51 protein-coding genes (1 of these 51 running past the window's edge) are annotated in these 57,671 nt (G+C 74.9%); 14 read left to right on the top strand and 37 right to left on the bottom strand.

The window, feature by feature from the left end:
- On the top strand, positions 1–471 hold the 3' portion of the coding sequence (locus tag V6U82_RS20540) for an LON peptidase substrate-binding domain-containing protein (protein ID WP_120568837.1). The gene continues 234 nt to the left of window position 1, outside the view; only the last 471 of its 705 coding nucleotides appear in the window; the start codon falls outside the window, past its left edge; its stop codon occupies positions 469–471.
- Here V6U82_RS20540 and V6U82_RS20535 read toward each other — a convergent pair.
- The 25 genes from V6U82_RS20535 to mraZ form a co-directional block, all read right to left on the bottom strand.
- Positions 437–1,273: a DUF2567 domain-containing protein gene (locus V6U82_RS20535; RefSeq protein ID WP_334463571.1), complete on the bottom strand. Its 837-nt coding sequence runs from the start codon at positions 1,271–1,273 to the stop codon at positions 437–439. The two genes, V6U82_RS20540 and V6U82_RS20535, sit on opposite strands and share 35 nt — an antisense overlap.
- A 48-nt stretch (positions 1,274–1,321) precedes the next feature.
- Complete coding sequence (locus V6U82_RS20530; RefSeq protein WP_334463569.1) at positions 1,322–2,869, bottom strand: ATPase; 1,548 nt, start codon at positions 2,867–2,869, stop codon at positions 1,322–1,324.
- 140 nt (positions 2,870–3,009) lie between these two features.
- Positions 3,010–3,858, bottom strand: a complete 849-nt coding sequence (locus V6U82_RS20525; RefSeq protein WP_334463567.1) for a hypothetical protein — start codon at positions 3,856–3,858, stop codon at positions 3,010–3,012.
- Between the two features lies 1 nt (position 3,859).
- Positions 3,860–4,804 (bottom strand): RluA family pseudouridine synthase, encoded by a 945-nt coding sequence (locus V6U82_RS20520; RefSeq protein WP_128138470.1) that lies wholly within the window; start codon positions 4,802–4,804, stop codon positions 3,860–3,862.
- A complete protein-coding gene (lspA, locus tag V6U82_RS20515) occupies positions 4,801–5,403 on the bottom strand; it encodes a signal peptidase II (RefSeq protein ID WP_128138469.1) in 603 nt (200 codons plus the stop codon). Before lspA ends, V6U82_RS20520 begins: the two co-directional genes overlap by 4 nt.
- A 66-nt stretch (positions 5,404–5,469) precedes the next feature.
- Complete coding sequence (locus tag V6U82_RS20510) at positions 5,470–5,889, bottom strand: TraR/DksA family transcriptional regulator (protein ID WP_018785248.1); 420 nt, start codon at positions 5,887–5,889, stop codon at positions 5,470–5,472.
- A gap of 225 nt (positions 5,890–6,114) precedes the next feature.
- Positions 6,115–7,620, bottom strand: a complete 1,506-nt coding sequence (locus V6U82_RS20505) for a potassium/proton antiporter (protein WP_128138468.1) — start codon at positions 7,618–7,620, stop codon at positions 6,115–6,117.
- A 22-nt stretch (positions 7,621–7,642) separates the two neighbouring features.
- Positions 7,643–7,951 (bottom strand): DUF167 domain-containing protein, encoded by a 309-nt coding sequence (locus tag V6U82_RS20500; protein WP_120568830.1) that lies wholly within the window; start codon positions 7,949–7,951, stop codon positions 7,643–7,645.
- 2 nt (positions 7,952–7,953) lie between these two features.
- The gene (locus V6U82_RS20495) at positions 7,954–8,724 is read right to left on the bottom strand and encodes a hypothetical protein (protein ID WP_436837002.1); all 771 of its coding nucleotides are present in this window, start codon (positions 8,722–8,724) and stop codon (positions 7,954–7,956) included.
- A 72-nt stretch (positions 8,725–8,796) separates the two neighbouring features.
- Entirely contained in the window at positions 8,797–9,600 is an 804-nt protein-coding gene (locus tag V6U82_RS20490) for a DivIVA domain-containing protein (RefSeq protein ID WP_091331126.1), read from the bottom strand.
- 41 nt (positions 9,601–9,641) lie between these two features.
- Entirely contained in the window at positions 9,642–9,947 is a 306-nt protein-coding gene (locus V6U82_RS20485; RefSeq protein WP_013287596.1) for a YggT family protein, read from the bottom strand.
- Between the two features lie 28 nt (positions 9,948–9,975).
- Complete coding sequence (locus tag V6U82_RS20480) at positions 9,976–10,677, bottom strand: cell division protein SepF (protein ID WP_091420775.1); 702 nt, start codon at positions 10,675–10,677, stop codon at positions 9,976–9,978.
- Positions 10,678–10,870: 193 nt separating this feature from the next.
- On the bottom strand, positions 10,871–11,617 hold the full coding sequence (locus tag V6U82_RS20475; protein WP_334463556.1) for a YggS family pyridoxal phosphate-dependent enzyme: 747 nt from the start codon (positions 11,615–11,617) through the stop codon (positions 10,871–10,873).
- Between the two features lie 9 nt (positions 11,618–11,626).
- On the bottom strand, positions 11,627–12,742 hold the full coding sequence (ftsZ, locus tag V6U82_RS20470; RefSeq protein ID WP_030500246.1) for a cell division protein FtsZ: 1,116 nt from the start codon (positions 12,740–12,742) through the stop codon (positions 11,627–11,629).
- 228 nt (positions 12,743–12,970) lie between these two features.
- Positions 12,971–13,786, bottom strand: coding sequence for a cell division protein FtsQ/DivIB (locus V6U82_RS20465; RefSeq protein ID WP_334463552.1), 816 nt, complete (start codon positions 13,784–13,786; stop codon positions 12,971–12,973).
- Positions 13,783–15,264, bottom strand: a complete 1,482-nt coding sequence (murC, locus tag V6U82_RS20460) for a UDP-N-acetylmuramate--L-alanine ligase (RefSeq protein WP_334463550.1) — start codon at positions 15,262–15,264, stop codon at positions 13,783–13,785. The genes V6U82_RS20465 and murC overlap by 4 nt, the downstream gene beginning before the upstream one ends.
- Before the next feature lie 85 nt (positions 15,265–15,349).
- The gene (murG, locus tag V6U82_RS20455; protein ID WP_334463548.1) at positions 15,350–16,456 is read right to left on the bottom strand and encodes an undecaprenyldiphospho-muramoylpentapeptide beta-N-acetylglucosaminyltransferase; all 1,107 of its coding nucleotides are present in this window, start codon (positions 16,454–16,456) and stop codon (positions 15,350–15,352) included.
- Positions 16,456–17,958 carry an FtsW/RodA/SpoVE family cell cycle protein gene (locus V6U82_RS20450; protein ID WP_435123424.1) on the bottom strand — a complete coding sequence of 501 codons (1,503 nt, stop codon included), beginning with the start codon at positions 17,956–17,958 and terminating at the stop codon, positions 16,456–16,458. Before V6U82_RS20450 ends, murG begins: the two co-directional genes overlap by 1 nt.
- A gap of 145 nt (positions 17,959–18,103) precedes the next feature.
- Positions 18,104–19,231 (bottom strand): phospho-N-acetylmuramoyl-pentapeptide-transferase, encoded by a 1,128-nt coding sequence (gene mraY / locus V6U82_RS20445; RefSeq protein ID WP_047893347.1) that lies wholly within the window; start codon positions 19,229–19,231, stop codon positions 18,104–18,106.
- A complete protein-coding gene (locus V6U82_RS20440; RefSeq protein ID WP_334463544.1) occupies positions 19,228–20,637 on the bottom strand; it encodes a UDP-N-acetylmuramoyl-tripeptide--D-alanyl-D-alanine ligase in 1,410 nt (469 codons plus the stop codon). The genes mraY and V6U82_RS20440 overlap by 4 nt, the downstream gene beginning before the upstream one ends.
- A complete protein-coding gene (locus V6U82_RS20435; RefSeq protein ID WP_334463541.1) occupies positions 20,634–22,196 on the bottom strand; it encodes a UDP-N-acetylmuramoyl-L-alanyl-D-glutamate--2,6-diaminopimelate ligase in 1,563 nt (520 codons plus the stop codon). Before V6U82_RS20435 ends, V6U82_RS20440 begins: the two co-directional genes overlap by 4 nt.
- 52 nt (positions 22,197–22,248) lie before the next feature.
- A complete protein-coding gene (locus V6U82_RS20430; RefSeq protein ID WP_334463538.1) occupies positions 22,249–24,465 on the bottom strand; it encodes a peptidoglycan D,D-transpeptidase FtsI family protein in 2,217 nt (738 codons plus the stop codon).
- A gap of 3 nt (positions 24,466–24,468) precedes the next feature.
- Positions 24,469–25,050, bottom strand: a complete 582-nt coding sequence (locus tag V6U82_RS20425; RefSeq protein ID WP_334463535.1) for a hypothetical protein — start codon at positions 25,048–25,050, stop codon at positions 24,469–24,471.
- Positions 25,047–26,156, bottom strand: a complete 1,110-nt coding sequence (gene rsmH, locus V6U82_RS20420; protein ID WP_114921323.1) for a 16S rRNA (cytosine(1402)-N(4))-methyltransferase RsmH — start codon at positions 26,154–26,156, stop codon at positions 25,047–25,049. The genes V6U82_RS20425 and rsmH overlap by 4 nt, the downstream gene beginning before the upstream one ends.
- A gap of 204 nt (positions 26,157–26,360) precedes the next feature.
- The gene (mraZ, locus tag V6U82_RS20415) at positions 26,361–26,792 is read right to left on the bottom strand and encodes a division/cell wall cluster transcriptional repressor MraZ (RefSeq protein ID WP_013287610.1); all 432 of its coding nucleotides are present in this window, start codon (positions 26,790–26,792) and stop codon (positions 26,361–26,363) included.
- A gap of 355 nt (positions 26,793–27,147) precedes the next feature.
- Between mraZ and V6U82_RS20410 the strand changes: the two genes are divergently transcribed.
- From V6U82_RS20410 to V6U82_RS20400, 3 genes are read left to right on the top strand one after another with little or no spacing between them, the layout of a single operon-like run.
- Positions 27,148–28,395, top strand: a complete 1,248-nt coding sequence (locus V6U82_RS20410; RefSeq protein WP_128138608.1) for a MurT ligase domain-containing protein — start codon at positions 27,148–27,150, stop codon at positions 28,393–28,395.
- A complete protein-coding gene (locus V6U82_RS20405; protein WP_091331119.1) occupies positions 28,385–29,107 on the top strand; it encodes a type 1 glutamine amidotransferase in 723 nt (240 codons plus the stop codon). Before V6U82_RS20410 ends, V6U82_RS20405 begins: the two co-directional genes overlap by 11 nt.
- Complete coding sequence (locus tag V6U82_RS20400; protein WP_334463530.1) at positions 29,104–29,820, top strand: TVP38/TMEM64 family protein; 717 nt, start codon at positions 29,104–29,106, stop codon at positions 29,818–29,820. Before V6U82_RS20405 ends, V6U82_RS20400 begins: the two co-directional genes overlap by 4 nt.
- Positions 29,821–29,865: 45 nt before the next feature.
- On the opposite strand, the gene leuS is transcribed toward V6U82_RS20400, so the two are convergent.
- Entirely contained in the window at positions 29,866–32,706 is a 2,841-nt protein-coding gene (leuS, locus tag V6U82_RS20395; protein WP_334463527.1) for a leucine--tRNA ligase, read from the bottom strand.
- A gap of 398 nt (positions 32,707–33,104) precedes the next feature.
- Between leuS and V6U82_RS20390 the strand changes: the two genes are divergently transcribed.
- Genes V6U82_RS20390 through V6U82_RS20380 form a run of 3 tightly spaced genes read left to right on the top strand, consistent with a single transcriptional unit; the run spans position 33,105 to position 37,942 of the window.
- On the top strand, positions 33,105–34,160 hold the full coding sequence (locus tag V6U82_RS20390; protein WP_013287615.1) for an AAA family ATPase: 1,056 nt from the start codon (positions 33,105–33,107) through the stop codon (positions 34,158–34,160).
- 1 nt (position 34,161) lies between these two features.
- Positions 34,162–35,460 (top strand): DUF58 domain-containing protein, encoded by a 1,299-nt coding sequence (locus tag V6U82_RS20385; protein WP_334463522.1) that lies wholly within the window; start codon positions 34,162–34,164, stop codon positions 35,458–35,460.
- 16 nt (positions 35,461–35,476) lie between these two features.
- Positions 35,477–37,942, top strand: coding sequence for a transglutaminase TgpA family protein (locus V6U82_RS20380; RefSeq protein ID WP_334463519.1), 2,466 nt, complete (start codon positions 35,477–35,479; stop codon positions 37,940–37,942).
- A 773-nt stretch (positions 37,943–38,715) separates the two neighbouring features.
- Here V6U82_RS20380 and V6U82_RS20375 read toward each other — a convergent pair.
- The 9 genes from V6U82_RS20375 to V6U82_RS20335 all read right to left on the bottom strand — a co-directional run bounded on the left by V6U82_RS20375 (position 38,716) and on the right by V6U82_RS20335 (position 49,362).
- Positions 38,716–39,117, bottom strand: a complete 402-nt coding sequence (locus V6U82_RS20375; protein WP_128139017.1) for a DUF3040 domain-containing protein — start codon at positions 39,115–39,117, stop codon at positions 38,716–38,718.
- A 115-nt stretch (positions 39,118–39,232) separates the two neighbouring features.
- Positions 39,233–40,492 (bottom strand): DNA polymerase IV, encoded by a 1,260-nt coding sequence (locus tag V6U82_RS20370; RefSeq protein ID WP_334463516.1) that lies wholly within the window; start codon positions 40,490–40,492, stop codon positions 39,233–39,235.
- A gap of 160 nt (positions 40,493–40,652) precedes the next feature.
- Positions 40,653–41,816 (bottom strand): alkaline phosphatase family protein, encoded by a 1,164-nt coding sequence (locus V6U82_RS20365; RefSeq protein WP_334463514.1) that lies wholly within the window; start codon positions 41,814–41,816, stop codon positions 40,653–40,655.
- The gene (locus V6U82_RS20360) at positions 41,813–42,544 is read right to left on the bottom strand and encodes a methyltransferase domain-containing protein (RefSeq protein ID WP_334463510.1); all 732 of its coding nucleotides are present in this window, start codon (positions 42,542–42,544) and stop codon (positions 41,813–41,815) included. Before V6U82_RS20360 ends, V6U82_RS20365 begins: the two co-directional genes overlap by 4 nt.
- Before the next feature lie 31 nt (positions 42,545–42,575).
- On the bottom strand, positions 42,576–42,755 hold the full coding sequence (locus V6U82_RS20355) for a hypothetical protein (protein ID WP_091420839.1): 180 nt from the start codon (positions 42,753–42,755) through the stop codon (positions 42,576–42,578).
- A 96-nt stretch (positions 42,756–42,851) separates the two neighbouring features.
- Positions 42,852–46,202 (bottom strand): error-prone DNA polymerase, encoded by a 3,351-nt coding sequence (locus V6U82_RS20350; protein WP_334463508.1) that lies wholly within the window; start codon positions 46,200–46,202, stop codon positions 42,852–42,854.
- A 93-nt stretch (positions 46,203–46,295) separates the two neighbouring features.
- Positions 46,296–47,960, bottom strand: coding sequence for a DNA polymerase Y family protein (locus V6U82_RS20345; protein ID WP_334463507.1), 1,665 nt, complete (start codon positions 47,958–47,960; stop codon positions 46,296–46,298).
- A complete protein-coding gene (locus V6U82_RS20340) occupies positions 47,957–48,718 on the bottom strand; it encodes a hypothetical protein (protein WP_334463506.1) in 762 nt (253 codons plus the stop codon). The genes V6U82_RS20345 and V6U82_RS20340 overlap by 4 nt, the downstream gene beginning before the upstream one ends.
- A 140-nt stretch (positions 48,719–48,858) precedes the next feature.
- Positions 48,859–49,362, bottom strand: coding sequence for an SAV_6107 family HEPN domain-containing protein (locus tag V6U82_RS20335; protein ID WP_334463504.1), 504 nt, complete (start codon positions 49,360–49,362; stop codon positions 48,859–48,861).
- Positions 49,363–49,875: 513 nt separating this feature from the next.
- On the opposite strand from V6U82_RS20335, the gene V6U82_RS20330 reads away from it, so the two are divergent.
- The 6 genes from V6U82_RS20330 to V6U82_RS20305 are packed head-to-tail and all read left to right on the top strand — an operon-like array spanning position 49,876 to position 55,079.
- On the top strand, positions 49,876–50,364 hold the full coding sequence (locus V6U82_RS20330) for a YbaK/EbsC family protein (protein WP_120568807.1): 489 nt from the start codon (positions 49,876–49,878) through the stop codon (positions 50,362–50,364).
- A complete protein-coding gene (locus V6U82_RS20325; RefSeq protein ID WP_334463503.1) occupies positions 50,361–51,092 on the top strand; it encodes a monooxygenase in 732 nt (243 codons plus the stop codon). Before V6U82_RS20330 ends, V6U82_RS20325 begins: the two co-directional genes overlap by 4 nt.
- A complete protein-coding gene (locus V6U82_RS20320) occupies positions 51,089–51,643 on the top strand; it encodes a GNAT family N-acetyltransferase (protein ID WP_091420859.1) in 555 nt (184 codons plus the stop codon). The genes V6U82_RS20325 and V6U82_RS20320 overlap by 4 nt, the downstream gene beginning before the upstream one ends.
- Positions 51,640–52,455, top strand: a complete 816-nt coding sequence (locus V6U82_RS20315; RefSeq protein WP_334463495.1) for a carotenoid biosynthesis protein — start codon at positions 51,640–51,642, stop codon at positions 52,453–52,455. The genes V6U82_RS20320 and V6U82_RS20315 overlap by 4 nt, the downstream gene beginning before the upstream one ends.
- On the top strand, positions 52,452–53,579 hold the full coding sequence (locus tag V6U82_RS20310; protein WP_334463493.1) for a glycosyltransferase: 1,128 nt from the start codon (positions 52,452–52,454) through the stop codon (positions 53,577–53,579). Before V6U82_RS20315 ends, V6U82_RS20310 begins: the two co-directional genes overlap by 4 nt.
- Before the next feature lie 12 nt (positions 53,580–53,591).
- The gene (locus V6U82_RS20305) at positions 53,592–55,079 is read left to right on the top strand and encodes a phytoene desaturase family protein (RefSeq protein ID WP_334463490.1); all 1,488 of its coding nucleotides are present in this window, start codon (positions 53,592–53,594) and stop codon (positions 55,077–55,079) included.
- 33 nt (positions 55,080–55,112) lie between these two features.
- Here the strand turns inward: V6U82_RS20305 and V6U82_RS20300 are convergent, their stop codons facing one another.
- Entirely contained in the window at positions 55,113–55,802 is a 690-nt protein-coding gene (locus V6U82_RS20300) for a CDP-alcohol phosphatidyltransferase family protein (RefSeq protein WP_013287633.1), read from the bottom strand.
- Positions 55,803–55,846: 44 nt separating this feature from the next.
- The gene (metF, locus tag V6U82_RS20295; RefSeq protein ID WP_121686148.1) at positions 55,847–56,764 is read right to left on the bottom strand and encodes a methylenetetrahydrofolate reductase [NAD(P)H]; all 918 of its coding nucleotides are present in this window, start codon (positions 56,762–56,764) and stop codon (positions 55,847–55,849) included.
- 228 nt (positions 56,765–56,992) lie between these two features.
- Between metF and V6U82_RS20290 the strand changes: the two genes are divergently transcribed.
- Positions 56,993–57,671: helix-turn-helix domain-containing protein (locus V6U82_RS20290; protein WP_334463485.1), on the top strand; the 679-nt coding region annotated here is incomplete at its 3' end.

Here is a 57,671-nt window from a genome sequence, read left to right as displayed (position 1 = left end):
GTCGGCTGCACCGCCGAGCTGCGGCAGGTCACCGAGCTGGCCGACGGCGGCTTCGACATCGTCACGGTCGGGCGGCGGCGGTTCCGGGTCGCCGAGGTCGACGACTCCGCCGAGCCGTACCTCACCGCCGAGGTGGAGTGGCTGCCGGAGCCGGACGGCCCGGACGAGGTCTCCGACCTGCTGGCGGCCCGGGTGATCTCGGTGTTCCGGCAGTATCTGGGCCTGATCCGGCCGGACCAGCAGGAGATCACCGAGCAGTTGCCGGAGGATCCGACGGTCCTGTCGCACCTGGTCGCCGCGACCGCCGCGCTGACCGTCGCCGACCGGCAGCGGCTGCTCGCCGTCGACGACACGGCCGGCCGGCTACGCGCCGAGCTGCGCCTGCTCAACCGGGAGACGGCGTTGCTGCGGCAGGTGCGCGCGGTGCCGGTGCCGCTCAGCGAGCTGGCTGGTCCCCCGGCGCCGAACTGAACCCGGGCGGGGGCGGCGGCCAGGCCGCGTCGGGCTCCGGCTCCGGCCGCAGCGACGGCCACCGCGACCAGCCCGCCAGCAGCGTGTACGTGACGGCCGCGCCGAACGCGGCGAGGAGCAGGTTCCCGTGCGGCAACGGCAGCGGGCCGTACCAGTCGACGCCGCCGGCGCGCAGGTCGACGGGCTTGGTGAACGCGGTGCCCGGCTGCGCGGTCTCCACCAGCCGCTGGAACGCCGACAGCCCGATCCGGCGGCCGACCTGCCAGGCCACCACCGCCGCGCCGAGACCGCCGAGCGTCACCGCGAGCAGGCCGGCCGGGCCGCGCCGGCGGCGCAGCAGCACCCACAGGGCGATCGCGGCGAGCACGCCGAAGCCGAGCGCCAGGAGGCTGAACCAGCCGTCGGCGGCGATCGGCTGCTCCGGCTGCGTGGTCGCGTAGACCGCGCCGGCCGGGGTCTGCCGTACCGGGGTGGCGGGCGCCGCCCACGCCCAGAGCAGCCCCAGCGGAACGCCGAGCGTGGTGAGCAGCGCGACCACGCCGAGCGTGGTGACCAGCGGGCGGCCGGACCGGGAGGCGTCGGCGCCGGGCAGCTCCGCCACCACGCCGGGGTGCCCGGCGAGCGGGTCGGCGCCGGGCGCGGTGACCGGCGTGCCGGCCGGCACCGGCAGGCCACCGGGCCAGCCGGGCGGCTGCTCGCGCTCGGGCCACGCGCCGCCGGGACGCGGGGCGTCGCCGGTACGCGCGTCGGTGCCGTCGGTGCGCTCGCGCGCCCGCTCGGGCTCAGGGGTGTCCGGACTCACCCGTTGATCCTCTCAGGCCCGGGCACGGCGCGGGGCGGTGGTCGGCGCTCAGCGCGCGAACGGTTCCAGCATCACCGCCGCCGCCTTGAGCCAGGCGTCGCGGGTCTCGGCCTGGAGCTGGTGATACTCGATCGAGGAGCCGGTCTCCAGCGCCGGGTCGTAGGGCACCACGGCGACCGCACGGGTACGGGTGGCGAAGTGCCGTTCCAGGTCGTCCTGCAACGAGGTACGCCCCGGCGTGGGGCAGGAGATCAGCGTGACCGCGTTGTCGGCCAGCTCCCCCATGCCCACCTCGTGCAGCAGGTCGAGCATCCAGTCCGCGCTGAACGCCGCGTCCTCGCGCGGCACGGTGGTCACCACGAGCTGGTCGGCGGCCTGCATGACGGTGCGCCAGTTCGGGCTCTCCACGTTGTTGCCGGTGTCCACGCAGACCACCTCGTGGGTGCGGCGCAGCAGCTCCAGCACCCGCTTGACGGTGAACTGGTCGAGCCGCTGGGCGAAGCGCGGGCTCTCCTCGCCGGCCAGCACGTCGTACGAGCCGTCGGAGGCGTGCCGCAGGTAGTCGTCGAGGTGCGACAGCAGCGTGTTGCCCTCGAGGATCTCGATCTGCGCCAGGTCGTGGATCAGGTGACGGATGGTACGGGCGTGCCGGGCGCTGCCGGCGCGCAGACCGAGCGTGCCGCGCAGCTCGTTGTCGTCCCAGGCGAGCACGCCGCGCCCGCGTACGCTGCCCACCGTCGCGGCGGCGAGCACTGTCGCGGTGGTCTTGTGCACCCCGCCCTTGGGGTTGGCGAAGGCGAGCACCCTCGGGGTGCCCAGCTCGCGGCGCAGCACGCCGGTCGCCCGTTCCAGTTCCGGGTCCGGCTCCGGGGCGCGCCACTGCACCTGGGCCGCGTCGACCCGGCCGGAGCGGCCCTCCAGCGGGCGGCGGGGCGCGGGCACCACCGGCTCCGGGGCGGGCGGCGTGTCCGGCCGGTAGCGGCCCCGGTCGAGCAGCGCGTAGCGGGACTCGGCCGGCGGCGGCGCGGGACGGTAGCCGCCGTCGAGGAGGGAGTACCGGGACTCGGCCGGCGCCTCGGCCCGGCCGCGCGGCTCCGGACGGGCCGGCTCGGGCCGCCAGGACGGTTCCGGGCGCGGCTCGGCGGTGAAGGGCTGCTCGGGCGCGAACGACGGGTCGGGCGCGAACGACGGGTCGGCGCGCCAGGACGGGTCGGGCGGGTAGGGCTGCCCGGCGCGCCAGGACGGCTCGGGGTCGCTGCGGTACGCCGGTTCGGCCCGGTATGCCGGTTCGCCGTCGTGCCGGGGATCGGCGCGGAAGGCCGGGTCGACCCGGAACGTGGCCTCGGCCCGGTAACCGGGCTCGGCGCCGTACGACCCGTCGGGGGCGCGGCCGACGGCGGTGGCGCGGCCGGTCCACCCGGTGCCCGCGCCACGGCGGGGCAGCGGGTCGGGCGGCGGCGCCGGTTGCTCCTCGACGTGCCGGTCGGCGTCGGCGTGCTCCGCGCCGCGACCGCCGAGCCGGGCCCGGTCGAGCAGCGCCCGCCACCGCGGTGCCGGCTCGCCCTGCCGACCCCAGCCGGTCTCGCTGCCGTCCAAGGATTCGCCCTCCCCCAGCCCATCGATCTCCGCCTGACAGGCTACGAACGAAACCCTATTCGGACCACTCCCCGCGCCGCACATCGCCCGGTGGCCCGCCGCACCATGGGATCGGCCCGGTCGCCGCGTGCCCCGATGTCTCAGGAGGTGGGAGCGGGATTGGGTGTCCCGGAGCCGGCGACGGACGCGGGGGCGGTGGGTGAAGGTCCGCTCACCGTCCGTGCAGCTTCCGACGAATCGCCCATTCCGCCTGCCCCGGCCGGCTCGGTGTCGGCCGGCGGCCGGACCACGTCACGCTGCTCGGGCAGCGGCGGGGTGAACACGGTCCGGTCCAGACGGGTCACCTCCGGCGCCGGGTCCACCACCCGCACGCCCGGACGGCCGGCGAGCGCGCGCAGGGAGTCCGGCGCGGCACCGACCACCGCGGCGTAGACGCAGGCGCAGCCCGCCCGGTACGCCTGCGCCTCGCGGGCGGCGACCTCGGCGCCGCTGTCGTACACCCGGCGCAGCTCCGCATCGCCTGTGGTCGCGGCGGCGCGGGACCGGTAGTCCGCGGCCTCCCGGTCCTTGCGCGTCGCGACGCCGGCCATCCCGGCCACCACGTCCTGCGGCAGGCGCAGTGCCGCGATCCGGACGATCTCGGTCTGCCGGCCGGGCAGCGGCACCCGCGCCACCACCGCCGAGACCCGCGTGCCGTCCAGCGCGGCGGCCGCCCGCGCCGGGGTCAGGTAGTCGCCGAACGACACGAGGGCGTAGCCGTCGGGCGCGTCGAGGCGGGCCAGCTCGTCCCCGGCGGCGCGCAGGTACGCCGGGATGCTCGCGCCGTCGGTCACGCCGACCCGGGTCACCTCGCCGATGGTGCGGTCGCTCGCCGGGCGGTCCCGCCGCTGCGCCACCGCCACCACCAGCACCACGAGCGCGCAGGCCAGCGCGATCCAGGTCAGCGCGGCGGACCGGGACCGGCGCGGTGGCGCGGGATCGTCGCTCACGTCAGTCGCGCAGGATCTCCAGCGCCCGGGCCAGGTCGTCCGGGTACTCGCTGACGAACGTCACCTCGTCGCCGGTGCCCGGGTGCGCGAAGCTCAGCGAGCGGGCGTGCAGCCACTGCCGGGACAGCCCGAGCCGGGCGGACAGCGTCGGGTCCGCGCCGTAGGTCAGGTCGCCCACGCAGGGGTGCCGCATGCTGGAGAAGTGCACCCGGATCTGGTGCGTACGCCCGGTCTCCAGACGCACGTCGAGCAGGCTGGCGGCGGGGAACGCCTCGAGCGTGTCGTAGTGGGTGATGCTCGGCTTGCCGCCGGAGACCACCGCCCACCGGTAGTCGTGGTGCGGGTGCCTGTCGATCGGCGCGTCGATGGTGCCGCGCAGCGGATCCGGGTGGCCCTGCACCACGGCGTGGTAGCGCTTCTCCACCTCGCGGAACTTGAACGCCCGCTTCAGCGCGGTGTACGCGCGCTCGCTCTTGGCCACCGCCATGATCCCGGTGGTGCCCACGTCGAGCCGGTGCACCACGCCCTGCCGCTCGGCGGCGCCGCTGGTGGAGATCCGGTGGCCGATGCCGGCCAGCCCGCCGATCACGGTGGGGCCGGTCCAGCCCGGGCTCGGATGCGCCGCCACCCCGACCGGCTTGTCGACCACCACGATGTCGTCGTCGGCGTACACCACGGTCAGGCCGGGCACGGCCTGCGGCACCACGGCCGGCGGCGTGGCCGGCGCGGGCAGCGTGACCTCCAGCCACGAACCCGCCTTGACCTTGTGCGAGTTGGGTCGGGCCACGCCGTCGACGAGCGCGTCCCCGGCGTCGATCAGGCCGGCGGCGGCGGTGCGGGAGAGCCCGAACAGGCGGGACACGGCCTGGTCCAGGCGCATGCCGTCGAGGCCGTCGGGCACGGGCAGGGAACGGGTGTCGCCGCCGGCGGCGAACGCGGAGGTCACGCGGTCTCCCGCTGCTCGGCCGGGGCGGCGTCGTCGCGCTTCTCGTCGCGCAGCCGGGAGCCGTCGCGCTGCCGGCCGGTCAGCTCCAGGAAGACCGCCAGCACCACGCCGCACACCAGCGAGCTGTCGGCCAGGTTGAACACCGGCCAGACCTGGCCGTACGGGTCGAAGAGGCTGATCATGTCGACCACGTGGCCGACGAAGTGCCCGGGCGCGCGGAAGATCCGGTCGACCAGGTTGCCGAGCGCGCCGCCCAGCACCAGGCCCAGCGACACCGCCCACGGCAGCGAACGCAGCCGCAGCGCCATCCAGGTGATCCACCCGATCACCACGAACGTGATGATCGGGAAGACCCAGGTGTGGTCGGAGCCGATGCTCCATGCCGCGCCGCTGTTGCGGGTGAGGCTGAGGTAGACCGCGCCGCCGAGCAGCGACACCGGCTCCCGGCCGGTCAGCTCGGCGAGCGCGAGCTGCTTGGTGCCGAGGTCCGCCAGCAGCGAGAACAGGGACACGCCGAGCAGCAGGCCGACGGCCTTACGGCGGGGCGCGCCGGCGCCCGACTCGGTGGTGCCGGCCCCGGCGGGCGGTGCTGCGGTCATCTGCTCCCCATCGACGTTCGCGACGGTGTGGTCACCGTCTGCCGTACGGCCGCCGGGGAGCGGTGATCAGCGCCGCTCCTCCAGCTGCTTGCACGTCACGCAGAGGGTGGCCGACGGGAACGCGGCGAGCCGCTCCACCGGGATCGGGTTGCCGCACCGCTCGCACCAGCCGTAGCCACCCTCGTCGAGGCGCTCCAGCGCGCGCTCGACCTGCGTGATCCGTTCCTTGATGCTGTTGGCGAGAGAGATCTCCTGCTCCCGCTCGAACGTCTTGGTGCCGGTGTCGGCCTGGTCGTCCCCGGCCGAGTCGGTCAGCCGGTCGCGCTGAAGCTCGGTGATCTCGCTCAGCGTCTGATCGTACTCGGCGTTGAGCTCGTCCCGCCGTGCCGCCAGGGCGGCCCGGATCTTCTCGGTCTCCGCCGCGCTGCGGGTGGCCTTCGCCACCGGCTTGCGACCGGCGGTCCTGGTGTCGGCTGGCTTCGCCATCGTCAGCTCCCTCAGCCGCGTGGCGCGGCGGTCAGCGGTGCGTGGGCGGAGACGCCGCCGTCGGCGTCGTCCGCGTACGGAAGGGTGCACGGCGAGCGGGCCCGCCGTGCACTCCGGAGGTTGGCAAGAATACGGAACGTACAGGCGTCCGACAACGTGCCGCACCGTCGTCCCACGTATCCGCCCCGGACTGCCATCAATCGGGGCAAAAGGAACGGTAGCAGATCAGCGGGCCGGCTCCTCGCCGTACTCCCCGAACCACCTCGCCAGGCGGCCCCGGCGGCTCACCGCCCGCAGCCGCCGCTCGGTCTCGTCCCGCACGCCGGCGGTGGCGACGATGAGCAGGCTGTCCCCGACCTTGAACCGGGTGTCGGCGCCCGGCACGAACCCGACGCCGTCGCGCAGCACGAGCGTCACCGCGGCACCGACCGGCAGCCGCAGCTCGTCCACGTGCACCCCGGCCAGCCGCGATCCGGCCGGCACCTCCAGCTGGAGCAGGTCCGCGCGCATCCGTTCCAGCGGCGCGGTCTCCAGCAGGATCTCGCTCGCCTCGGCCGGCGCGGTCACGCCCAGCCGGCGGGCAGCCGGGGCCAGCGTCCCGGCCTGGAGCAACGTGAAGATCACCACCAGGACGAAGACGGCGTCGAACAGGCGATCAGCCCCCGGCACGTGCAGCGACAGCGGGATGGTCGCCAGCACGACCGGCACCGCGCCGCGCAGCCCGGCCCAGGACAGGAAGAGCTGCTCGCGCAGGTTCACCCGGAACGGCAGCGCGGACACCGCCACCGACAGCGGCCGGGCGAGCAGCAGCAGCGCCAGCCCGGTGATCACGGCCGGCAGCACCGCCGCGTCCAGCCGGCTCGGCGAGACCAGCAGACCGAGCAGCACGAACAGGCCGATCTGGGCCAGCCAGGCCAGCCCGTCGGCGAAACCCAGGATGGCCTGGCGGTGCGGCAGCCGCGAGTTGCCGAGCAGGACGCCCGCGACGTACACGGCGAGGAAGCCCGAGGCGTGCAGCACCGAGCCGGCCGCGTACGCCAGCACGGTGAAGCCGACCACCGCGATCGGGTACAGGCCGGCCGACGGCAGCGCGGCCCGGCGCAGCGCGTACCGGCCGGCCAGCCCGGCGCCGACCCCGACCGCCGCGCCGGCGCTCAGCTCGTAGCCGAGGAGCAGCACCTCGTACCACCAGGGGTGGGCGGCCTCGACCCCGGCGCGGGACAGCAGCAGCACCAGCAGCACGACCGGGGCGTCGTTCACGCCGGACTCGGCCTCCAGCGCGGCCACCAGCCGGGGCGGCAGGCGCAACCTGCGCAGCGTGGCGAACACAGCCGCGGCGTCGGTCGAGGAGAGCACCGCGCCGTAGAGCAGCGACAGCCGCCAGTCCAGCCCGAGCAGCAGGTGGACCACCACGCCGACGACCACGATGCTGACCACGACGCCGACCGTGGACAGCGCCGCGGCCAGCCCGAGCACCGGCCGCAACATGCTCCACCGCGCGGTCAGGCCGCCCTCCGCGATGATCACGATGAGCGCGCAGAAGCCCAGCACCCGGGTCAGCTCGACGTCGTCGAACCGGATGCCCAGGCCGGCCTCGCCGAGCAGCACGCCGAGCGCCAGGTAGACCAGCAGACTCGGTACGCCGAGCCGGGTGGAGAACCGCACCGCGCCCACCGCGACCAGCAGCACGGCGGCGCCCACGAGCAGCGCGACGTCGAGCCCAGGGGTCATCGCCGGCCGGCCCGACCGGACCTCACGCCGTGCTGCCGTCGCGCAGCCGGCGCAGCACCTCGGGCAGCCCGTCGTGCGGGCGCTCGACCAGGAACAGCTTGTCCCGGCTGGCCGCGCCGGAGCGCAGCGACACGGTCGCCGGCCGGACGCCGAGCGCGTCGGCGAGCGCGCGCCGGGCCGCCTCGGTGGCGCGGCCGTCCACGGCGGGCGCGTGCACCGCGACGACGAGCGCGGGGCCGTACGGCCCGTCGAACCGCCCGCCCACCCGGGCGCGGGCCGCCCCGGGCTTCACCCGCACCGCGACGGTGAGTGTGTCGTCCGCGATCGTCATGGTCAGCGCGGCCGGGCCTCGGCGAGCAGGGTGGTGGCGGCGGCGCAGCGCGCGCACGGGGTGAAACCCAGCGCGACCGCCTCGGCGACCGGCAGCGGTTCGTCCTCCCGGCCCACCAGGTGCGGGCAGTCGGGCAGGTGGAAGCGGGGATGGCCGTCGACCACCAGGACCTCGTCGGGCAGCCGGACCAGCCGGGCGACCTCACCGGTGGAGAGGAACTCGGCCGGCGGGTCGCCGTCGAACGCCTCGCCCGGTGCGGGCGAGGTGGGCCGCGTGGTCTCCGGCGCGCGGGGGCCGGGCGGCGAGTAGGGCGCCGCGTCCGCGACCACCGGATCCGGCGTCGCGTACGGCCCGGCGGCGGGCTCGGTGCCGAACGCCGTCGTGTACGGCCCCGCGGCGGGCTCGGTGTCGAGCGGCCCGGCCGGCGGCGAGTACGCGGCCGGCGGCGGGACGTCGTCCGGCTCGGTCACCGGCGACCCGGGCGGTTGCCGCCACCCGGATCCGCCGGCGCCGACGGTGGACGTGTGGTGCGGGACCGGGCTCACCGGTTCGTCCGGGGACGGGACGGTGTGCGGGGTCCGCAGTCGCGGCCCGGCCTCCCGGCCGGCCGTGGCCCGCGTCGCGGCTGCCTGGCGGGCGAACGCGACGAAGGCGACGGCGGACAGCAGGCTGGCCGCGATCGAGACGATGAGCAGGAGGCTGGATCCGCCGGCGAGGCCGGCGATCAGCAGCACGACCGCGACGAGGATGAGCAGGATGCTGGCGGCTACCACGGCTCACCCCCGGCCGCGTCGTGTCGGTCTGGGCGGTCGGTGGCCGTCACGGGGACGGCCACCGACGCGGGATCAGCGGCCGGACTCGAGCGAGCCCGCGCGGCCACCGCCGTAGGAGCCGGCGAGGCCGGCCGCGGCGAGACCGTTGCTGCCGGTGGCACGGTTGCCCTCGGAGCGGTTCATCTCCACCTCGAGACCCTGGCCGCGACCGTCGAGGTCACGCAGCTGGCTCTCCAGGTACGCCTTGAGGCGGGTGCGGTACTCGCGCTCGAACTGCTTGAGCTCCTCGATGTGCTTCTGCAGCGCGGTGCGCTTGGCGTCCAGGCCGCCCATGGCCTCCTGGTGCCGCTGGCGGGCGTCCCGCTCCAGGGCGTCGGCCTTGGCGCGCGCCTCCCGGGTGACCTCCTCGGCCTTGGAGCGGGCCTCGGAGAGCAGCTGGTCGGCCTCGCGACGGGCGTCGGAGACGTGGTCGTCGGCGGTGCGCTGGGCCATCATGAGCACCCGCAGCGCCTGCTGCTCGCCGTCACCGGTCACGCCGGCCGGGCCGCCCTGCGTGCGGACCTGCTCCAGCTCGGCCTGCATCGCGCGGGCCGCCTGCTCGGCGGCCGCCTTGTCGCGCTGCACCCGGTCGAGCTGGGCCTTGACGTCGTTGAGCTCCGCCGCGAGGCGGGCGTCGCCGCCGGGGCCGGCGGGAGCGCCACCCCGGCCGCCGCGCTCCACCTGGGCGCGCAGCTCGTTGTTCTCCTCGATCAGACGGGCCAGCTCGCGCTCGACCTCGTCCAGGAAGGCGTCGACCTCCTCCTCGTCATACCCCCGCTTGCCGATCGGCGGCTTTTTGAAGGCGACGTTGTGGACGTCGGCCGGGGTCAGCGGCATCGAAACTCCTCGGGTCAGTTGCGGCCGCGAAAGCGCTCTGGTCAGGCAAACGCGAAGATCAGGCGCCTAAACACGAACTCCATCAGCACGAACAGGATAACCAGGAGCACAAGGGAGGCCAGGTCGATGCTCACGGTACCAATTCGCAGTGGTGGGATCACACGCCTCAACGCTCGCAGGGGCGGATCAGTGACGCTCCACACGACTTCCAGTCCCGCCGACGCTCCCCGTCCCGGTTGCCAGCGGCGACCATAGGCCAGCACCGCCCCAAGAACAAATCGCGCCAAAAGGACAATGAGGAAGATGTACAGCAGCAGGTAGAGCACCTGGAACAGGATCGACAACACGGCAGGCGACGTCCCTCGGTCGTGCGGCTCAGCTCAGGCTGAAGAAGCCGCCCTCAGCGATCTTGGCCTTGTCCTCCGCGGTGACCTGGACGTTGGCCGGTGAGAGCAGGAACACCCGGTTGGTCACGCGCTCGATCGTACCGCGCAGACCGAACGCGAGCCCGGCGGCGAAGTCGACGAGCCGGCGGGCGTCCGCCTCGTCCATCTCGGTGAGATTGATGATCACCGGCACGCCGTCACGGAAGTGCTCGCCGATGGTCCGCGCCTCGCGGTACGTGGTCGGGTGCAGCGTGGTGATCTGGTAGCGCTGCTCGTCCTCCGGCGCCACACGCTCCCGCTCGCGCGGCTGGGCCTGCGGCGCGAGCGCGAGGTTGTCACGCGTGTGGTAGGTCAGGGCGCCCGAGGTGTCACCGGCGGAGGACCGGGTGATCGACCGCACGCTGGACCGCTCGGCCCGCTCCGGGCGCTCGGACTCGGCCCGGTCGGCGTCGACCGCGCGGCTGGAGGCGCGCTCGGACAGCCGGCCCCGGTCGCCGAGCCGGCTCCGCGTCGTCGGCGGCTCCTCGGCCTCGTCGTCGTCCTCGTCGGCGAACTCCTCGGCGTACCGGCTCGACCGGTAGCGCGACGAGTCCCGGTAGCCACCCTTGTCGTAGCCACCGTCCTCGTACGCCCGCTCGTCGTCCTCCTCGACGAGACCGAGCCAGACCCCCGCCTTGCGCAGTGCACCCATCCCCGCGCCCTTCCGTCCGCCGTGCGGCACGCGCCCCCGTGCCGTGTCGCTTGATCACGAGTGGACGATCATGCCCACCGGACCGGATCGGCAATCCCCTGACGCGCGGTTCGCGGTCCGCCCGTCACGGCCCCCGGCTACGGGAACGCCGTCCTGAACAACACTGATGTAATTTGCTTCCGTCGTGGTGAGGCTACCGCAGCGCAGGGCGCATTCCGAGCAACGCGCTGCCGACACGGACATGTGTCGCGCCGTGACCGACCGCGCTCTCCAGGTCTCCGCTCATGCCCGCCGACAGCACCGTCGCACCCGGGTGGTCGGCCCGCAGCGCCGCCGCCACCTCGGCCAGCCGGGCGAACGCCCGGTCCGGCTCCCAGCCCAGCGGCGCCACCGCCATCAGGCCCGCCAGCCGCAGACCGTCGGCGCCGGCCACCGCCGCGGCCACCGGGTCGAGCCCTCGCTGCGGATCGGCAACGCCGGGCAGCGCCCCGCCCCGGGCCGGGTCGCCGTCGATGCTCACCTGCACCAGCACGTCCAGCGGCCGGTCCCGGACCGCGCCGGCGGCGGCGTCCAGCGCGGCGGCCAGCCGGACGCTGTCCACCGACTGGACCACGTCGGCGTACCGGACCACCGATCGGGCCTTGTTGCGCTGCAACTGGCCGATGAAGTGCCAGCGCGGCGAGGCGCCGGCGTCGGCCACCGCCTCCGCCTTCGGCGCCGCCTCCTGGTCGCGGTTCTCCCCGACGTCGGTCACACCGAGCCCGGCCAGCGCGACCACGTCCGCCGCCGGGTACGTCTTGGTCACCGCGACCAGGGTGACCTCGTCGCGCTGCCGCCCGGCGGCGGCGCAGGCGTCGGCGATGCGGGCCCGGACCCGGGCCAGACCGGCCGCGAGTTCGGCACGCCGCTCGGGCCGCACCGCCGTCTGTGACTCCGTCATCGGCGCGGCTCAGGACCCGTTCTTGAGGAAGTCGGGCACGTCGACGTCGTCGAAGAGCACCCGGCGCGACGGCTGCTGCGGCGCCGGCATGGTGGCCGGCGGGCTCACCGGCGCGTTCGGCTGGGCCGGCGGGTTCTGGTTGCTCTTGCGCGGCGGCTCCACCGCCTTGTACGCCGGCGCGCCCCCGTCGAAGCCCGCCGCGATCACGGTGACCCGCACCTCGTCGCCGAGCGCGTCGTCGATGACCGCGCCGAAGATGATGTTCGCGTCCGGGTGGGCCGCGTCGGTGACCAGCTGCGCCGCGTCGTTGATCTCAAACAGGCCGAGGTCCGATCCGCCGGCGATGGACAGCAGCACGCCGCGCGCGCCGTCCATGCTCTGCTCCAGCAGCGGGCTGGAGATGGCCGCCTCGGCCGCCTCGACGGCGCGGTTCTCGCCCCGGGCGCTGCCGATGCCCATCAGCGCGCTGCCGGCGCCGCTCATCACGCTCTTCACGTCGGCGAAGTCCAGGTTGATCAGACCCGGCGTGGTGATCAGGTCGGTGATGCCCTGGACACCGGAGAGGAGCACCTGGTCCGCGGTTCGGAACGCGTCCATCATGGAGATGTTGCGGTCGCCGAGCGCGAGCAGCCGGTCGTTCGGGATCACGATGAGCGTGTCGCACTGGTTGCGCAGCTCCTCGATGCCCGCCTCGGCCTGGACCTGCCGGCGCTTGCCCTCGAACGAGAACGGCCGGGTGACCACACCGATGGTGAGCGCGCCGAGCTTGCGGGCGATGTTCGCCACGACCGGCGCGCCGCCGGTGCCGGTGCCGCCACCCTCGCCGCAGGTCACGAACACCATGTCGGCGCCCTTGAGTACCTCTTCGATCTCGTCGCGGTGGTCCTCGGCGGCGTTCTTGCCGACGTCCGGGTTGGCGCCCGCGCCCAGTCCCCGGGTCAGCTCCCGGCCCACGTCGAGCTTGACGTCGGCGTCGCTCATCAGCAACGCCTGCGCGTCGGTGTTGATCGCGATGAACTCGACGCCCTTGAGCCCAACCTCGATCATCCGGTTGACGGCGTTGACGCCGCCGCCCCCGATGCCGACGACCTTGATGACCGCCAGGTAGTTGTGCGGAGGTGTCATCTCCGGTCCTTTCCCTTCGAGATTGGCATGGGCCGACCCCACACGGCTTGGCCGGATCAGCGGCCTCCGACGGCTGAACCCTCACCCTCTACTAGAGGCTTAGAGTTATGTCAACCACTGATCTCTTCGGGGCAACGTATGCGCCGCCGCGCCAGGAGCCAAGGACCCGTTCCGGCGTGTCGCCGACCGAGCGACAGGGGACACATCACCCGCTCGCTGAGCCACGGGTCACTCGAACGTGACCACGTCCGGCGCGCTGACGTCGATCCGGTCCGCCTTGCGGCTCAGCAACGCGGTCGCCACGGTGGACTTGTCGGTGCCTCGGGAGGCGTCACCCCAGAACACCTGACGCTCCCCGCGCAGCACCAGCGTGATCCGGGCCAGCCCGGCCACGTCCACCGCGACCAGCTCCGCGCGCAGCTTCTCCCCCAGCGAGCCGAGCACCGCCAGCCCGGCCCGCGTACCCGGATCGTCGGGGCCCGGCCGGGCCACCTTGACCAGCGGCAACCCGTCCGGCGCCCGGTCCAGGCGCTGGAACACCACACCCGAGCCGTCGACGACCACGAAGCCCTCACCCTGCGGCACCGCCGCCACCGCGGTGCGCTCCTGCACCCGGATCACGAGCGTGTCCGGCCACTGGCGCTCCACACTGGCGCGGGCCACCGGCGGCAGCGTGCCGACCTTGCGCGCGGTCGCGTCCAGGTCCACCCGGGCCAGCGGCGCGTTGTCCGGCACCGCGGCGGCGTCGCGGATCTGCACCGGGGTGACCAGCCGCGCGCCGACCACCCGTACCTCGCGTACGCCGAACAGACCGGTGCCCAGCACCGTCCACGCCACCAGGCCCGCGACGGCGAGCACCGCGGCGGCGACCGCCCAGGGCAGCACGGCCCGCATCCGCCGCTGGCGGGCCCGGGCCATGAACCGGCGGGTCGACGGCGGCACGGCGTCCGCGTTCGCCCGCACGAGCTGCCAGCGCCGGGCCGGGCTGCGCCGCCCGCCGCCGTCCGGGCCGGGGGTACGGCCGCGGGCCGGACCGGGACTCATCCGGCCGGGGTCGCCGCGCCGTCCGGGTCGACGCCGGCGCCCAGCCCCGTGCCCCCGGCGGAGCGGGCGAGCAGGGCGTCGAGCAACTGGTCACCCATCAGCGAGATCGGCGGCGCGCCCATGGTCACCACCACGTCGCCGGTCCGCGCCCGCCGGGCCACCTCGCCCGGCACGTCGTCCCACGCCTCGACGAACACCTTGCGCTCGGCCGGCAGCGGCACCTCCTGGATCAGCGCGGCCGAGCCCTCGCCGGGGCGGCGCGTCTCGCCGGGACCGAAGACCTCCAGCAGCACCACCTCGTCGGCGATGCCGAGCGCGGCGGCGATCTCCGCCTGGTTGTCGCGGGTGCGGTAGAGACGGTACGGCTGGAACACCACGATCAGCCGGCCGTCGCCGGCCACCTCGCGCAGCGTCTGCAACGCCAGCGTCATCGAGGTCGGGTGGTAGGCGTACTCGTCGTACACCAGCACGCCGTCCGCCGCGCCCTTGCGCTCGAACCGGCGCCGCACGCCCGGGAACGCGCCGAGCGCGGCCTCCGCCGCGGCCACCGGCAGTTCCAGCAGGTACGCGGCGAGCACCGCGGCCGCGCTGTTGAGCGCCATGTGCCGGCCCGGTACGGGCAGCCGGATCTCACCGAGCGGCCGGCCCTCGACCTCGGCCTGGTAGCGCACCCCGTGCGCGGACGACACGACCTCGCTCATCCGCAGGTCCGCGTCGGCGGACTCGCCGTACGTCCAGACCCGGCGGCCCTCGGCGCGCAGCGTGTCGGCCAGCCGGCGTCCGCCCGCGTCGTCGGCGCAGGTGATCACGAAGCCGGCCGGGTCGGTGAGCCGGGCGAACTCGGCGAACGCCGCCTCCAGGGTGGCCAGGTCGCCGTAGGTGTTGAGGTGGTCCGCCTCGATGTTCGTGATGATCGACACGAACGGCCGGTAGATGAGGAACGAGCGGTCGCTCTCGTCCGCCTCGACCACGAAGTGCTCGCCGGTCCCGTGGTGCGCGCCGGAACCCACCTCGGAGATCTCGCCGCCGATCACGAACGACGGGTCGGTGCCGGCCTGCTGGAGCACCATGGTGACCATCGAGGTGGTGGACGTCTTGCCGTGGGTGCCCGCGACCGCCACCGTGCGGCGGCCGGTCATCGCGGCGGCGAGCGCCTCGGAGCGGTGCAGCACCCGCAGACCCCGGCGGCGCGCCTCGACCATCTCCAGGTGGTCCTGCGGGATGGCCGAGGAGTAGACGACCGTGTCCACCCCGTCGAGGTTGGACGCCTCGTGGCTGGAGTGGATGGTGCCGCCGAGCGCCCGCAGGCCGGCCAGCGACGGCCACTCCCGCAGCTCGCTGCCGGAGACCGGCAGGCCCCGGGTCAGGAAGAGCCGGGCCAGCCCGGCCATCCCGACGCCGCCCACCCCGATCAGGTGGATCCGGCCCAGGTCCTCCGCCGTCATGGTGCCGGCGGGCGTGAACTGCGCGGTGTTCATCAGACGTACCTTCCCGTCGCGGTGTCGCACATCGCTGAGCCACCGTTGTTCGCGACTGCGGGGCTCGCAAGCTCGCTCCTCGCGCTCACCGAGCCACCACCTCGTAGACGAAGTTCAGCAGCGCCACGTCGCCGTCCCGGCGGCCGTACCCGGCAGCGGCGGCGCCCATCGCGTAGAGCCGCTGCGGGTCGCGGATCAGCGGGATCACCGTCCGCTCCACCCAGGCCGGGGTCATCTCGGCGTCGTCGACCAGCAGGCCGCCGCCCGCCTCCACCACCGGCAGCGCGTTGCGCTTCTGCTCCTGGTTGCTGTGCGGGTAGGGCACGTAGACGGTGGGCAGGCCGATCGCGGCCACCTCGGCGCAGGTCATCGCGCCGCCCCGGGCCAGCATCAGGTCCGCGGCCGCGTAGCCCAGCTCCATCTCGGACAGGTACGGCAGCGTGACGTACGGCACCGGCAGGTCGGTCGGCACGGAGACCGGCTCGTTGCGGGCGCCGATGACGTGCAGCACCTGCACACCGTTGCGGGCCAGTTCCTTCGCCGCGCCGGAGACGGCCAGGTTGATCGAGCGGGCGCCCTGCGAGCCACCGGCGACGAACAGCACCGGCAGGTCGGGACGGAGTCCGAAGTGGGCGCGGGCGGCGTCGCGCAGCGCGGCCCGGTCCAGCCCGGCGATGCCCCGGCGCAGCGGCACGCCCACCACCCGGGCGTCGCGCAGCGCCTCGGCCTGGGCCGGCTGGTGCGGGAAGCCCACCGCGACGTTCTTGGTGAACTTCATCCCGAGCCGGTTCGCCACACCCGGCGGCACGTTCACCTCGTGGATGACGATGGGCAGCTCCCGCCGCCACGCGGCCAGGTAACCGGGCACCGAGACGTACCCGCCGAAGCCGACCACGGCGTCGGCCTGGACCTCGTCGATCACCTTGCCCGCCGCGCGCGCCGCCTTCCACATCCGGTCCGGGGTCCGCACCAGGCTCATGTTGACCGACCGGGGAAGCTGGTAGGCCGGGATCTGCCGCAGGTCGTAGCCGGCCGGCGGGATCAGCTCGTTCTCCAGCCCCTTCGGTGTGCCCAGACAGGTGATCCGGACGCTCGGGTCGTGTCGGCGCAGGCAGTCGGCGAAGGCGAGCAGCGGGTAGATGTGCCCGCCCGTACCCCCTCCGCAGAGCACCACCGAACGCAGCGGACCCATCAGCGTCTCCTCTCGCTCGCCGCGCCGGAGCGCGCCCGGTCGGACCGGGCGCCGCGGGGCGCGGCCTGGTCGTCCTGCCGCCGCTGACGGGACCGGGGCACGGACCCACGGTCGGCCGGGGGCGGCGCCGGCTTACGGCGCCGGCCGGGAAGCGGCGGCAACGGGGCCCACACTAGTCGGACCCATCGGGCGGGCGGACGGGCATGCAGCGCTCGCGCCGCGTCCGGCTCCGCGCGGGCGAACGAGGCGAGCATGCCGATCGCGGCGAGCGTCACCACCAGGGCGCTGCCGCCGTCGGAGATGAACGGCAGCGGTACGCCGGTCAGCGGCAGCAGGCCGGTCACGCCGCCGATGTTGATGACGGCCTGGCCGACCAGCCAGGCGGTCACGCCGGCGGCGGCGAGCCGGCGGAACGGGTCCTCGACCCGGCGGGCGATCCGCATCCCGGTGTACGCGAGCACGGCGAACAGTGTCAGGACCACTGTGCAGCCGACCACGCCCAGTTCCTCGGCGACGATGGCGAAGATGAAGTCGTTGTGCGCCTCGGGCAGGTAGTTCCACTTCAGCGAGCTCTGGCCCAGGCCGACGCCGAACCAGCCGCCGTTGCCGATCGCGTAGCGGGCCTGCACGAGCTGGTAGCAGTAGTCCAGCTTCTGCTCGAAGCAGGTCTTCGGATCCGGCGGGTCGAGCCACATGGTGAGACGGCCGAGCCGGTAGTTGTCCGCGTCCCGGGAGCCGGAGCCGGCGCCGAGCGAGGCGGCGGCCACCAGCAGGCCGATGCCGGCCAGGCCGATCGCGGAGAGCGCGGCGAAGACCCGGCCCCGCACACCGGCCGCCCAGAGCAGCCCGACCACGAGCGCCAGCAGGCACAGCATGCTGCCCAGGTCGTTGAAGCCGACCAGCACGAACAGCAGGCCCACCACCGGGAACAGCGGTGTGGCCAGTTCCTTCCACCAGCCCAGCGCGGCGCCCTTGCGGGCCAGCACGTGCGCCGCCCACAGCACCAGCGCGAATTTCGCCACCTCGACCGGTTGCAGCGAGATCGGGCCGAGGGAGAGCGAGAGGAGTTCGGCCCGTAGCGGCCCGATCGACGTCACCCCGAACAGCGAGTTCAGCGCGACGAACAGGTTGAGCGTGAGCAGCAGCGCCACCGCCACGCCGAGCGCCGGGCGGCTCACCGCCCGGAACGTGCGCGCGGGCAGCCGCTGGCAGGCCCAGAACGCGCCGATGCCGATCACCGCGAACACGGCCTGCTTGGTCAGCGACGCGGACGCGTCGCCGCCCTCGGCGAAGTCCTTCACGCTCGTGGCGGAGAAGACCATGGTGAGGCCGATCAGCAGCAGCAGGCCGGCGCTGGACAGCAGCAGGTAGTACGAGGCCAGCGGCCGGGCCAGCAGGCCGCGCAGCGCGGCCAGGCCACCCGCCGGATCCCAGCGCGTCGCGGGCGGGTCGGCCGGCGGCGTGGCAGCCGGGGCACGGCGGGCCGGCGGGTCGCTGGTCACCTGGATGTCTCGTCCCTCCCCCACAGGCCCATCATGGCCGCTCGACCCGCCCGCCCGTGGCGCAACCGCCCGGTCGGCGTGTCGGAACGTGAGACGGCGGGGCCCCGGTGACAATCGGGAGCCCCGCCGTGACGCGGTGGTGCGGTCAGCTCACCGCGGCGAGGAACTCGCTGTAGAACAGGCCCAGCGCGATGGCCACGCCGATACCGGCGATGATCCAGAACCGGACCACGATGTTGACCTCGCTCCAGCCCGCAAGCTCGAAGTGGTGCTGCAGCGGCGACATCCGGAACACCCGCTTGCCGGTGGTGCGGAAGGAGATGATCTGGATGACCACCGACATCGTGATGATCACGAAAAGGCCGCCCAGGATCGGCAGCAGCAGGATGGTGCGCGTGGACATCGCCATGCCGGCGATCAGGCCGCCCAGCCCGAGCGCGCCGGTGTCGCCCATGAAGATCCGCGCCGGGGACGTGTTCCACCACAGGAAGCCGACGCAGGCACCGGCCGCCGCGCCGGCGATCAGCGCGATCTCCAGCGGGTCGCGCACGGTGTAGCAGTACGACTCGGTGTAGTTCGGGTCGGCGCACCAGTGGCGGTACTGCCAGAACGCGATCAGCGCGTACGCCGCCAGCACCATCACCGAGGCGCCGGTGGCCAGGCCGTCCAGACCGTCGGTGAGGTTGACGCCGTTGGTGGCCGCCATGACCACCATGATGATGACGATCACCGCGCCGACCTTGCCGATCTCCAGCGCCGGGATGTCCCGGATGAAGCTCAGCGTGGTGCTGCCCACCGTCTCGGTGTTCGTCGCGTTGCCGCCGGCGTCGGTCATGCTCGACGGGAAGTAGACGGCCACCGCGCCGAACACGGCACCGACCAGGATCTGCCCGGCCAGCTTGCCCCGCTTGTTGAGGCCGCCGCTGTGCCGCTTGCGGACCTTCAGGAAGTCGTCGATGAAGCCGACCGCGCCGGAGAACACCATCAGCCCCAGCAGCACCAGCGCCGTGATGGTCGGCTCGACCTGGGCGATCTGCGCGTCCGGCAGCGTGGTCAGGGCCAGGTGCCCGGCGACGTACGCGATGACCGTGGCCAGGATGAAGACCACGCCGCCCATCGTCGGCGTGCCCTTCTTGCCCTCGTTGCTGGCGAGCCCGAGGTTCGATCGGATCGGCTGGCCGGCCTTCAGCCGGGCGAACACCTTGATCGCGATCGGGGTGCAGAACAGCGAGATCAGGAACGCGACCCCGATGGCGACGATGACCGCCCTCATGCGGCGCCGCCCTCCGTCGCACCCTCACGGGCGTCCGCGCGCAGCGCGTCGGCCACCTCCCAGGTCCGGTACCGGGAGCCCTTCACCAGCACCACGTCTCCCGGACGCAGCTCGCTCCGCAGCACCTCGACGGCCGCCGCCTGATCGGTGAGCAGCACCGACTCTCCTCCCCAATTACCTACCGCTGTCGCGCCCTCGTGGATCGGCGCCGCCGGCTCGCCCACCACGAGCAGCCGGTCCACTCCCAGTTCGGCCGCGAGCCGGCCGACCTGCTGATGCCCCTGGAGTTCGAAGTCACCCAGCTCGGCCATGTAGCCGAGCACCGCGACGGTACGCCCGTCGCCGCGCATGCTGGCCAACGCCCGCAGCGCCACGCCGGTGGAGGCCGGGTTGGCGTTGTACGAGTCGTCGATCACGGTCACCCCGTCGGGACGCTCGAAGACGTCCATCCGGCGGGTGGAGACCAGGCCCAGCTCGTTCAGCGCCGCCGCCAGGTCCGGCAGCGGCAGGCCCAGCTCCCGGCCGACAGCCGCGGCGGCGAGCGAGTTGGAGACCTGGTGCCGGCCGGTCAGCCCGAGCCGCACCGGCGCGCTGCCCTCCGGGGTGACCAGGGTGTACGAGGGCCGCCCCCGGCCGTCGAGCGTCACGTCCACGGCGCGCACGTCGGCGCGCTCCGACTCGCCGTAGCGCACCACCCGGGCCCGGGTACGCGACGCCATCGCGTCGACCCGCGGGTCGTCGGCGTTGAGCACCGCCAGCCCGTCGTCGGGCAGCGCCTCGACCAGCTCGCCCTTGGCGAGCGCGATGGTCTCCACCGAGCCGAACTCGCCCAGGTGCGCCACGCCCACGTTGAGCACCACGGAGATCCGCGGCGGCACCACGTCGCACAGGTAGCGGACGTGCCCGACCCCGCGGGCGCCCTTCTCCATCACCAGGTAGCGGGTCTCCGGCGTGGCCTGCAACGCGGTGTACGGGTGCCCCAGCTCGTTGTTGAACGAGCCGGGCGGCGCCACCGTCGGGCCGAGCCGCACCGCGAGCTGGGCGATCAGGTCCTTGGTGGTGGTCTTGCCGGACGAGCCGGTCAGCCCGATCACGGTCAGTCCGGGCAGCCGGTCCACCACCGCGCGGGCCAGCCGGCCCATCGCGTCGAGCGCGTCGCCGACGAGCACCATCGGCACGCCCGGCACCTCCCGGGTGCCGAGCACCGCGACCGCGCCGGCGGAGATCGCGCCGGCCGCGTAGTCGTGGCCGTCCACCCGCTCGCCGGGGAAGGCGACGAACAGCCCGCCCGGGTTCACCTTGCGGGAGTCGAACTCGACGGTGCCGGTGACCCGGGCGTCCGGGTCGGCGCCGGCCAGCCGGCCGTCGACGGCGGCGGCCACCTCGGCCAGCGTCAGCGGGATCACCGCTGACCCACCAGGTCGCCGAAGCGGGCGCGCAGCGCCGCCGCCAGCTCCACCCGGTCGTCGAACGGCAGCACCTCGCCGCCGATCTCCTGGCCGCGTTCCTGGCCCTTGCCCAGCACCGCCACCACGTCACCCGGTTCGGCCACCCGGACCGCCTCCTCGATCGCCGCCCGCCGCCCGGGCACCTCGATGACGCGGGCCGGGGTCGCGGCGGCGTACGCGCCGGCCAGCACCTCGGCCCGGATCGCGGCCGGATCCTCGGTCCGCGGGTTGTCGTCGGTCACCAGCACCACGTCGGCGCCGCGCGCGGCCACGCCGCCCATCACCGGCCGCTTGCCCCGGTCCCGGTCGCCACCGGCGCCCAGCACGCAGATCAGCCGGCCCTCGGTCAGGCCGCGCAGCGCGGTGAGCACCGCCTCGATCGCGTTGGCCTTGTGCGCGTAGTCGACCACCCCGCGTACCGGCGCGTCGCCGCTGACCAGTTCCAGCCGGCCGGGTACGCCGCCGCAGGCGGCCACGCCGCGCGCCGCGGTCTCCGCGTCCACTCCGGCGGCGACCAGCAGCGCCACCGCCAGCAGCGCGTTCGCGACGTTGTGTCGGCCGGGCAGCGCCACGCCGGTGGGCAGCGCCAGACCGTCCGGCCCGTGCAGCGTGAAGCGCTGCGCGTAGCCCTCACCGTCGATCCCGTCGGCCCACCAGGTCGCGTCCGGGTCGCCGGCCGCCGAGTAGGTGACGGTGCCCGGCTTGTGCAGCGGGCGCAGCGCCGGGTCGTCGTGGTTGAGCACCTCGACCTTGCAGCGGCCGTCGAACAGCTTGGCCTTGGCCGCGAAGTAGTCCGCCTCGTCGGCGTGGAAGTCCAGGTGGTCGGAGCCGAAGTTGGTGTAGCCGCCGACGTCGAACCGGACGCCGCCGACCCGGCCCATGGCGAGGGCGTGGCTGGACACCTCCATGACCACGGTGTCCACCCCGTGCTCGCGGGCCACCGCGAGCATGGCGTGCAGGTCGGTGGCCTCCGGGGTGGTCCGGACGCTGTCGATCACCAGGTCGCCGAGCCGGGTCTCCACGGTGCCGATCAGCCCGGTGACGTGCCCGGCGGCGCGCAGCCCCGACTCGACCAGGTAGCTGGTGGAGGTCTTGCCGGCGGTGCCGGTCACCCCGATCACGGTCAGGCCGGCGGTCGGGTCGCCGTAGACGGTCGCGGCCACCTCGCCGAGCGCGTCGCGCGGGTCGTCGACGACGAGCACGGGCAGGCCGGTCCCGGCGGCGAGCGCCGCGCCCGCCGGGTCGGTCAGCAGGGCCACCGCGCCCGCCTCGGCGGCGGCGGCGGCGAACTCCGCGCCGTGGCGCCGGGCGCCGGGCAGGGCGGCGTACAGGTCGCCGGGGCGTACCTCCTGGGAGGCGTGGGTCACGCCGGTGACGGCCGATTCGGCGGCCTCCTCCGGCGGGGTCGCCGCCACGCGGGCGGCGAGGTCGCCGAGCCGTACGGGGCGCACGGTTGTGGGACGTGGATTGCCGGGCACGGCGTCAGACCCTACCCGGTCGTCCGGTTCCGACCGCACAGCCGCCCCGGTGGTTCGTCGCCACTCACCGATGATGTCCCGCCGCCCCCGCTCAGCGCGGAAAGACCTCGAACTTCGGGGACTTGTTGGTCAGCGACGGCGGCACCCGGTAGTGGCGGAGAGTGAAGCCCATCATCTCCCGGAACGCGGGCGCGGCGACCGCGCCGCCCTCGCCGCCGGGGCTCCACACGAACACCGCCACCACGTACCGGGGGTTCTCCGCCGGGGCCATGCCGATGAACGAGCCGACCGGCCCGGGCTGCTCCTTGCCGTTCTCGTAGCGCAGCCCGGTGCCGGTCTTGCCGGCGACGCGGTAGCCGGGCACCGCGGCGGCCAGCCCGGTGGCCTGGCCGTCCGGGCCGTCGACCGTGGTGACCGCCTCCATCATCCGGCGCAGCGCCGCCGCGTTGTCGGGGCTGAGCACCGAGCGGGTGGTGGGGGCGGCGGCGGGGCTGCGCTCGCCGTCCGCGCCGATGGTCTCCTTGACCAGGTGCGGCTGCACGTACGTGCCGTTGTTGGCGATGGTGGCGTACGCGGCGGCCATCTGCAGCGGCGTGGCGTCCACGCTGTGCCCGATCGGCACCGACCCGTACGCCGAGCCGCTCCACTGGTCCGGCGGGAGCAGCCGCCCGGCCGCCTCGCCCGGCATGCCCTCGCCCGTCACCTGACCCAGCCCGAACCGCTTCTGGTAGTCGAAGAGCCGGTCCTTGCCCAGCTTCTCGGCGATCTCGATGGTGCCGACGTTCGACGAGAACGCGAGCATGCCGGGGATGCTCATGGTGCGGCCGCCGGCCGGGTGGGTGTCGCGGAAGGTGACACCGCCCCGGACGATCGTGTCGGAGACCGGGAACTTGGTGTCCGGCGTGATCACGCCCTCCTGGAGCGCCGCGCCGTACGTGATCGCCTTGTGGATCGAGCCCGGGTCGACCACGAACGTGGTGGCCGCGTCGTCCCGGTCCGCCGGGGAACCGACCTTGGTGGGGTTCGCCGCGTCGTACGTCGGCTGGCTGGCCTGCGCCAGCACCTCGCCGCTCGGCACCTCGATGATCACCGCGGCGCCGACGCTGCCCTTCACCTTGGCCGTCTGCTTGGCCAGGATCCGCTGCGTCATGAACTGGAGGTCCCGGTCGACGGTGAGCTTCAGCGAACTGCCCGGCTGCGGCTGGGTGGTGCGGCTGTAGCCGCCCGGGATGGGCGCGGCCAGGTCACCGAGGCCCACCTCGTAGGTCCGTTTGCCGGCCTGCCCGCGCAGCACGTCGTCGTACTTGGCCTCCAGTCCCTCCAGGCCGTTCATGTCCTGGCTGACGAAGCCGATCAGGTTGGCGGCCAGGTCGCCGCCGGGCACCTCGCGCCGCTCGTCCCGGTGCACGTTGATGCCGGCCAGGTCGAGCGCCATGATCCGCTTGGCGGTCGCGATCTCCACGCCGCGGGCCAGGTAGACGAACTGCAACGGGGTGTCGGTGCCGGGCAGGGTGCGCTTGCGCATCTTCTCGGCCAGGTCCGACACGGGCACGCCGAGCAGCGGGGAGAGCAGTCGCGCGGTGGCGAACCGGTCCTTGACCCGGGTCGGGTCGGCGAACACGTACCGGGCCTCGACGCTGTGCGCCAGCGGCTCGCCGCTGCGGTCGAGGATCGCCCCGCGCGGGGCCGGCAGCTCGACCACGGCGAGCCGGTTGGGCAGGCCGCCGTCGGCGTACGCCGGGGTGTCCACGGTCTGGAGGTAGACCAGCCGCACGCCGATGCTGGCGAACAACGCCAGCGCCAGCACGGTGCCGAGCCGCAGCCGCCGGCGCGGGTCGCCGAGTCGCGGCGGCCGGCGCGGTTTGCGTACCGGCCGGCGGGGCTGGGCGGCGGCCGGTCGGCGCGGCTGGGACCGGCGGCGCGGCGGCGGCGCGTCCTCGTCGTCGTCGAACGGTTCCCGCACCGGCCGGGACGAGACGGTCCGCACCACGCCGGCCCGGCCGCCCGCGGCGGTGGACCGGCGGCCCGACCGGGCGCCGTCGGTCGCGGGCTCGCGCGTGCCGGCCCGCCCGGCCCGGCCGCCGTCGAGCACCTGCAGCGCGGGCCGGAACGGGTCGCCGGACCGGTTGCTGCGGGGGGTACGCCGTTGCTCGGCGCCGCCGCCCTCGCGCACGGTCCGCCCGCGCGGGGTGTACGCGCGGGCGTCGGAGATCCCGCCGAGGCCCGCCTCGCGCGGCTCCGACCCCCGCGACGAGCCGCGCCGGGAGCCCGTGGCGTCCCGGCGCGGATCATCCGATCTCGGCGGCATGGCTCAGCCTCCGTTGCCCTGCTGGCTGGTGACCGACGGGGCGCCCTGCGCGGGGTGCGGCACCCCGATGGTCTGCCCGTCCGGCAGCCGGATGTAGGCCGGGTCCTCGGACTCGACCAGGCCCAGCTTGCGGGCGTTGGCGGTCAGGTTGCCGGGCGCCTTCTGCTTCGCGATCTCCTTCTTCAGCTCCTGCTCGTCCACGTCCAGCTTGGCCTGCTGCTGCTGGAGCTTCTCCAGCTTGAACGCGTTCTCGTTGATCTTGGTGTTGACCGCCAGGATGCCCAGCACCCCACCGACCACCAGCACCAGGATCAGCGCGACGAACGGAGCCCGGGGCACCCGGATCGGCGCCGGCGGGGCGACCCGCAGGCGCGGCGCCGGCGTGCCGGTGACCCGGGTACGCTCGGCCGGCCGCAGAGCGGCGCTGCCCTGCGTCGGGAACTCGCGCGCCCCCCGGGCACGAGTCGCCTCCCGGCGGTCGGTCGCCGTCATGTCCCGCGTGGTGCGCTGCGCCGCGGTCCGGCCCCCCGACCGCGGTGCGCGCTGCCCGACGGCTCCCCGGCCGTCGCGCTTCTCGACGTTCATGTCCCCTCCCCCTCCTCGTCCGTCCCGTTCGCGTCCCCCGGGGCCGACGCGGGGTCCTTGCCGGACCCCGGTGACCCCGTCCCCGGTTGGTGCATCGCCTTCACCCGGCGGCGGTACCGTTCGCGGTCGGTACGCCCCTGCCGGGCCGCCTCCGGGTCGAGCCGTTCCGCGGCCCGCAGCCGCACCGAGGCGGCACGCGGGTTCGCGGCCACCTCCGCCTCCCCGGGCAGCTCGGCGCCCCGGCTCAACAGCCGGAACGTCGGGCCCGACCCGGGCAGCTCGACCGGGAGGTCGACCGGGCCCTTACTGCGGACCCGGTCGGCGAGCGCCTGCTTGGTGAGCCGGTCCTCCAGCGAGTGGTAGGACAGGACCACCATGCGGCCGCCCACTGTGAGCTTGTCCAGAGCAGCCGGCAGCGCCGTCTCCAGCGCTGCCAGTTCTCTGTTTACCTCGATCCGTAAAGCCTGAAACGTTCTCTTTGCCGGGTGTCCGCCGGTTCGTCGGGCGGGTGCCGGAATCGCGTCCCGGACCAGCTCGGCCAGCCGGGCCGAGGACGTGATCCGGGCGCGCTCCCGTTCCCGGATGATCGCCGAGGCGATCTTCCCGGCGAACTTCTCCTCGCCGTACACCCGCAGCAGGCGGGCCAGGTCGGGGTGGGAGTAGGTGTTGACCACCTCCTCGGCGGTCACCCCCCGGGTCTGGTCCATCCGCATGTCCAGCGGCGCGTCCTGCGCGTACGCGAACCCGCGGTCGGGCGCGTCCAGTTGCAGGGACGAGACGCCGAGGTCGAACAGCACCCCGTCGATCGCCGGGTAACCGAGCCGGTCGAGCACCTCGGGCAGCTCGTCGTAGACGGCGTGCTCCAGGTGGATCCGGTCGGCGAACCGGGCCAGGCGGACCCGCGCGTGGGCGAGCGCCTCGGTGTCCCGGTCCAGGCCGATCAGCACCGTGTCCGGATGCGCCGAGAGCACCGCCTCGGCGTGCCCGGCCAGGCCGAGCGTGGCGTCGACGTGCACGGTGCGACCGGGCCGGCCCAGTGCGGGGGCCAGCAGCTCGAGACACCGCTCGAGCAGCACCGGCACGTGCGTGCCGCGTAGCTCCCCCATCTCGACCCCCACCCCGTTCGCCAACCGTTCCGTCACGTGTCCGTCGTCGCCACGACGCCTCGCCATACCGCCAGATCCCCATCCGCTCCCGCCCGCCGGAGGCCGCGGCCCTCCGTGTCGGATCGTGCGCCTGGCACCGGGGAAGGGGTGCCAGGAACTCGAAAGCGGCTGGAGATCTCGCAGTACGTCGGGCGCCGTCACGCCCTACAGACCGCCGGGCAGCACCCCCTCCTCGATGTCGGCGAAGTCGTCTTCGCTCTCCGCGAGGTAGGCCTCCCAGGCCGCCTTGTCCCAGATCTCCACCCGGGTGCTCGCTCCGATCACGACCAGATCCCGGTCCAGTGCCGCGTACGACCGCAGGTGGCCGGGTATGGTGACCCGCCCCTGCTTGTCCGGCACCTCGTCGTGCGCGCTGGCGAAGAAGACCCGGCTGTAGGCCCGGGCCGCCTTGCTCGTCATCGGCTGCGCGCGCAACTGGTCGGCGATCCGCTGGAACTCGGGCATCGGGAAGACGTAGAGGCAGCGCTCCTGCCCTTTGGTGATCACGACACCCCCCGCCAGTTCGTCCCGGAACTTCGCCGGCAGGATCAACCGGCCTTTGTCGTCCAGGCGCGGAGTGTGGGTGCCGAGGAACATCGGCCCAACCCCCTCGCCCTGAGCGGCGTTCGCGGCGCCGCTGACCCCCCGGGCCGGTGTGGCCCTCCCGGCCTCACCATCGCGCCCCACTCTACTCCACTTCCCTCCACCTGCAACCAGAATCGCCCGCGCGGCGTGGCGTTTCCGCGCGCAAAACCGCACGTCAACGCGGGTGGGGCGGAGTGGAGGGGGTGGGGCGCGCCCCACACCGTCCGCTACCCGACATCGACCGCCGCCGTCCGGCCCCGCGCGCTCCGGCCGTCCGCCGCGCCCTCCCCGGCCGAACGGTTCGCCGTCGGCGGCGATCTGGCGGAGGTGGTGGTCCGGTAACCTCGCTCGGGTGACGGACGCGAAGATGCCCTTGCGGGCAAAGGTGGCCAGCTCCGTGTCGCGCACCGCCGCGGCACTGTCGCGGGCCGCGGGCCGTGGCGACGGCTCGGTGATCGGCGGCTGGATCGGCCTCAAGATCGACCCGGACCTGCTCGCCCATCTCTCTGCCGGGCGCGCCATCGCCCTGGTGTCCGGCACCAACGGCAAGACCACCACCACCCGGCTCACCACCGCCGCGGTCGGCGTGCTGGGCCGGGTCGCCACCAACTCCTTCGGCGCGAACATGCCCACCGGCCACACCTCGGCGCTGGCCAAGGCCGGCAGCACGCCGTACGCGGTGCTGGAGGTGGACGAGCACTACCTCGCCCAGGTGCTGGAGGCGACCGAGCCGCACGTGGTGGCGCTGCTCAACCTCTCCCGCGACCAGCTCGACCGCGCCAAGGAGGTCGCCATGATGGCGCAGCTCTGGCGCGCCGCCCTGGTCCGGCACCCGCGCGTACGGGTGGTCGCCAACGCCGACGACCCGATGGTGGTGTGGGCCGCCTGCCCGCCGGCCGACCCGGCCCAGGGTCACGTGCCGCCGCACGTCACCTGGTTCAGCGCCGGGCAGCGCTGGCACGACGACTCCTGGGTCTGCCCCGAGTGCGGCTCCACCATCCAGCGCTCCGGCGAGCAGTGGTGGTGCACGGGCTGCCCGCTGCGCCGCCCCGAGCCGAACTGGACGGTCGAGGACGACGGCGTGCTCGACCCCACCGGCGCCTGGCACAAGATCCAGCTCCAGCTCCCCGGCAAGGTCAACCTCGGCAACGCGGCCACCGCCCTGGCCGTCGCCGCCGAGTTCGGCGTACGCCCGGTGGACGCGGTGTCCCGGCTCGGCACCGTCACCTCGGTGGCCGGCCGCTACGCCCAGGTGGACCGCGACGGGCGCAACATCCGGCTGCTGCTGGCGAAGAACCCGGCGAGCTGGCTGGAGGCGTTCGACATGGCCGACGTCGCGCCGACACTGCTGTCCATCAACGCCCGCGACCCCGACGGGCTGGACACCTCCTGGCTGTTCGACGTGGACTTCTCCCCGCTGACCGGCCGGCAGGTGCTGATCACCGGCGACCGGGCGTACGACCTGGCGGTGCGGCTGGAGGTCAACGGCGTGCCGTTCCAGCACGTCCGCAGCTTCGACGAGGCCGTCCGCGCCGTGCCGCCGGGCCGGCTGGAGGTCATCGCCAACTACACCGCCTTCCAGGACATCCGAGCGGAGCTGGACCGTGTCAACTGAGAGCCTGCGCATCGTCTGGATCTATCCCGACCTGCTGTCCACGTACGGCGACCGGGGCAACGCGCTGATCCTGGCCCGCCGGGCCCAGCTGCGCGGCATGCCGGTCGAGGTGCTGGAGGTCCGCTCCGACCAGCGGCTGCCCGCCACCGCCGACATCTACCTGCTCGGCGGCGGCGAGGACGGCCCGCAGGCGCTCGGCGCCCAGCGCCTGATCGCCGACGGCGGCCTGCACCGGGCGGTGGCCCAGGGTTCGGTGGTGTTCGGCGTCTGCGCCGGCTACCAGCTGCTCGGCACCTCCTTCTTCGCCAAGGGCACCCGCTGCGCCGGCCTGGAGCTGCTCGACCTCTCCTCCGACCGCGGCCCCACCCGGGCGGTGGGCGAGCTGGCCGGCGAGGTCGACCCGCGGCTGGGCATCCCGCACCTGTCCGGGTTCGAGAACCACGGCGGCCGCACCCACCTCGGCCCGGGCGTGTCACCGCTGGCCCGGGTCACCACCGGCGTCGGCAACGACGGTGCCACCGAGGGCGCGTGGCGGGGCAAGCTGCTCGGCACCTACTCGCACGGCCCGGCGCTGGCGCGCAACCCCGACCTGGCCGACCTGCTGCTGCGCTGGGCGACCGGCATCCACCAGCTCCCCCCGCTCGACGACACCTGGGCCGACCGCCTCCGCTCCGAGCGCCGCGCCGCGGTGGCCGCCGCCCCGAGGCCGTGACCGGCGCCGCCCGGCCCGGGCGGCGACCGGTGGCCCGCCGGCTCGCCGGGTTGCTGCGGCAGCCCTCGGCGCGCCGGTTCGGGCTGCTCCTGCTGCTGCTCGCCGGGTTCGGCGTGACGCTGCTGCTGGCGCCCCGGCCGGACCCGGCCGACCTGCCCCGGCTCGCCGACTCGCTGGGCGGCTACGGTCCGCCCGCGGCGGTGGTCGTCGGCGCGCTGCTGCTGGTGGCGCTGGTGCCGCGGACGTTCGTCACGCTGGCCGCGGGCGCGATCTTCGGTCCGGTGCAGGGCGCCGCGTACGCGCTCGGCGCGGCACTGCTGGCGGCGGCAATCGGTTTCACGGTGGGCCGGGCGCTGGGCCGCGACTTCGTCGCCGAGCGGGTACGCGGACGGCTGGCCCGCCTCGACGGCTGGTTCGCCCGGCAGAGCGTCTTCGGTGTGGTGACCGTCCGGCTGCTGCCGATCGCCGGGTTCGGGCTGGTCAGCTACGGCTACGGCACCACCGCCGCCCGGGTGCTGCCGTTCCTGGCCGGCAGCGTGATCGCCTCCGCCCCGACCGCCATCGGTTACGCGGCGATCGGCGCGGCCGTGACCACGCCCGGTTCGATCAACTGGTACGCGGCCGCGCCGGCCAGCCTCGGCCTGATCGCCAGCGTGCTGATCATCCACCGCTGGTGGCGGGCCGAACGGCGGCGCCGGTCCGAGCCGGCATGACCGGCGGTGGGCGTGTCCCCGATGTGGACACGCCCACCGGCCGGGTCAGGCGACGACCGAGACCATCCGGCCCTTCACCACGATCACCTTGCGCGGCTCCTTGCCGGCCAGTGCGCCGGCCACCGCCTCCAGCGCCACCGCGCGGACGGTCTCCTCGGTCGCGTCGGCCGGCACCTCGACCCGGCCCCGGACCTTGCCGTTGACCTGCACCGGGTACGTGACCGACTCGGCCACCAGCAGGGCCGCGTCGGCGACCGGGAAGTCCGCGTACGCCAGCGAGTCCTCGTGGCCCAGCTTGCGCCACAGCTCCTCGGCCATGTGCGGGGCGAACGGGGCGACCATCAGCACCAGCGGCTCGGCCACCTCGCGCGGTGTACGCGCCAGCCGGGTCAGGCCGTTGGTCAGCTCGATCAGCTTGGCGATGGCGGTGTTGAACCGGATCCCGTCCATGTCGGCGCGGACCCCGTCGATCGCCTTGTGCAGCAGCCGCCGGGTCGCCTCGTCGGCCGGCTCGTCGGTGATCCGCAGCTCACCGGTCTGCTCGTCGACGACGGTGCGCCAGACCCGCTGCAGGAACCGGTACGAGCCGACCACGGCCCGGGTGTCCCACGGGCGGGACACCTCCAGCGGGCCCATCGACATCTCGTACACCCGGAACGTGTCCGCGCCGTACGCCGCGCACATGTCGTCCGGGGTGACGACGTTCTTCAGCGACTTGCCCATCTTGCCGTACTCGCGCCGGACCTCGGTCTCGCCGTGGAACCAGCGGCCGTCGACCTCGACGACCTCCTCGGCGGGCACGTACGCGCCGCGCGGGTCGACGAACGCGTACGCCTGGATCATGCCCTGGTTGAACAGGCGGCGGAACGGCTCGAACGACGAGACGTGGCCCAGGTCGTACAGCACCTTGTGCCAGAAGCGGGCGTACAGCAGGTGCAGCACCGCGTGCTCGGCGCCGCCGACGTACAGGTCGGTTCCCCCGCAGTCGCCCGGACGCTGCGGCCCCATCCAGTACGCCTCGTTCGCCGGGTCGGCGAAGCGCTGCGAGTCGGTCGGGTCCAGGTAGCGCAGCTCGTACCAGCAGGAGCCGGCCCACTGCGGCATCACGTTGGTCTCACGGGTGTAGCGCTTGGGCCCGTCGCCCAGGTCCAGCTCCACCTCCACCCAGTCGCGCCGCCGCGACAGCGGGGTCTCCGGATCGCTGTCGGCGTCCTCCGGGTCGAACGTCTTCGGCGAGAAGTCCTCCACCTCGGGCAGCTCGACCGGCAGCATCGACTCGGGCAGCGCGATCGGCGCCCCGGTCTCGTCGTACACGATCGGGAACGGCTCGCCCCAGTAGCGCTGCCGGGAGAACAGCCAGTCGCGCAGCCGCCAGGTGACCGCGCCGGCGCCGTGCCCGTTGGCCTCCAGCCACTCGATGATGCGCGCCTTCGCGTCGGCCACGCCCAGGCCGTCCAGGTCGATGCCGCGATCCGGCGCGGCGCTGTTGATCGCCGGACCGTCCCCGGTGTACGCCTTGCCGTCGAAGCCCTCCGGCGGCTGTACGGTCCGTACGATCGGCAGCTCGAACACCTCGGCGAAGGCCCAGTCCCGCTCGTCCTGGGCGGGTACCGCCATGATCGCGCCGGTGCCGTACCCGGCCAGCACGTAGTCGGCGATGAAGATCGGGATCTGCCCGCCGGTCACCGGGTTGGTGGCGTAGGCGCCGACGAAGACGCCGGTCTTCTCCTTGCTGTCCGCCTGCCGCTCCACGTCCGTCTTGGCCGAGGCGGCCTTCCGGTACGCCTCGACGGCCTCACGCGGGCCGGCGTGCCCGCCGGTCCAGGCGTCCCGGGTGCCCTCCGGCCAGGCGGCCGGCGTCAGCACGTCGACCAGCTCGTGCTCGGGCGCCAGCACCATGTAGGTGGCGCCGAAGACGGTGTCCGGCCGGGTCGTGAACACCCGCACCGGGGCCGCGTCCGTCGGGAAGTCGATGTGCGCGCCGGTCGACCGGCCGATCCAGTTGCGCTGCTGCAGCTTGATCGGCTCGGGCCAGTCCAGTGTGTCCAGATCCTCCAGCAGCCGGTCCCCGTACGCGGTGATCCGCATCATCCACTGCTTCAGGTTGCGCTTGAAGACCGGGAAGTTGCCGCGCTCGGAGCGGCCGTCGGCGGTGACCTCCTCGTTGGCCACCACGGTGCCCAGGCCCGGGCACCAGTTCACCGGCGCCTCCGAGACGTACGCCAGCCGGTGGTCGTCGACGATCTTCCGCCGCTCCCCCACGGACAGCTCGGCCCACGGGCGCCCGTCGGGGGTGGCGCGGGTGCCGCCCTCGAACTCGGCGATCAGCTCGGCGATCGGCCGGGCCTTCTTCGCGTCCGCGTCGTACCAGGAGTTGAAGATCTGCAGGAAGATCCACTGGGTCCAGCGGTAGAAGTCGGTGTCGATGGTCGCCACCGAACGCCGCTCGTCGTGGCCCAGCCCCAGCCGGCGCAGCTGCGCCTTGAACCGCTCGATGTTGGCCTCGGTGGTGGTCCGGGGGTGGGTGCCGGTCTGCACCGCGTACTGCTCGGCGGGCAGGCCGAACGCGTCGAAGCCCATCGCGTGCAGCACGTTGCGCCCGGCCATCCGCTGGTAGCGGGCGTAGCAGTCGGTGCCGATGTAGCCCAGCGGGTGGCCGACGTGCAGGCCGGCGCCGGACGGGTACGGGAACATGTCCAGCACGTACAGCTTCTCGGCGCCCGCGCGCGGGTGGCCGGGGTCGGCCAGCGGACCGGCCGGGTTCGGCGCCTGGAAGGTGCCCTCCCGCGCCCAGGTGTCCTGCCAGCGGTGCTCGATCTCGTCGGCCAGGGCGGCGGTGTACCGGAACGGGGGGATGTCGGTCGCCGGTGCGGCTGCCTCACTCATGGCGTCTCCTCGGCGCGGATCGATTCGAAAAAAATTGTGGGCGGTCTGCTGCGGGCACAAAAAAGCCCCTCGCGCAGGAGGGGCGGCCGTGCTGTCGCGCGTTCAGCGCATCAACACGGCTCGGTAAGAAGCAGGAAGAACCCGGCCATGCAGGCAGTGTACCTCGCACCCCTCGGCGGCGGCGCGCCCGTTCCACCCCCGGCGGCCGGTCCCCCGGTCCGGCGAATATTCCGGGCGTAACCGACCGACCACCTGCGGGAGTCGGCAGTAACGACAAACATGGTTAGCCTGAGAGGCCAGTGAGATTACTGCGGCAGACGTGGCTCGGCGTCGCGAACCCAACGGCGGGTCCAGGTGCTCTATAGAGAGCTGCCGTCCAGGCGACGAGGAGGAGGCCCGTGACACAACAGACCTGGGACGAGGTGGGCGGTCTGCTGCCGCACGACGAGTTCCGCGCCGCCAGCGAGGCCATCGTGGCCAACATCGAGCAGGTCATCGAGGGCAAGACCGCCACCGTCCGGCTCGCTCTGGCGGTGCTGCTGGCCGAGGGTCACCTGCTCATCGAGGACGTGCCCGGCGTCGGCAAGACCAAGCTCGCCAAGGCGATGGCCCGGTCCATCGACTGCTCGGTCCGGCGGATCCAGTTCACCCCCGACCTGCTTCCCAGCGACGTCACCGGCGTCAGCGTCTACAACCAGGAGACGCACGACTTCGAGTTCCGCCCCGGCGCGGTCTTCGCCAACCTGGTGGTCGGCGACGAGATCAACCGGGCCTCGCCGAAGACCCAGTCGGCGCTGCTGGAGTGCATGGAGGAGCGGCAGGTCACCGTCGACGGGGTCACCTACCAGTTGCAGACGCCGTTCATGGTGATCGCGACGCAGAACCCGATCGAGATGGAGGGCACCTACCCGCTGCCCGAGGCGCAGCGCGACCGGTTCACCGCCCGCATCGCCATGGGCTACCCGGACCCGCGCGCCGAGCTGGCCATGCTCGACGGGCACGGCGCCACCGACCCGCTGCCGGGGCTGCGGCCGGTCTCCGACGCGGCCACCGTCCGCCGCCTGATCGGCCACGTCCGGCAGGTGCACGTCGCCGACGCAGTCAAGCAGTACGCGATCGACCTGGTCACCGCCACCCGGGAGGCCCCCGACCTGCGGCTCGGCGCGTCCCCGCGGGCCACGCTCCAGCTGCTGCGCACGGCCCGCGCGGTGGCCGCCCTCGAGGGCCGCGACTACGTCCTGCCGGACGACCTCCAGGTCCTCGCGGTGCCGGTGCTGGCGCACCGGATCATCCCGACCGCGGACGCCCAGCTGGCCCGGCGCACCACCGACGCGATCGTCTCCGAGCTGGTGCACCGCCTGCCGCTCCCGCACGACCGGCAGCGCTCGCCGTACGACACCCGGCCCGGCGGCGGCAACAACGGCCGCGGGCCGTACGAGCCGCGGAGGCCGTGACGTGCGTGACGGCCTGCGTGGGCTGACCACCCGCGGCCGCTCCTTCCTGGCGGCCGCGGTGGCCGCCGCGATCTCCGCCGGCATCCTGGGCGAGAAGGACCTGCTCCGGGTGGCCGTCCTGCTCGCCGTGCTGCCGCTGCTGGCCGCCGCGTACGTCGGGCGCAGCCGGTACAAGCTGGCCTGCAACCGGTCGCTGGAGCCGCACCGGGTGCCGGTCGGCGCCAGTTCCCGCGTGGTGCTGCGGCTGCAGAACCTGTCCCGGCTGCCCACCGGCACGCTGCTGCTGGAGGACCGCCTGCCGTACGCGCTGGGCAGCCGGCCCCGGGTGGTGCTGGAGCGGCTCGGCGCGCACCAGGCCAGCTCCGTGGCGTACACGGTCCGCGCGGACGTGCGCGGCCGCTACGAGGTGGGGCCGCTGGTGATCCGGCTGACCGACCCGTTCGGCCTCTGCGAGCTGACCCGGTCGTTCCCCAGCACCGACCACCTCACGGTGATCCCGCAGGTCACCCCGCTGCCCGCGGTGCGGCTGCCCGGTGAGTACGCCGGCAGCGGCGACAGCCGGGCCCGCTCGGTGGCGGTGCACGGCGAGGACGACGCCGCGACCCGGGAATACCGGATGGGCGACGACCTGCGCCGGGTGCACTGGAAGTCCACCGCCCGCACCGGTGAGCTGATGGTGCGCCGCGAGGAGCAGCCGTGGGAGAGCCGGGCCACGGTGGTGCTCGACACCCGCGCCGCCGGGCACCGGGGCGAGGGCCCGACGGCCAGCTTCGAGTGGGCGGTCTCGGCCGCCGCCAGCATCGCCGTGCACCTGCGCGAGGCCGGCTACAAGCTGCGGCTGGTCACCGGCAACGGCGCCGACGTCGGGGCCACCGAGGCCGGCGGCGAGGGGCTGCTGCTCGACCACCTCGCCGACGTGCATCTGGACCGGCGCGGTGAGATCACCACGCTGGTGCAGCAGGTCCGGCAGCGCGCCGACGGCGGCCTGATCATCGCGCTGCTCGGCACGCTCGGCACCGCCGAGGCGGAGTTGCTGGCCGGGCTGCGCGGCAACGGCGCCACCTGCGTGGCGTTCCTGCTCGACAGCAACACCTGGCTCAACCTCCCGGCCAACGCCCGGACCGAGGCGGAACGAGCGCACGGCGCCGCCGCGCTCGCGCTGCTGCAGAGCGGCTGGCGGGTCGTCGGGGTGGAGCACGGCACCCGGCTGCCGATGGTGTGGCCGCAGGCCGGGCGCGGCTCGCAGGGCTTCGCACTGCGGGCGGCCATGGCCGAGACGGTGGCCGGCGGACGGCGATGACCGGAAGGATGGTCCTGTGACCGCGCACCGCAACATCGGGTTCGTCGCCGCGGCGGCGACGCTGCTGGCCGCGGCCCCGCTGTCGGCGATCTTCGAACGCTGGACCTGGCTGATCCAGGCCGCCGTCGTGGTCGCCGTGGTGGCCGGCTCGGCCGCGTTGAGCCGCCTGGGCCGGATGCCGCTGTGGGGGCAGGTGCTGGCCATGCTGGCCGGACTGACCCTCGGCCTGACGTGGGTGTTCCCCGGCGGCACCGAACTGCTCGCGTTCGTGCCGACCCCGGCCACGTTCGGCCACTTCGGCGACCTGCTCCAGACGTCGTTGCAGGACATGCGCTCGTACGGCGTGAAGGTGCCGGACGTCGACTCGCTGCTGTTCCTCGCGGTGCTCGGCATCGGCGCGGTCGCCGTGGTGGTGGACGTGCTCGCGGTCGGGCTGCGCCGGCCCGCGCTGGCCGGCCTGCCGATGCTCGCCATCTACTCGGTGCCGGTCGCGGTGTACGTGGACAGCGTCCCGGCCACCCCGTTCGTGGTGGGCGCCGCCGGTTACCTCTGGCTGCTGGTCACCGACAACGTCGACCGGGTACGCCGGTTCGGCCGCCGGTTCACCGGCGAGGGACGCGACGTGGACGTCTGGGAGGCGTCCCCGCTGGCCGCGGCCGGGCGGCGGCTCGCCGTGGTCGGCGTGATCGTGGCGGTGGCGCTGCCGCTGGCCGTGCCCGGGATGACGGGCGGGCTGCTGAACAACGTCGGCGCCGGGCCGGGCGACGGCAGCGGACGGCCTGGGCAGGGCGGCAGCTCCGGCCGGGTCGACCTGTTCGCGGCGCTCAGCGGCCAGCTCAACCAGAGCGAAGAGATCGAGCTGGTCAAGGTCAGCACCAACGAGACGGCCCCGTTCTATCTGCGCCTGGGCGTGGTGGACGAGCTGCGGCCGAGCGGCTTCCAGGCACGCGTGCCGAGCGGGGAACCGATCACCCGCCCGCTGCCCGACCCGGGCGAACGCGCCCCGCGCGGCGTCGACCAGCAGCGTTACCGCGCCACCGTCGAGGTGACGAAGAACCTGAACATGCCGTTGATGCCGGTCTACGCCGAGCCGGTCAAGACCGACGACCTCAACGGCAACTGGCGGTACGACCCGAACCAGCAGGTCGTCTTCTCCAACCGGGACAACGCCCGCGGCAAGAGCTACTCGTTCGACTACGTACGGTCCACCTTCAGTCCGGCGGCGCTGCGCGCGGCCCGCTCACTGCCCTCGGACAGCCCGGTGATGCGGCAGCAGACCGAGCGGCCGTCCGTCCCGGCCGTCGAGGAACTGGTCGCGGAGCTGGTCAAGGGCAAGTCGAACGACTACGACAAGGTCCGGGCGATCTACGACTACTTCTCCGTCGAGAACGGCTTCACCTACTCGCTGTCCACCCGCAACGGCAGCAGCGGCGACGACATCACCGACTTCCTCGCCACCAAGGTCGGCTACTGCCAGCAGTACGCCGCGGCGATGGCCTGGCTGGTCCGGGCCGCCGGCATCCCGGCCCGGGTCGCCGTCGGGTTCACCAACGGCAGCAAGGCCGACGGCGGCACGTACGTGCTGACCAACCGCAACCTGCACGCCTGGACCGAGGTCAACTTCAACGGCATCGGCTGGGTGCCGTTCGACGCCACCCCGGCGGCGGCCGTGTCGGGCTCGGTCCGCTCCGCGTGGGCGCCGGACATCGACGCCCCCGAGGAGGTCACCCCCTCGGCCGGCAGCACCAGCGCTCCCGACGCGGCCGGCCCGTCGGCCGGGCCGAACGAGGCGGACCGGCTCGACAAGGACACCGACCAGGGCCTGACCCTGGACCAGGGCGGCCCCGCGGAGGAGAGCCCGGTCTGGCCGTGGTGGCTCGCCGGTGCGCTGGTGCTGCTGGCGCTGCTCGCCGTACCCGCTCTGCGCCGCTCCGCCCTGCGCCGCCGCCGGCGCGTCCGGACGGTCACGCCCGCGGCCACCGCGCTGCCGGTGCCGGGCCAGCGCGGCGAGACACGGCCGGTCGTGGTCGGCGTGGACGCCGAGGCGGCCCGCGCCGACGCGCACGCCGCCTGGGACGAACTGCTCGACACGCTCGTCGACTTCCACGTCCGGGTGGACCGCACGGAGACCCCACGGGCCACCGCCGAGCGGCTGGCCCGGGAGGCGCTCGCCGAGCGGGGGGACGCCGCGACCGGGGTACGCCTGCTCGGCCGCGCCGAGGAACGCGCCCGCTACGCCCGTGACCCGCTGACCGACGCCGAGTTGCAGCCGGCGCTGCGCACGGTCCGGGGTGCGCTGGCGGCGGGTGCGGACCGCCGTACCCGGCTGCTGGCCGCGCTGCTGCCCCCGTCGGTGCTGCATCGCTGGCGCACCGGTCTGGCCGAGCGGTCGGCCCGGGTGGTGACCACGAGCGGTCAGATCCGGCAGCGGATGACGCGCTGGAGCCCGCGCCGCCTCCTGGCCCACCGCCCCGCCCGCTGACCCCGGCTCCCGCCCCCCGCCCCCTCCCCCACCCTCCCACCCTCCCGCCCTCCCGGCGTTGATCAAGGAGTTTGTGTCCGATTCCAGCCCCGCTGACGACACAAACTCCTTGATCACCGCTTCTGGACGCTGCCCCCTGTGCGGTCCGGGCCGGATCCGCCCGAGATCTTGGTACGGAATGGCCCCCATAGGGGCACTTTCCTACCAAGATCTGCTGCGGTCCCGGGATGCCGGCGTGTCGGGCGACGCATGGCTGATGGGACGGACGGAATGGGCAGCCGGCCCCCGCGCCCCAGGCCGGGACGATCCGCGATCTTGCAGTTCGTGCCCGGGTGAACGGGACATTCGGGGCACGACTCGGGCCGAAAGTGCAAGATCGCGGGGAGGGAGACACGCGAGGGAGGTAATCGGGGCGCGGCTCGGGCTGGGAGTGCGAGATCGCGCGGGGCGGGGCGGGCTGACGGCGAATGGCCGGGCAGCTCGGGCAGGTGGTCGCGTTGAGGTGGGGAGGGATGCTCGACGGTGACAGTCCGTGCGGGTGTAAACCGGGCGCGCATCACGTGCTGACGGAGGCGCGGGGATGTCCACGGGACGCGGACCGCGAGAGGTCGCGCCGCCACGGCGGGACGGTGAGCTCGATTTCGGGCACGACTGAGGGCGCGCCCTCGCCCGCGTGCGCCACGGCTACCGGCAGCAGGTCAACCCGGCGGCGCTTGCCGAGCTGTCACGGAGGCGCCGCCGGTTTCCCGCCCCGGCTCAGGGGCGGGACGCGTTCAGCGGTGGCCCTCCGGGCGCTGCCGCCAGCGGTCCTCCATCCGGTCGAGGAAGGAGCCCCGGCGGCCACCACCACTGCGGCCACGGGGACGACGCCGGCTCGTTGTGCCGCCGACCACGTGCAGGTCGGGCGACTGGGATCGGCGGTGCGACTGCACCGCGTAGCCCAACGAGGCCAGCATGACGACGAAACCCGCCACGGCCACCGCGGGAATCTTGATCACGGCACCGTAGATCAACAGGGCCAGACCAGCGACGACCACGCCGGCAGCGACGAGCACGCGACGCCGCGCGTGGAAACGCGGGTCGCTGGCGCGCACGGCCGAGGCGAACTTGGGGTCCTCGGCAAGCGACCGCTCGATCTGCTCGAACAGCCGCTGCTCGTGCTCCGAGAGCGGCACGGCACTCCTCCCCGGTCACGTTGGTCGGCCCGGTCGGGCCGACAGACCGTGGCAGCCAACCGGCTGCTTACCCGCAAGTCTACGAGGGCCCCCGCGCGTCGGAAAGCGGGACGACCTACGGCCGGGTCGGTTTTTCGACTTGTCGTGTATCACGACGGCCGAGAAGACTGGCCGGACCTATGACGGACCGCCCGAATCGGGCAGCCGCCGCGTCGGCTGCCGCCTCCGCCTCACGCCAGCCGCGCTCGGGCGCACCGAGGGTGAGCTGCTGCGGGGTCTCCCCGGCGGGGGCGAGACCTTCCATCCGGACACCGACCAGCCGAACCGGCTCCCCCGGGGCCAGCACGCCCCACAGCGCCCAGGCCGTGTCGAACATCTCCCGGGCGGTGTCGGTGGGCACGGCGAGCGTGCGGGAGCGGCTGATCGTCCGGAAGTCGGCGAAGCGGACCTTGAGCGACACCGTGCGGCCCACCTGTCCGGCCGCCCGCAGCCGAGCGCCCGCCTTGTCGGCGAGGGCCAGCAGGGACCGCCGGATCTCGTCCGGGTCGCTCACGTCGGTGTCGAACGTGACCTCCGCGCCGATCGACTTCTCCACCTGCTCGGGCGTCACCCCGCGCGGGTCACGCCCCCAGGCCAGCTCGTGCAGGTGGGTGGCGGACGACTCGCCGACCGCCCGGCGCAGCAGGCCCGCCGGCGCCTCGGCGAGATCGCGCACGGTACGCAGGCCGAGGCGGCGCAGCGCGTCCGCGGAACGCTCCCCCACGCCCCACAGGGCGGACACCGGCAGCGGGTGCAGGAACTCCAGCACCCGGGCGGCCGGAACCACGAGCAGGCCGTCGGGCTTGGCCCGGGTGGAGCCGAGCTTGGCCACGAACTTGCTCGGCCCCACGCCCACGGAGCAGGTCAGTTGCTGCTCCTCGGCGACCCGGCGGCGGATCAGTGCCGCGATGTCGGCGGGCCGGCCGAACAGCCGGCGGGCGCCCGCCACGTCGAGGAACGCCTCGTCCAGTGAGAGCGGCTCGACCAGCGGGGTGACGTCCCGGAAGATCCGCATGACCGCCCGTGACGCCTCGGTGTAGGCGGCGAAGTCGGGCGGCAGGTAGACCGCGCCGGGGCAGAGCGCGCGGGCGCGGGCGGTGGGCATCGCGCTGCGGACGCCGTACCGCCGGGCCTCGTAGCTCGCGGAGCTGACCACGCCGCGCGGGCCGACGCCGCCCACCACCACCGGCCGCCCGCGCAGCTCGGGGCGGCGGCGCACCTCCACGGAGGCGTAGAACGCGTCCATGTCGACGTGCAGGATGGTGCAGCCGGTGTCGTCGGCGTCCGGCCCGAAGCGCGGGTCACCGCCCCGGGGCAACGACTGGCTACGGCCCATGCCAGCAGGCTAGCCCGCCGGTCCGACAACCCCACCGCCCAGGCCCGCGGCCACCGCCCGCCGGCCCCGCACGAGACCCAGGCCCGCGGCCACCGCCCGCCGGCCCCGGACGAGGCGGGGCCGGTCAGGGCCGCAGCGCGCAGGCACGGACGAACCGAGGTCAGCCCCGGACCACCAGCAGCGGGACCGTCATCTCGGCGGCGGTGTCCGCGCCGTGGTACGCCACCAGCCGTGATGCCATCGGCGGCTCGGAACGGGTGGCGACCACCGCGTACGTGTCCCGGCAGACCACCACCACGTCGCCGATCCGGGCCAGGTGTGCCTCGGGCACCGGGCCGAACCAGCCGGTCGCCACCGCCTCGGCCCGGGTCAGCACCTGCGCGGCCGGGCCCAGCACCTCGGTCCAGGCGGCCACCACGTCGGTTTCGGCACCCGGCTCGACGTGCAGGTAGCGAACCCGGGGCTCGCCGGCGACCACCCGTACCCCGGCCCGCAGTCGGGGGTCGGCGTCCAGGTCGATCCGGTGCCCGGCGGGCACGTCGAGCTGGCCGTGGTCGGCGGTGACCAGCAGCGCGGCGTCCGGCGGCAGCCCGTCGACGAGCCGGGCCAGCAGCGCGTCCACAGCGGCGGCGGCGGTCCGCCAGGGTGCGGAGTCCACGCCGCTGAGGTGCCCGTGCCGGTCCAGGTCGGGGTGGTAGCCGGAGACGAGTGCGGGCCCGTCCCCGGCGGCGAGCGCCGCCAGCATCCGGGCGGCGAGCGCGTCGACACCGGCCGCGCCCCGATAGTCGCCGCCCCGGTTGGCGGCGAGCGTCAGGCCGCTGCCGGCGAACTCGGGACGGCTGACCACCGTCACCGCGACCCCGGCGGCGCGCGCCCGCTGGTACCAGGTGGGCACCGGCTGCCAGCTCGCCGGGTCCGGGTCGCCGGCCCAGTCGACGTGGTTGAGCACCCGGTCGGTGCCGGGCACCCGGACGGTGAAGCCGAGCACTCCGTGCGCGCCGGATCCGGTGCCGGTGCCGAGGCTGACCAGGCTGGTCGGGGTGGTCGACGGGAAGCCGGTGGTGAGCGGCCGGCCGACGGTGGCGGCCAGGCCGGCGAGTGTCGGGGCGTACGGGGCGGCGGTGGGGATCTGGTACCAGCCGAGGCCGTCGACGAGCAACACCGCGATCCGACGCACCCCGGTCAGGTGCGGGACCAGGCCGAGCCGGTCGGCCGCGCCCGGTACGCCGAGCAGCGCCAGCGCGCTGGGCAGCACGTCGGTCAGGCAGCCGCCGTCGTAGCGCGGCGCCACCCGGTCCAGCGGGCCGGGAGCCGGGCCGGTCATGCCGGGCGGCGGGCGAACAGGTGCAGCTGGGCGGCGAGATCGCGGTACGGGGACCGGGCGGCGAGGGCGCGCTCCAGCTCCACCAGGGCGGCCTGCTGTCCGTCGGCCACCGCGGCCGGGAGCAGGTCGGCGAGCACTCGTACCCCGTGGATCTCCTCCACGACGAGGCCGGCGGCGGTGAGCAGCGCGCTCGCGTCGGCGGCGTCGTAGCGGCGGCGCAGCGTGTCCCGGCCGCCGGTGGTGCCGTGCGGGTCGGCGGCGAGCGCGGCGGCGGCGTCCAGCTGCCCGTTCATCGCCCGGCCGAACACGGCAGCGGCCCGCCCGGCGACGAGCACGCTCGCCGCGCCACCCGGGCGCAACGCGGTGACCAGCGCGGACATGACCGGTTCCGGGTCGTCGACCACTTCGAGGACGGAGTGGCAGAGCACCAGGTCCACGGTGGCCGGTTCGACGAGTCCGGTGAGCGCGTCGGCGTCGCCCTGCGTCGCGCGTACCCGATCGGCGACCCCGGCCTCGGCGGCCCGGCGGGTCAGCGCGGCGAGCGCGTCGGGGCTGGCGTCGACCACGGTGACCCGGTGACCGGCCTCGGCGAGCGGGACGGCGAAGCCGCCGGTCCCGCCGCCGACGTCGAGCACGGAGAGTCGTTCGCCGGCCCGCCGGTCCAGCTCGGCCCGGACCACCGACCAGATGACGGCGGTGCGGGGGGTGAGGGTTCGGATCTGCTCCACGCGCCGAGCCTAGTCACCCCCCGGCCCGGGTTCAGGACTCGCCGCCGCCGGCGGGGTCGTCCTCGGCGCGGGAGCGCTGGTTGTTGGCCACCGGGCCGTCGGTCACCTGGTACTCCCGCGGCTCGGCCTCGTGGGTGGGCGCCCAGTCGGCGCCGAGGCGGGTCCGCCGGGCGTTCGCCACGCCACCGGCGTACGTGCGGTGAAAGGTCATCTGTTCATCCCCCATACCCCGGGTGGGCCACTCTGCCCACCCGCGTCGGGAGTCTCCCGCCTCCGGCTCGCGGAAACCGTAATGTGGATCACTCCATCAACGGAAATCCCTGGATGCCGGTGTGACGGGCGGCTCGATCGCGTCCAGCCGGTCCGCGGTGAGGTTCGTGACGCCCTCGTGCCGCTGCAGCCGGCCCCGCACCACCAGTGCTCCGCTGGTGCGGGCGATTCGACGGTATCTCTGCCACAACCCCGGGGAGCAAGTGACATTGAGCATCCCGGTCTCGTCCTCCAGGTTGAGGAACGTGACGCCGCCGGCGGTCGCCGGGCGCTGCCGGTGGGTGACGATCCCGCCGACCCGGATCCGCTGCCCGGGCGGCACCTGGCCGAGGCGGGCGATCGGCACCGCGCCCAGTTCGTCGAGCCGGTCCCGGATGAACCGGGCCGGGTGGCTCTCCGGGGACAGGCCGGTGGCCCAGACGTCGGCGACCAGGCGGTCCACCGCGGCCATGCCGGGCAGGGTGGGCGGGTCCGCGCCGGTCACCGTGCCGGGCAGCCGGCCGGGCCGGTCCTGGGCCGCCGCGCCGGCGGCCCAGAGGGCCTGCCGCCGGGTCAGCCCGAAACAGGCGAAGGCGTCGGCGGTGGCCAGCGCCTCCAGCTGCGCGGCGGTGAGACCGACGCGGCGGGCCAGGTCCGGCATGTCCCGGTACGCCCCGTGCGCGGTCCGTTCCGCCTCGATCCGCTCGGCCACGTCCTCGCCGAGGGTACGGACGCTGCCCAGCCCGAGCCGGACCGCCGGACCGCCCAGCCCCCAGGCGTGCGGCGGCTCGCCCGGCACGCTGCCCCACCGGGTCTGCGGCGTGGACTCCAGCACCGCCTTGGCGCCGCTGGCGTTGATGTCCGGCCGGCGCACCTCGACGCCGTGCCGGCGGGCGTCGTCGGCGAGCGTCTGCGGCGAGTAGAAGCCCATCGGCTGGGCGTTGAGCAGCGCGGCCAGGAACGGGCCCGGGTGGTAGCGCTTGAGCCACGAGCTGGCGTACACCAGGTAGGCGAAGCTCATCGCGTGGCTCTCCGGGAAGCCGTAGCTGGCGAACGCGGTGAGCTTGCGGTAGACGTCGTCGGCCAGCTCCCCGGTGATGCCCCGCTCGGCCATCCCGGCGTAGAGCCGGTCGGCGATCTGCGCCATCCGCTCCACCGAGCGTTTCGCCCCCATGGCCCGGCGCAGCTGGTCGGCGCCGGCCGCGTCGAACCCGGCCAGGTCGATGGCGAGCTGCATGAGCTGCTCCTGGAACAGCGGTACGCCGAGCGTCTTCTCCAGCGCGTTGCGCATCAGCGGATGCGCGTACGTGACCGGCTCCTGGCCGTTCTTGCGCCGGATGTACGGGTGCACCGAGCCGCCCTGGATCGGGCCGGGCCGGATCAGCGCCACCTCCACCACCAGGTCGTAGAACTCGCGCGGTTTGAGCCGGGGCAGCGTGGCCATCTGGGCGCGGCTCTCCACCTGGAACACGCCCACCGAGTCGGCCCGGCAGAGCATGTCGTAGACCTCGGGGTCGTCCAGGTCCATGTCGCCCAGGTCGAGGCTGGACCCGATCAGGTCGTAGCCGTAGTGCAGCGCCGACAGCATGCCGAGGCCGAGCAGGTCGAACTTGACCAGGCCGACGGCCGCGCAGTCGTCCTTGTCCCACTGGAGCACGCTGCGGCCGGGCATCCGGCCCCACTCCACCGGGCACACCTCGATCACCGGCCGGTCGCAGATCACCATGCCGCCGGAGTGGATGCCCAGGTGCCGGGGGAACGTCTGCAACTCGTTGGCGTACGCGACCACCTGCTCCGGGATGTCCGCCACGTCGACCGCGGCGACCGAACCCCACCTGTCGATCTGTTTGCTCCAGGCGTCCTGCTGGCCGGGTGAGAAGCCGAACGCCTTCGCCACGTCCCGCACCGCCGACCGGGGCCGGTACGAGATGACGTTGGCGACCTGGGCGGTGTGCTCCCGGCCGTAGCGGGCGTAGACGTGCTGGATCACCTCCTCCCGGCGGTCGGACTCGATGTCCACGTCGATGTCGGGCGGGCCGTCGCGTTCCGGGGCGAGGAACCGTTCGAACAGCAGCCGGTGCCGGACCGCGTCCACGTTGGTGATGCGCAGCGCGTAGCAGACCGCCGAGTTGGCCGCCGACCCCCGGCCCTGGCAGTAGATGTCCTGCGCGCGGCAGAACGCGACGATGTCGTAGACCACCAGGAAGTAGCCGGGGAAACCGAGGTCTTCGATCATCCGCAGCTCGTGTTCCAGCTGCGCGTACGCCTCCGGGTGTGCCTCGGGCGGGCCGTAGCGCTCGCGGGCGCCGTCCATGGTCAGCCGGCGCAGCCAGCTCATCTCGGTGTGCCCGGGCGGCACCGGGTACGCCGGCAGCTTCGGCGCCACGAGCTGGAGGTCGAAGGCGAGTTCCGCGCCGTACTCCGCGGCCCGCGCCACCGCGCCCGGGTACGCGGCGAACCGCGCCGCCATCTCCGCGCCGCTGCGCAGGTGGGCGGTGGCCGCGGCGGGCAGCCAGCCGTCGATCTCGTCGAGGCTGCGCCGGGCCCGCACCGCTGCGACTGTGGTGGCCAGCCGCCGCCGTCCCGGGGTGGCGTAGTGCACGTTGCCGGTGGCCACCGTGGGCAGCCCGGCCGCGGCGGCCAGCTCGGCGAGCGCGTCGTTGCGGTCCGCGTCGACCGGGTGTCCGTGGTCGGTCAGCTCCACCGCCACCGTCTCCGCGCCGAACAGCGCGGTGAGCCGGTCCAGTTCCCGGGCCGCCGCGTCGACGCCCTCGGTGAGCAGCGCCGCCGGCACGTGCCCCTTGCGGCAGCCGGTGAGCACCAGCACGTGGTCGCGCAGCTCCGCCGCGATCTCCTCCAGTTCGCCGTAGACCGGGCGGCCCTTCTCCCCGCCGCGCAACTGGGCGCGGGAGATGGTGGCGGCCAGGCGCGCGTACCCCTCGTGGCCGTGCGCGAGCACCAGCAGGTGCCGGCCGAGCGGGTCGGGTTCGCCGTTCTGCGGGCCGGGCAGCCCGAGGGACAGTTCCGCGCCGAAGATCGTCGGCAGCCGCAGCGCGCGGGCCGCCTCGGCGAAGCGCACCACGCCGTAGAAGCCGTCGTGGTCGGTGACGGCGAGCGCGGTCAGCCCGAGCCGGGCCGCCTCCTCGGCCAGTTCCTCCGGGTGGCTGGCGCCGTCGAGAAAGCTGAAGTTGGAGTGCGCGTGCAGCTCCGCGTACGGCACCACGCCGTCCGGGCGGGCCAGCTCCGGCGGCCGGTATTCCTGGCGCTTGCGGCTCCAGGCCGGTGAGTCGCCGCCGTCGGCGTCGACCGCGAGCGGGTCGACCACGTGCAGGTGCCGCTCGCCTTTGGCCCGCCCGGAGAGCACCTGCTCCAGCTTGGACCACGGCATCTTCGGGTTGTGGAAGCTCACCGTTGCCTCCCCCACCCGGCACCCGACCGCCCGAGATCTTGGTACGAAACGCCCTCCGGAGGGGCGCTTTCGTACCAAGATCTCTCCCGGCGCTCAGTCATAGATCGCCTCCACCAGCCACTGCCCGCCCTCGACCGCGAGCAGCAGGGCGGCGCCGTCGGCCAGGCACACCTGGAACCGGGCCCGGCGGCGCGCCTCGGCCGGCGCCCACCAGCGCTCGTCCACCGGCCACGGGCCGGCCCACCCGGTGATCTCGGCCGGGCGGCCGTCGCCGACGGTGAGCCGGGCCGGCGCCGCGCTGACCGCCAGCCGGGCGCTCACCACGACCGGCTCCCCGGCCGCGTCGCGCACGTCGGCCGGCAGCGGGGCGGGCAGGACCACGGCCGGCGACGGTGGCGGAATCCGCCCCGGCCACGGCGGCTCGGCCACCGCCCGGCCCCGCCCGGCCCGCCGCCCCGCACCACCCCCAGCGGGTACGACGACAGAGGCGGGCGCCGGAGCCGGGAGTGCTCCGGCGGGTGGCGGGCCGGGACGCGCGGGCACCCGCTCGTCGCCCCACGGCACGAGGCGCACCTGGTCGGCCGGGGAACGCCCGCCGCCGAGCACCGCGGTGACCACCGCCTCGGGGCCGAGGATGCCCTGTACCCGGCTCAGCGCACGGTGCGCCCGCTCCCGCTCCTCACCGGTCTCCCCCCACAGTCCGGGTTGCAGGCCCGCCTGGGCGAGCACCCCGTCGGGCACCAGTCGCAGCCGGACGATCCCGGCGGTGGGCCGGGCCGGACGCGTCCCGCCCCGGCCGTTGCTGCCGGAGAGCCAGCCGTCGAGCTGCCAGCGGACCCGGTCGGCGATGGCCGCCGCGGTGAGCAGGCCGTCGTGCCGCCAGACCCGGTGCAGCTCCTGGCCGTGCGCGGTGACCGCCTCGATGCCGAGGCGGGTGCAGGCCAGCCCGTACCCGGCGAGCCGCTCGTGCAGCCGCTCGGCGAGCGTGCGGGCGGCGAACGCGGCGGCGTCGACCCGGTCGACCGGCTCGTCGTAGTCGGCGGTGACGGTGAGGTCGGCGGGTGGCTGCCGGACCGCGAGCGGGCGGTCGTCCCGGCCGCCGGCGAGCCGGTGCGCCAGCGCCCCGTCGAAGCCGAACCGGGCCAGCACGTCCCCGGCCGGCAGCGCCGCGAAGTCGCCGAGGGTGCGGACGCCGAGCCGGCGCAGCAGGTCGGCCAGGGCGGGCCGGCCGAGCGCCTCGACCGGCCGGGCGGCCAGGAACTCGCGGGTGCCGCCGGGGGCCACGATCCGCCCCTCCCGGGCGGCCAGCCCGGCAGCGAACACCCCGTCGGCGATGCCGACCTGGCTCTCCACCGCGCAGCTCTGCGCGACGTGCTCCACGATCCGCTCGGCCGCCGCCTCCTCGCCGCCGAGGTAGCGGCTCGGCCCCCGGGCCGCCGTGGCGCAGGCGCCGGGCCGGATCACCTCGACGCCGGCGACCATCTCCTCCACGGCGGCCACCACCGGTTCGAACGCGCGCACGTCCCGGCCGGGGTCGTGGTCGACCACCGTCAGGTGCGGGCAGCGCCCTTGCGCCTCGCGGCGGCGCAGCCCGCGCCGGATCCCCTCGGCGCGGGCCCGCTCGGAGCAGGCGATCACCCGGTTGGCGTGCAGCACCACGACCGGGTCGGTGGCGGGCACCCCGTCGACGATCTCGGCGGCGAGGACCGGCCAGTCCGGACACCAGAGCAGCAGCGTCCGCTGCGGTACGCCGCTCACGCCGGACCGGCCGCGGCGAGCGTACGGGCGGGCGGGGCGACCACGCGCAGCCGGCGCGACGGCGCGGCGGACGGGGCACCGAGCCCGGCCGAGCGGGGGATAACCCGGGTCAGCTCGTCGCCGGGCAGCCACACCTTGATCTCCTTGGGACGGGCGGCGGCGCCCCGGCCCCGGGCCGAGACGGTCACCTCGCGGCGGCGCAGCCGCCCGCGACCGGGGCCGAGCCCCTGCCAGACGCCCCGGACCACCTGGAGCGTGACGTCCGCGCCGTCCCACCGGCCGTACGGGACGAGCACGCTTCCGCGCTGCCGGGCGCGGGCGGCCAGCCGGGTGGCGACCGAGGCGGAGACGGTGGCCGGCACGGCGGTGACCACCACGTCGACCCCGTCGATGAGCGCGGCGATCACTGTGGGCCACTCCGGTCCGGGGTCGGGCACCAGGGCCAGCCGGTCCAGGGCGATGCCCGCCTCGGCCGCCGCGCCGGCCCCGAAGGTGGGTACGCCGACCACGGCGCACCACGAGCCGGCCCGGGACGCCTCGGCGAGCAGCGCGAGGATCAGCGAGGTGGCACCGCTGCGGCGGGGCTGGCCGGCGCCGACCGCGACGGTGCTGCCGCGCCGCAGGCCGCGGTTGGGCAGCAGCCCGGTCAGCTCGGCCCGCACGGGAAGCACCCGGTGGCCGCTCGCCGGGTCGGGCGCGCTCGCCGGCCGGACCAGATCGGCCAGGGCGGCGGAACCGACCACCATGCGGCCCGCCATCGGACCAACCCCCCGTCGTGTTTCGCCACGGGCCTCACCCGTGGATGGTGCTGTGGATCGTGTCGTGCGCGGCACGCGTGTGCCGTGGGTGCGGCGCCCGGCCACCCGGGGTCCCGCCGGTGGTGGCCGGGCGCCACGAATCAGGCGGCGGCTGCTCCGGGCGCGGGCGGGGAGTCGGAGGCGCCGTGCCGCAGCGGGCGGGGCAGGCCGTCGAGTGCCGGCTGGTGTGCCAGGCCGAGCGCGGTCTCCACCACCGTCACGAACTCCTCGGCGGCGCGCAGCAGGTCGTCGGCCTCCCGGGCGGTGACCACGCGGGGGATGCCGGCCTCGGCGGCGGCCCGCTTGCTCGCGCCGGCGGCGAAGTAGGCGGCCCACTCGTCCAGCTCGGGGGCGACCGTGGCGAGCAGCACCCAGACGCTGGTGATCCGGTGCCGGCGGGTGGGTGCGGGGCGGGCCCGGGCGGCGAGCACGGCGGCGGCGGCGCGCAGCGCCGCGAGGTGGGCGGCGGCGTACCTGAGGCCGTCGGGTCGGGTGCGGGCGGCCTCGGCCAGCCCGTCGCGGGCCACCGCGAGCAACTGGGCGGGGGTGCGGTGCGGCAGCACGTGCGCGGGCACCGTGGGCGCCTGGGCCGGACTGGTCGGCATGGGTCTCTCCTCCGCGTGTGGCCGGGGCGGGCGGTCGCGCGACGGGGAACGTCGCCCGGTCGCCCGGAGCGGTCGGTGCGGAGGAAGACGCACCCTTTCAGGTGGCGGCCGGCCGGATGTGGACGCTTCCCCACACCCACACCCGGCCGGCGTGCCGGCGGGTCCGTCGCCCGCCGCCCGGGGGTCGTGGGCGGCGGGCGACGACCTGCCTGACGGGCCCGGACTCGCGACTGTCCGAGACCCGGTGCGGCCCGCGGTGCCGCACCTCCCGGAAGCCGGTGCCGCGAAACACCGCTTCCGGAGCGTTCGACGGGTGCGCGACCGGCTCGGATCAGGCCGGGCCAGCCGGGGAGCTGAGCCGCTTGCCCTTTGCGCCGGAATCGAACACTCGTTCTAACTACCCTGACAGTACACCTCCCCACCGACGAAAACGCAACGTGTGACGCGCCGGGGACGCACGGGAGGGCGACGGCCCCCGGCGGGGCCGTACCGGGGTGGGGGAAGAATGGGTGCATGCAGCCACACCCGAACGTGCAGGCGGTGCAGCGCGCGCTCGACGACGCGGGCGCGCGGAACGGATCGGGCGAGGCCAGCCTCGTCCGGCTGCTGCCCGAGGCGGTGCACACCGCGGCCGCGGCGGCCGAGGCGCTCGGCGTCGCCGTCGGCGCCATCGCCAACTCGCTGATCTTCGACGCGGACGACGCGCCGCTGCTGGTGCTCACCTCCGGCGCGCACCGGGTGGACACCGCGGGGCTGGCCGCCACGCTGGGCGTGACCCACCTGCGCCGGGCCACCCCGGAGTTCGTCAAGCGGCACACCGGGCAGGTGATCGGCGGCGTCGCCCCGGTCGGCCACCCCGCGCCGCTGCGGACCGTCGTCGACACCGCACTGGCCGGGTACGACGAGGTGTGGGCGGCCGGCGGCGTGCCCCGGGCGGTGTTCCCCACCACGTACGCGGAACTGCTGCGGATCACCGCCGGCACCCCGGCCGAGGTGGCGTGAACCCCGGACTCGTCACGCTGCACGTGTGGCGTGTGCCCCGCCGGGCCGTACCCGGTGTGCCGGCCCGGATGGCCACCCACCCGGCCCGGCTGCGCCGGCTGCCCGGCGTGCGCTTCGCCAAGCTGCTCGGCACCGGGACCGGCACCGGTTTCGGCCCCGGCGACGCCGACCTGACCCGGTGGGCCGCGCTCGTGGTCTGGGACTCCCCCGCCGACGCGGCCGGCTTCGACGCCTCCCCGGTCGCCCGCTCCTGGGCCCGGATCGCCCACGCCGCGGTACGGGTGGACCTGCGCCCGCTGACCAGCCGCGGCCGGTGGTCCGGCCGGGAGCCGTTCGGCGCGCCGCCGGGCGGGCGGGTCACCGGGCCGGTGCTGGCGCTGACCCGGGCCCGGCTGCGGGCCCGCCGGGCGGCCACGTTCTGGCGCGCGATCCCGCCGGTCGCCGCCGAGCTGCACACCGCGCCCGGCCTGCTCGCCCGCTTCGGCGTCGGCGAGGCGCCGCTGGGCTGGCAGGGCACGGTGAGCGTGTGGCGCGACCCGGCGGACCTGGTCGCGTTCGCGTACCGTTCCCCGGAGCACCGCGCCGCGATCACCCGTACCCCCACCGAGGGCTGGTACGCGGAGGAACTGTTCGCGCGGTTCGCGGTGGGCGACGTGGTCGGCGACCGTACGGTGCTCGGCTGGGCCGCCGCCGACGGCGACCCGGAAACATCGAGAGGGTACGCATGAGGCTGGTGCGGTGGACACCGGACGACCTGGTCCGGCGGCTGGACGACGTGGTGGCCGTCTACGGCGAGGCGATGGGCTACCGGCCCGACCTGCTGGAGGCCCGCCGCGGTTACATCGCCACCCACGTCCGCCGGCCCGGCTTCCGCGCCGTCGCCAGCCTGACCAGCGAGGGGCACCTGGCCGGTTTCGGGTACGGCTACCGGGGCGCCACCGGGCAGTGGTGGCACGACCAGGTGCACCGGGCGCTGAACGCGCAGGACCGGCAGCGCTGGCTGACCCACCCGTTCGAGGTGGTCGAGCTGCACGTCCGCCCGCCCGCGCAGGGGCACGGCCTGGGCGCCCGCCAGTTGCGCGCGCTGCTCGCCGTGGCCGAGGGCGACACCACGCTGCTGTCCACACCGGAGGCCGACGAGGAGAAGTCCCGGGCCTGGCGGCTGTACCGCCGGTTCGGCTTCGTCGACGTCCTGCGCCACTTCCACTTCCCCGGTGACGAGCGGCCGTTCGGCGTGCTCGGCCGGGACCTGCCGCTGCCCCCGCCGGACGCGTCATGAGCACGGTGGTCCGCGCCCGGCTGCCCTGGGCGCTGCTGGCCGTGCTGGTGCTCGCCCAGATCTGCTACCCGCTCACCGGCGGCGCGACCCGGGCCGGGCTCACGGTGGCCACCGTGGTGCTCGGCTGGCTGCTCTCGGTCGGCCACGCGCTGCTCACCCGGGGCGCCCGTACCGCCGTCGCGCTGGTCGCGGTGGTCACCGGCGGCGGGTTCGCGGTGGAGGCGATCGGTGTGGCCACCGGGTTCCCGTTCGGCAGCTACGACTACTCGGGCGAGCTGGGCCCGAAGCTGGCCGGGGTGCCGCTGATCATCCCGCTCGCCTGGACCTGGATGGCCTGGCCGGCCTGGCTCACCGCGGTCCGGCTGGTCCGTTCCCGGGCCGCCCGGATCGCGCTCTCGGCGGTCGGGCTGGCCGCCTGGGACCTGTTCCTCGACCCGCAGATGGTGGCCGAGGGCTACTGGACCTGGCTCGACGCCACCCCGGCGCTGCCCGGGCTGCCCGGCATCCCGGTCAGCAACTACCTGGGCTGGCTGGGCTTCGCGGTGCTGATCGCCGTCGCGCTGCGCCCGCTCGCCGGGCCGTCGGCGGACCGGGTCGACGGCCGGGACGCCCCGATGTTCGCGCTCTACCTCTGGACGTACGCCTCCAGCGTGCTGGCGCACGCGGTGTTCCTGCGGCTGCCCGCGTCGGCGCTGTGGGGCGCGGCCGGGATGGCGGTGGCGGCGGTGCCGCTCGCGGTGACGCTGTGGCGGGCCCGCCAGGACCGGGCCGGCACGCCGCAGCCGGCGCCGCGCGTCGACGCCCCGGCATGATCGCCGCCCTCGCGCCGGCCGTGGTGGTCGCCGCGCTCACCGGGCACACGCTCGTCAACGCGTACGCCTGGCTGCGCCGCCCCACCGCCGGCCCGGCCGAGGTGACCGAGCCGGTGGCGGTGCTGCTGCCGCTGCGCGACGAGGCCGAACGGGTCAGCCCCTGCCTGCGCGCGCTGCTGGCCCAGCGCGGCGTACCGGATCTGCGGATCGTGGTGCTCGACGACGGCTCGACCGACGGCACCGCCGACGTGGTCCGCGCGGTGGCCGGTGACGATCCCCGGGTCACGCTGCTCACCGGCGTCGCCCCGCCGCCCGGCTGGCTGGGCAAGCCGCACGCCTGCTGGCAGCTCGCCACCCGTACCGGCCCGGAACCGGCCGTGCTGGCCTTCGTCGACGCCGACGTGGTGCTCACCCCGTACGCGGTGGCGGCGGCGGTGACCGAGTTGCGCGCGGCTGACGCGGCGCTGCTGTCGCCGTACCCCCGGATCGTGGTGCGGACGGCGGCCGACCGGCTGGTGCAGCCGCTGTTGCAGTGGTTGTGGCTGACGTTCCTGCCGCTGCGGGCGATGGAACGCTCGCGGCGGCCCTCGCTGGCCGCGGCGGGCGGGCAGTTCCTGGTCGTGGACCGGGCCGGCTACCTGCGGGCCGGCGGGCACGCGGCGGTGGCCGACAAGGTGCTGGAGGACATCGAGCTGGCCCGGGCGGTGAAGCGGGCCGGCGGGCGGATCGCGCTCGCCGACGGGTCCCGGCTGGCGTCCTGCCGGATGTACGACACCTGGCCGCAGCTGCGCGACGGCTACACCAAGTCGCTGTGGGCGACGTTCGGGCATCCCACCGCCGCGGCGGCCGTGCTGGCGCTGCTGTTCGCGCTCTACGTCGTGCCGCCGCTGCTGACCGTCGGGGCGCTGCTCGCGGGCGCGCCGGCGGTGGCCGCTGTGGCGTTCCTGGCCTACCTGGCCGGCGTCGCCGGACGGGTGGTCAGCGCCCGCGCCACCGGCGGGCGGGCGTGGCCCGACGCGCTGGGCCACCCCGTGTCGGTCGTGGTCCTCGGTTGGCTGACCGTCCGGTCGTACCATCTGCGGAAGCGACACCGGCTCACCTGGCGGGGTCGCCCGGTCACCTAGGAGGGGCACGCCATGGCGCGCATCGTGGTCATCGGCGCCGGGGTGGGCGGGCTCGCCGCCGCCGCCCGGCTCGCGGTCACCGGGCACGAGGTCACCGTCCTCGAACGGGCCGGCACGGTCGGGGGCAAGCTCGGCCGGTACGCCCACCACACCCCGGAGGGGGTGTGGCACTTCGACACCGGTCCGAGCCTGTTCACGCTGCCGCATGTCTTCCACGACCTGTTCGAGGCGACCGGGGCGAAGCTCGACGAGTACCTCGACCTGGTCCCGCTGGACCCGATCGTGCGGCACGTCTTCCCCGATGGCGGGCCCACGCTCGACTCCTGCGCCGACCCGGACGAGTTCGCCGCCCGAATCGGTACCGCGTTCGGCGACCGGTCCGCCGCCGACTGGCGGGGGCTGTGGCGGCGCGCCGGCCGGGTGTGGGCGGCCTCGCACCGGGACATCCTGCGCCGTACCGTCGACTCGCCCCGCGACCTGGCCGCGCTGGCCTGGCGGCTGGGCGACCTGGCCGCCATCGGCCCCGGCCGCAGTCTGCGCGGGCTGGGCCGCCGCCACCTGTCCGACCCGCGGCTGCGGATGCTGCTGGACCGGTACGCCACGTACACCGGCGCCGACCCGCGCCGCGCCCCGGCCGCGCTCGTCGCCGTCCCCTACGCCGAGCTGGCGTACGGCGGCTGGTACCTGCGCGGCGGGCTGGGCACGCTCGCCGACGCGCTGCTGTCGCGCTGCCTGGACCTGGGCGTGGTGGTGCGCACCGGCGCCACCGTGACCCGGATCGACGCCGCGGGCGGGCGGGTGCACGGGGTACGCGTGGCGGGGACGGCCGCGCCGGTGCCCGCCGACGTGGTGGTGGCGAACGTGGACGCGCTCACCGTCTACCGGGACCTGCTGCCCGACCCGCGCCGGCTGGCCGCGCTCACCGACCGCAGCCTGGCCGGGTTCGTGCTGCTGCTGGGCGTACGCGGCGACTCCGGGCTGGCCCACCACAACGTCTTCTTCCCCCGCGACTACGACGCCGAGTTCGACGCCGTGTTCGGTGACCCGGGTCGCGGTGTGCGGGCCCGCCCGGCGCCCGACCCGACCGTGTTCGTCACCGCCGCCGACGACCCGGCGGTCCGGCCGGACGGCCACGAGGCGTGGTTCGTGCTGGTCAACGCGCCCCGGCACGGCACCGCCGCGAGTGCTGTGGACTGGCGGCGGCCCGGGCTGGCCGAGGCGTACGCGGACCGGATCCTCGACGTGCTGGCCGAGCGCGGGGCCGACGTGCGGGACCGGCTGGTGTTCCGGGAGATCCGTACCCCGGCCGACCTGGACGCGGCCACCGGCGCGCCGGGCGGGGCGATCTACGGCACCGCGGGCGGGCTGCTGCGCCCGGCCAACCGGGGCCCGGCGGCCGGGCTCTGGCTGGTCGGCGGCTCCAGCCACCCGGGCGGCGGCCTGCCCATGGTCACGCTGTCCGCGGAGATCGTCGCCGAGGCGGTCGGCCCGGCCTGGTGAGGTGTCGCCGACCGCCGCGCGGGCACGCGGCGGTCAGCCGGCGTCGACCAGGGCGCGGCGGACGGCGGAGAGCAACTGGCCGAGGCCGAACCCGGCGAGCAGCACCCAGACCGTGGTGGCCATGGTGATCGTGCCGGCGGTCAGGTCGGCGTCGATCAGGCCGGTGAGCCCGGCGACCAGCAGCCCGACCAGGGCCACGCAGACCCGGGTCGGGCGCTCCCCCACCGTCACCGCGCCGATCTCCCGCATCCCGGCCGACACCGCCCGCGCCCGCACGTACTCGTGCAGCCAGGACAGGCCACCGGCCGCGGCCACCAGCGCGCCCGGCGCGCCGAGCAGCCAGAACGCGACCAGCCAGGCCACCTCGCCGAGCCGGTCGGCCACCGAGTCGTACACGTAGCCCAGGCGGGTGGTGCGGCCGGTGGCCACCGCCACCGCGCCGTCGACGCTGTCTGCCACGGCCGCCAGCAGCACGAACAACGCGCCCAGGAACGGCCCGTTGCCGGGCCGCTCCACGAACAGGGGTACGCAGAAGCAGAGCAGCACCCCGAACACGGTCACCGGGGTCGGGCCGACGCGCAGCCGGCCCAGCACGTAGCCCACGTGGTAGGCGAAGCGCAGCCAGGCGCGCACCACCGGCGCGGCGGTACGCGGATCGAAGCCGCCGTGCAGCCGCGCCCACGCGGTCGCGTACTGGTCCCAGTTCAGCTGTGTGCCCACCACGGATCAACCGTAGAAGCACGGCGCGGGTGTCGTGTGGCGGGTGGTCACACCCGTGCGGCGGCGCGCAGCCGCTGCCACACCTCCCGGGTCGCCGTGGACCGGTTGAGCGTGATGAAGTGGATCCCCGGCACGCCCTCGTCGAGCAGCTTCTCGCACATCTCGCTCGCCTGCTCCACGCCGAGGCGGCGTACCGCCTCCGGGTCGTCGGCCACCCGCTCGAACCGCTCCGCCAGCGCGGGCGGGAACGGCGCGCCGGACAGCTGCACCGACCGTTCGATGGTGCCGATCTGGGTCACCGGCATCACCCCGGCCAGGATCGGCGTGTCGCAGCCGGCGGCGGCCACCCGGTCACGCAGCCGCAGGTACTCGTCGGCGTCGAAGAACATCTGGGTGATCGCGAACTCCGCGCCGGCCCGGCACTTGCGGACGAAGTGCGCGGTGTCGCTGTCCACGTCCGGCGAGCGCGGGTGCTTGTACGGGAACGCGGCCACGCCGACGCTGAAGTCGCCGCTGTCGCGGACCAGCCGGACCAGGTCCTCGGCGTACCGGACGCCCTCGGGGTGGGCGATCCACTCGCCGCCCGGGTCGCCCGGCGGGTCACCCCGCACGGCCAGCACGTTGCGCACCCCGACCGAGGCCAGCCGGCCGATCACGTGCCGCAGCTCGGCCACCGAGTGGTTCACCGCGGTCAGGTGCGCCATCGGCAGCAGCGTCGTCTCGGTGGCGATCCGCTCGGTCACCGCCACCGTGGTGTCGCGCGTCGAGCCGCCCGCGCCGTAGGTGATCGACACGAACGAGGGACGCAGCGACTCCAGCTCGCGGATGGCCTGCCAGAGCAGTTTCTCCCCGGCCTGTGTCTTCGGCGGGAAGAACTCGAAGGAGAACGTGGGACGGCCGTCACGGATCAGCTCCCCGATGGCCGGCTGGGGATTGGGAAGGACCGAGGGAAGACCGAGCGCCACGGACCGACTGTAACCGGGACGGCACGCCGCACCGGGAATCTTCCCAGCCCGCGAACACCTGCCCCGGCGCGACGTCGTACCCCGGGGGTAGAAAGACGGCAGCGCGGTGGGGCGGCCGACGGCCGGTCCCGGGGGCCCGCGCGGGGGTCGCCACGACGGCGACGCGCCGGCGCCACCACCTGGCCGGGCGTCCGCGTCGCCATCCGCGCCGTCGCCCCGGAGGTTCCGATGATCCCGTCCCCGCCGCCCGGCCCGCGCCTGCTCGGGCCGCTGCTGGCCGAGTTGCGGGCCGCCCGTGGCTGGAGTCAGCAGCGGATGGCCGCCGAGCTGTGCGCCGCCTCCGGCGTGCCCACGCTCACCCGCAACGAGGTGTCCCGCTGGGAACGTCAGCTGCGGCTTCCCGGCGACTTCTGGTCCGCCTGGCTGGCGGCGGTCCTGGGGGTGCCGGGCGAGCTGCTCGCCGAGGCCGCCGCCCGCAGCCGCCGGCTGGGCGTGGTGCCCGCCGCGGTCGGCCCGGCCGGATCCCGCGCCCGGCTGGCCCTGCTCACGCTCGCGTACCGCTGGGCGGGCGACCCGGGCGGCCGCACGCCGGCCGGCCCGTTCGCCGCCGCACCGCCGCCGCTGCCCGGCCGTCCCGGACGGGACGACGGGCGCCGGCCCCGCCGCCACGGCCCGCGCACGCCCGTCGCGGACGAGCCCGGCCCGCTCGGCGTCCACGTCCCGCGCGGGCCGGACGAACCCGCCGGTGACGGTTCCGGTCGTGGTCATCCGGCGGACCGGGTGACGCTCGCCACGCTGCGGCGCTGGGACGACCTGCTCGGCGGCGGCGACCTCGCCGGGCACGGCGCCCGCCGGCTGCGGCGGGCGGTCCGCGGCTACCGGCGCGCCGGGCCCGCCGGCCGGCGGG

This window comes from Micromonospora sp. CPCC 205554 (assembly GCF_036902745.1).
GTDB lineage: Bacteria > Actinomycetota > Actinomycetes > Mycobacteriales > Micromonosporaceae > Micromonospora > Micromonospora tulbaghiae.
Note: the sequence above shows the minus strand (reverse complement) of the source record. Positions and strands in the feature narration are given on the sequence as shown.

What these genes read in the sequence shown, in the direction of transcription:
- lspA (WP_128138469.1), bottom strand. Translation starts at nt 5,403, where the DNA reads ATGACCGCAGCACCGCCCGCCGGGGCCGGCACCACCGAGTCGGGCGCC.
- V6U82_RS20510 (WP_018785248.1), bottom strand. Translation starts at nt 5,889, where the DNA reads ATGGCGAAGCCAGCCGACACCAGGACCGCCGGTCGCAAGCCGGTGGCG.
- V6U82_RS20505 (WP_128138468.1), bottom strand. Translation starts at nt 7,620, where the DNA reads ATGACCCCTGGGCTCGACGTCGCGCTGCTCGTGGGCGCCGCCGTGCTG.
- V6U82_RS20500 (WP_120568830.1), bottom strand. Translation starts at nt 7,951, where the DNA reads ATGACGATCGCGGACGACACACTCACCGTCGCGGTGCGGGTGAAGCCC.
- V6U82_RS20490 (WP_091331126.1), bottom strand. Translation starts at nt 9,600, where the DNA reads ATGCCGCTGACCCCGGCCGACGTCCACAACGTCGCCTTCAAAAAGCCG.
- V6U82_RS20480 (WP_091420775.1), bottom strand. Translation starts at nt 10,677, where the DNA reads ATGGGTGCACTGCGCAAGGCGGGGGTCTGGCTCGGTCTCGTCGAGGAG.
- V6U82_RS20475 (WP_334463556.1), bottom strand. Translation starts at nt 11,617, where the DNA reads ATGACGGAGTCACAGACGGCGGTGCGGCCCGAGCGGCGTGCCGAACTC.
- ftsZ (WP_030500246.1), bottom strand. Translation starts at nt 12,742, where the DNA reads ATGACACCTCCGCACAACTACCTGGCGGTCATCAAGGTCGTCGGCATC.
- V6U82_RS20465 (WP_334463552.1), bottom strand. Translation starts at nt 13,786, where the DNA reads ATGAGTCCCGGTCCGGCCCGCGGCCGTACCCCCGGCCCGGACGGCGGC.
- murC (WP_334463550.1), bottom strand. Translation starts at nt 15,264, where the DNA reads ATGAACACCGCGCAGTTCACGCCCGCCGGCACCATGACGGCGGAGGAC.
- murG (WP_334463548.1), bottom strand. Translation starts at nt 16,456, where the DNA reads ATGGGTCCGCTGCGTTCGGTGGTGCTCTGCGGAGGGGGTACGGGCGGG.
- mraY (WP_047893347.1), bottom strand. Translation starts at nt 19,231, where the DNA reads ATGAGGGCGGTCATCGTCGCCATCGGGGTCGCGTTCCTGATCTCGCTG.
- V6U82_RS20430 (WP_334463538.1), bottom strand. Translation starts at nt 24,465, where the DNA reads ATGCCGCCGAGATCGGATGATCCGCGCCGGGACGCCACGGGCTCCCGG.
- V6U82_RS20425 (WP_334463535.1), bottom strand. Translation starts at nt 25,050, where the DNA reads ATGAACGTCGAGAAGCGCGACGGCCGGGGAGCCGTCGGGCAGCGCGCA.
- rsmH (WP_114921323.1), bottom strand. Translation starts at nt 26,156, where the DNA reads ATGGGGGAGCTACGCGGCACGCACGTGCCGGTGCTGCTCGAGCGGTGT.
- mraZ (WP_013287610.1), bottom strand. Translation starts at nt 26,792, where the DNA reads ATGTTCCTCGGCACCCACACTCCGCGCCTGGACGACAAAGGCCGGTTG.
- V6U82_RS20410 (WP_128138608.1), top strand. Translation starts at nt 27,148, where the DNA reads ATGCCCTTGCGGGCAAAGGTGGCCAGCTCCGTGTCGCGCACCGCCGCG.
- leuS (WP_334463527.1), bottom strand. Translation starts at nt 32,706, where the DNA reads ATGAGTGAGGCAGCCGCACCGGCGACCGACATCCCCCCGTTCCGGTAC.
- V6U82_RS20370 (WP_334463516.1), bottom strand. Translation starts at nt 40,492, where the DNA reads ATGGGCCGTAGCCAGTCGTTGCCCCGGGGCGGTGACCCGCGCTTCGGG.
- V6U82_RS20365 (WP_334463514.1), bottom strand. Translation starts at nt 41,816, where the DNA reads ATGACCGGCCCGGCTCCCGGCCCGCTGGACCGGGTGGCGCCGCGCTAC.
- V6U82_RS20355 (WP_091420839.1), bottom strand. Translation starts at nt 42,755, where the DNA reads ATGACCTTTCACCGCACGTACGCCGGTGGCGTGGCGAACGCCCGGCGG.
- V6U82_RS20340 (WP_334463506.1), bottom strand. Translation starts at nt 48,718, where the DNA reads ATGGCGGGCCGCATGGTGGTCGGTTCCGCCGCCCTGGCCGATCTGGTC.
- V6U82_RS20335 (WP_334463504.1), bottom strand. Translation starts at nt 49,362, where the DNA reads ATGCCGACCAGTCCGGCCCAGGCGCCCACGGTGCCCGCGCACGTGCTG.
- V6U82_RS20330 (WP_120568807.1), top strand. Translation starts at nt 49,876, where the DNA reads ATGCAGCCACACCCGAACGTGCAGGCGGTGCAGCGCGCGCTCGACGAC.
- V6U82_RS20320 (WP_091420859.1), top strand. Translation starts at nt 51,089, where the DNA reads ATGAGGCTGGTGCGGTGGACACCGGACGACCTGGTCCGGCGGCTGGAC.
- V6U82_RS20315 (WP_334463495.1), top strand. Translation starts at nt 51,640, where the DNA reads ATGAGCACGGTGGTCCGCGCCCGGCTGCCCTGGGCGCTGCTGGCCGTG.
- V6U82_RS20310 (WP_334463493.1), top strand. Translation starts at nt 52,452, where the DNA reads ATGATCGCCGCCCTCGCGCCGGCCGTGGTGGTCGCCGCGCTCACCGGG.
- V6U82_RS20305 (WP_334463490.1), top strand. Translation starts at nt 53,592, where the DNA reads ATGGCGCGCATCGTGGTCATCGGCGCCGGGGTGGGCGGGCTCGCCGCC.